The sequence below is a fragment of the Acinetobacter sp. Ac8 genome (assembly GCF_055392545.1).
Genome location: NZ_AP043689.1, coordinates 2,588,739 through 2,646,409, shown reverse-complemented (window position 1 = coordinate 2,646,409; position 57,671 = coordinate 2,588,739). Strand labels below are relative to the sequence as shown.

Sequence of the window (57,671 nt, the reverse complement as noted above, 5' to 3'; positions counted from 1 at the left end):
CGGTAATCGTGTTTCTATCGATTTATCTCGTTCAGAAACCCAAGATTATTATAACTTAAGTGTGACTGACCCATACTTTACCATTGATGGTGTAAGTCGTGGTTATAACATGTACTACCGTAAAACCAAGTTAAATAATGATTATAACGTTAACAACTATGTAACGGACAGTATCGGTGGTGGTGTTACATTTGGTTATCCAATCGATGAAAACCAAAACATTAGTGCAGGTTTAAACGTTGACCAAACTAAAGTAACTACTGGTGCTTATGTTTCAACCTATGTACGTGATTACTTAAAAGCCCATGGTGGTAAAACTATTGCTACAAGTACATATTGTGATGGTGAGTGGAAAGCACTAGATTCTACAAAACCAGATGATCTTTCATGTGTTGATTCAGCAGGAAAGGTTAAAGATTTAACACCATTTGATTCTGAGTTTGAAGGTAAGTTCTTAACATATAATTTAAATTTGGGTTGGTCATATAATACATTGAACCGTCCAATTTTCCCTACTAACGGTACCTCACATCGTGTCAATGCTGAAATTGCATTGCCAGGTAGTGATGTTGAATATCAAAAAGTTACTTACGATGCACAGACTTATTTCCCATTAGGTCGTGATTTCGTATTACGTGGCTATGGTAAGTTAGGTTATGGTAATGATTTACCATTCTATAAAAACTTCTATGCGGGTGGTTTTGGTTCAGTCCGTGGTTATGACAACAGTACATTGGGTCCAAAATACCCTGGTGTGACCTATAACGAAAGAAAAACCAAAGACTATGACCCTGAAGAAGTTGGTGGTAATGCTTTAGTACAATTCGGTACAGAATTGGCTCTACCTGTTCCATTTAAGGGGGATTGGGCGCGTCAGATCCGTCCGGTGATCTTTGCTGAGGGCGCACAAGTCTTTGATACAGACTGTAGCACAGCGACTGGTGATCTTTATCTAGATGGTTCAAAAACACCAATTAATGCAAAACAGTACTGTAAAGACAATAATGATTTTGACTTTGGTAACATGCGTTATAGTGTTGGTGTAGGCTTTACTTGGATTACCATGATTGGCCCACTTTCGTTGAGCTATGCATTCCCATTGAATGACAAACCGGGCGATGAAACTAAAAATATTCAATTCGAGATTGGTCGTACTTTCTAAGTACGATCTTTTTACGAGATTTAACTTAATATAAGGAACAATGATGAAAACAATGAAAATGGCCATTATGGGCTTAGGCTTGGGTTTTGCTGGATTGGTTCAAGCGGCAGGTTTTGGTGTAGTTGATCTAGAAAAAGTTGTAGAAAGTAGCACCTACTTAAAGCAACAGAATGCAAGTTTAGAACAATCAGTTAAACCGCAAACCACAAAGCTTGAACAAATCACCAAAGATATTGAAGCGTTGAAACAAAAAGCACAGGCTCAAGGTGCAAATGTTCAGCAAATTAATGCGCAATACCAAGCAAAAGTGAATGAATTCCAGACAATTCAGCAAGGTGTTCAGGCGAAAGTACAGAGCACAATTCAAAACACCAATGCAACTTTTGAGGCTCGTGTAAAGCAAGCTGCTGAACAATTGCGCCAAGAAGCTGGATTAGACTTTGTTTTGAATAAAAATTCAGCACTTGCTTATGACGCAAAGAGTGATTTAACTGCTAAAATAATCCAAAAGGTTAATGCAATTAAATAATCAATGAAATCAAATCGTTTTCATCTCGATGAATTAGCTCAGCTTGTACAAGGTGAGCTAATTGGTCAAGCCAATTTTGTTTTAGATGGGCTTGCAAGTTTAGAACACGCGCAATCCAATCATATTTCTTTTGTAAATAACGACAAATATTTGAATGAAGCTCAAAACTCTAAAGCTGGCGCTTTGATCGTCACGGCAGAGTTAAAAGAACAGCTTACAAATTGCCAGAATTTTATTGTTGTTGCCAATCCCTATCTTGCTTTTGCGATTTTAACCCATCAATTTGAAGTTAAAGTAACTAAACGGGGTATCGAAAGTACTGCGCAAATCTCTCCTTCAGCAATTATTGCAGATGATGCTTATATTGGTCATTATGTTGTGATTGGTGATGATTGTGTGGTGGGTGCAAATACAGTTATCCAATCACACAGCAAAATTGATGATGGTGTTGAAATTGGCAAAGACGGTTTTGTCGATTCTCATGTGACCATTACAGGCCAAACAAAAATTGCAGATCGTGTTCGGATTCATTCCAATACTGCAATTGGTGGAGAGGGCTTCGGTTTTGCACCTTATCAAGGAAAGTGGAATCGTATTGCTCAATTGGGTTCTGTACGTATCGGAAATGATGTACGTATAGGTTCAAATTGTAGTATTGATCGTGGTGCTTTGGACGATACAATCATTCATGACGGTGTCATTATTGATAACCTTGTGCAAATCGCCCATAACGTGCAAATTGGCGAGAATACTGCCATTGCAGCCAAGTGTGGTATCGCGGGTAGTACGATTATTGGCAAAAACTGTGTTCTTGCAGGTGCTGTTGGCATCGTAGGGCATATAAAAATCACAGATAATGTCACAATTACTGGAATGTCAATAGTCACAAAAAGTATTTCTGAAGCAGGTTCTTATTCTTCAGGTACTGGACAGTTTGAAACAAATCATTGGAAAAGAACGGTTGTGCGCTTAAGACAATTAGCAGATGTGCCATTGACCAAACTGGTGAAACAAATAGATCATATGCAGGCTCAAATTGAGTCCATTGAATCAACTTTAAAGTCGCGTAAATAATTATGACTGAGTCTAAATCTCTACCTTTTACGGTTCCTGAATTACCAATGCAAACCCAAACGATTCGCGAGTATTTGCCACATCGTTATCCATTTTTGCTTGTCGATCGTGTAACTGAAGTTACAGAGAATGGGATTGTAGGATACAAAAACGTTTCAATTAATGAAGAATTTATGCAGGGTCATTTCCCTGGCTATCCAATTATGCCGGGTGTTTTGATCGTTGAGGCGATGGCACAAGTTTCTGGTGTGCTTGGTTTTATCATGAATAATGAAAAGCCAAGACCAGGTTCTTTGTTCTTATTCGCTGGTGCTGAAAAAATACGATTTAAAAAACAAGTCGTACCAGGTGACCAACTCGTGCTAAAATCTGAATTACTCATGCAAAAACGTGGCATTTACAAGTATTTATGTACTGCCAGTGTTGACGGCGTGGTAGCAGCAACCGCTGAAATTATCATTTCTCATCAGAAATTAGAGCAGGCATGAGCAGTAACGACTTAATCCACCCAACCGCTATTATTGACTCTTCTGCAGTGATAGCACCAGATGTCCAAATAGGGCCATATTGTATTATTGGTCCACAAGTGACGATTGGTGCTGGTACCAAACTTCACTCACATGTTGTGATTGGAGGCTATACACGTATTGGTGAAAATAACGATATTTTCCAATTCGCAAGTGTAGGTGAAATTTGTCAAGATTTAAAATACCAAGGTGAAGAAACTTGGTTAGAAATTGGCGACAACAACAAAATCCGTGAACATTGCAGCTTACATCGTGGCACTGTTCAAGATCGAGGCCTAACCAAAATAGGAAGCAATAACCTATTGATGGTGAATACGCATATTGCACATGATTGTTTGATTGGAAATAACAATATTTTTGCAAATAATGTCGGCATCGCTGGCCATGTCCACATTGGCGATTTCGTCATTGTGGGCGGGAACTCAGGTATCCATCAATTCTGTAAGATTGATTCTTATAGTATGATTGGTGGTGCATCACTGATTCTTAAAGATGTTCCTGCTTATGTCATGGTTTCAGGCAACCCTGCGCATGCTTATGGTATGAACGTTGAAGGGATGCGTCGTAAAGGCTGGTCTAAGAATGTGATTCAGGGCTTAAGAGAGTCGTTTAAATTGATCTATAAAGAGAACTTAACCACTGAACAAGCCATTGAAAAAATTCGTCAAGAGATCCTTCCAGAAGTTGAAGAAGTCCAGTTATTGATTGATTCAGTATTAGAATCTAAGCGCGGTATCGTGCGTTAATTGTTAAAAATATCAAAAAAAAATGCCTCTATTGAGGCATTTTTTTTTTTGGTCTAAATTGTGAATAAGCGGATTAACCTTTTTTGAAAAAACCTGCTTCTTCTGATTTAGGGTAGGTGCTTAACAGTTTGCTTTTATAGACATTTGCAGTTTGTGTATTCTTGTTAACATCTTTGGCAATACTATAAAGTTGGTATAAAGCACGCGGTGCTTTAGACGAGTTTGGAAATTTAGCTGCCACGATTTCATAGTTTTTCTTGGCTTCATTATAGTTTGGTGGATCAATTGCCAATTGAAACTCAGCTAACCAAAAATAAGCATTTCCAGTATAAATACTGTTTGGGTAGTTTTTAATAAAGTTTTGCATAGGGGCGATGGCTTGTTTTGCACCGCCTTTTTTATAGGCATCTAAAGCAATGGTATAAGCTGCTTTTTCCAGTGCAACAGGATCACTGGTATTGTTGCTACTGTTGGCCGGTGTTGCTGGATTTTGAGCCGTTGTTGGTGCCGGGCTATTCGTTGTAGCTTTGCTTGCAGTGCTTGTTTGATCGGTTGCGGTTGAACTATCGACAGGTGCATTTTCAGCAGGTGCTTGTTCTGGTTGATTGCTTTCAGGTTCAAGTTTCTGATTGAGCAGTTCAAGGCGCTGATCTAAATCGGTATAGCGGTTGGTGAGTTCTTTGTTTAGTTGATCAATGGCATGATCTTGTTCTTCAATCTTGCCACGTAATTCACGAATTTGATTTTCTAATTGTTGATTCTTTTGTATTAAATCCCAATTCATATTTCCAGCAATGGGTGCTGGTGAATTCGCTACATCATTTCGAGATGATGCAGTATCACTTAATCCACGAGATTCTATAGGGATTGCATATAAAGATGCTGAACTGAGTAAAGCAATAGAAAACAGGGCATGCTTTTTTAGCATAATTTAAAATCCATCAAAGTCAAAATTTTTCAAATAGACTGATATGGGCTATTTGAAAATCAATAATTGTTATCATTAAAAACGGCTAGGGGCGGAATTGCAAGATGCTTTTACAATCTTCAGCTAATTCTAATGCAATATGAAGCTTTTTTGTATTTTAACACCTGCAATCTATGAAGTAGCGCTGAGATAAAATTCAGTAGAATATTGACTAATGCTTGATAATTTTAATGGGCTATTGAAAAGAAAAGTTAGAATTACTGTTAAAAATTAACCATATTGATGATGAAATAAGCAAACGAATGAATAACTTGAGAAAATCACAATGTTAGGCTTGAAAGAAAATTAAAAATCTCTATACTCTGTTCTTGCAATGGTAGCCCTGCTGGTGGTTTCGCAATTGTACTCTGAAAACCCCGCCAGGACCGGAAGGTAGCAACGGTATCAGAAATACGATGTGCCGAGATTTTGCTAGTAGGGCTGCCACCAGATTTTTAAATCTACCAATAATAATAACTTAATATATCCATTCGATTTATATCCTACATTTTAAAACTATCTCTGCTATTTAATTCCTGAAAATTTTTATATTCTCAATCTTTAGACCATCTGATTTAATTCAATCATCATTTTTTAGTCGTGACTAAAGATCTATCATCCTTATTGAGCTTATATTGAAAATACGCGTATAGTTTTACGGATGAATGAAATGATAGTTTGTACAGTGCTAAAAGATATTGGATCTGCTTAGAATTTATAAGAAATCAAAAGTGAGAAGGGAATTCTATCAATAGATTTTCAGCCTAAGATTCTCAACCTAGCGTCTAATGAAAAGTTGATCTTGAATTGTATCGACTGACGATCATCAATCATCACTTGGTTTTTTTGAAATTGCTTTCATAATCGCATCCATTTCAAAACCACGATATTGTAAAAAGCGAATTTGTTTGGCTTTAATTTTTGGATCTTTGCTGACCTCTGTACCATATTTTTTAACTTTCAATTGGTAGGCTTGTTCATACCAATCAATTTCTGCAATATCCTCTTGTACTAAGGCTCTATCCAGTTGTTTGGCGCGTAAAGCCAGTTTGATTCGATTCGGGCCTTTACCTCTACGGACTTGGCTACGCACAGTCATTTCTGCCACACGTTGGTCACTTTGGTAGTTATTCGCTGACAACTCATCAACCAAAGTTAAAACCTCCTCTCGGCTCTGCGCATAGGTCATCAGCTTTTCAATTAGATCAGCTTTGGAATATTCTTTTCGAGTCAACACCGCAAAAGCATAAGAACGCAAACGTGTACCGGTTAAGCCCTGTGGTTTGGGTGCAAGATCCTGTTCCGCATTAAAGGCGTGCTCATCATTTGCAATGCCAGATGCAGGTTCTGCAGGTTGAGATGTAGAATGCTGATATTCTATTGTTTCCTGTTCACCAAATTGCTGTTTGAGTTTTTGGTAATCTAACAATTTGGGAAATTTTGCTTGGCTCATAGCTATTGATAACAATCTATTTATTTCAGAGATAAACATTAGTTTAGCTTTAATTCATTTTTTTAACAGTGCAAATGCTATACGGATGAATTTTCCTCCGCCTAAATATCAAAGAATCTAAACCAGTATAAGAGGGGAAGATAAACAGATATCAGGGTTTAGATTTTTATTTAAAGCGCTTCATGTCGAAGCTTAATAACGCCTAAACTGGCTTACCGATACTATCCGTTTCTATTTGATCAATGATTCGAATTGACTTAGGACGAAGATAGCGAGGAGTTTGGCCGCTAATCCATAATTGTAATTCCTCAATATTGAGTATCTGATTGAGAATAATGTCTACAGCCAAGCATTGTCCAAGATCAGCATCATCTATAGCATAAGCGCGTGCAAATTTGATTGCGTTATGGGTATATAAAATATTTTCCAAATCAATCGGGTAAACATTTACACCACCGCAAATTAACATATCATCAGAGCGACCTTTTAAATAATAATAACCTTTAGCATCTTGTACGGCTAAATCACCGCACTGTAGCCATTGATTCGGTGTAATTGACCAAGCACATTTGCTCCATAAGATACCGATATTGCCATTTTCTAAAGGCTGACCTGTAGAATCGGCAATTTTAATTTGTACACCTTGAATAGCTTTTCCTATACTTTCAGGATTTCGTTTTAAATCAGCTGTTGTTGCCAAGAGGTTAATTCCACTTTCAGAGCTGCCATAGAGATTGAACAGTTGTATCTGAGGATAGTGCCGTAGGGCATGTTTGACTAAATTCGCACTTAAAGGCGCGCTACCTGTAATGATGTATTGCACTGAGCTCAGAGGAGCGTTCAGTTCAATTAAACGGTATAAAATAGTGGGCACTAAGTTTAAACAATCAATTTGATGGTGTTTAATCAGATGCTTGGCAGATTGTGGATCAAAACGTTTTTGCAAAATCACAGTTTTATGAAAGCTCAGCGCCATCAAACTCGCAGTTAAACCTGCCGCATGGCAGAGTGGTGTCATCACAAAAATTTGCTTAATTTTAAAAAATTTTAGTTTTCTGAGCATGAGGTCTAACAAAGGTAAACTTTGTAGTGGTTTAGATTGCCTTGTCGCAACTTTAGGAATTCCTGTTGAACCAGAAGAACAGACACTTATTTTATTAAAATAAGTCGGTTTTATACGAAATTTCTGCTGGGTACTTGGTGCAGGAATAAGCGTAAAATTTTGGATATTGAGTGGAGTAAATACATCTAAACTGCCAATAAGATGCAGTTGTCTCTGCTCAATTAAAGCTTGAAGTTTATGCTGTACGAGGCTGGGGTTAACGATAATGATATCTTTACCTAAACGGCTCAGTGCAAACAAGGCCGCCAAGCTATCTAGGTCTTGTTGCATCATTAAACCAATCTGTTGCGGAAGTTGCTTTGGATTATGGGAGTTTTGCCATTCACAAATAAGTTGATCAGTTCTGCATTTTAATTCTAAAAAGTTAATTTGATGATCATCAATAATAAATGCTGTTTTATTTTTTTGAATACGCGTCTGTGCATCTAAAATACTATATAAATGAAGACCATGTTGAATAGTGCTATAGCATAAACTTATGCACCATCTTAACCCAAAGATCCATTTCATCTTATAACTTTCGCTTGAGTAAATGTTTATAGAAATAATAAATCGGTGTGATCAACAATATTGAACCAATCTGTGCAATTCCTAGCCACCATGGTTGCCATTGTCGTTTACGATAAATTAGGCACGCAAGAATCGCTTGAGCAGCGTCTTTTGCTTGCATCGCTGGCATTTGTTGATATTGCTTGGTGGGTAAAATCATTCGTGTACGGACTAAGGGCAAGTAGACTAAGCCTGCGTGTACTTCATGAACCGCCAATTCTGGTTGAATGGCAAGAATCCACTGTTGCATTGCGGTTTTCGAAGCTTGATAGGTTGACCAAAATGGCGGGGCAAACAGTTTGGCATTGATGGTTGAAACCACAATAATTTGTCCTTGCTTGTGTTTTAAATCAGCTAACAATAAACGGGTAAGTTGGGCAGGGTTGATATAGTTAATCGCAATGGTTCGATCGATATCCTGTGGGCGATCCAAGCTATCCCAAACAGAGCGCTGAATTGATTTTCCTGCATTATGGATCAATACATCAATCTGAATATTACGTGCTGCTAGGCTTTGAAAAATATGTTCTGCAGCATCGGATTGATATAAATCTACACAGATGATTTCAATATGGCACGAATAAGATTCAAATTCACTTTTGAGTTGTACAAGTTTATCTGTACTGCGTGCAATCAGAACAAGCGTGCATTGTGTATTGGATAACAGCCTTGCACATGCTTCACCAATCCCAAAACTTGCCCCTGTAATTAAAATGGTTTTATTTTGAAAGTGTTGTTTGAGTTTATTTTTTTGAATTCGTGGAGCTCGAAAAAATAAAAATTCAGTGATTGTTCTGATTTTTTTATACATAATAATGAAAGAATCTGATTCATACGGCTTTAGCTTAGTTATAACTGAAATTTATATTAAATCAAAATGACTGTTGTTTAATTTGGTTTTTAGCATAAAAAAGCACCTCGAAAGGCGCTTGATATACTTAAAAATAAAGTTTGAATTTAAACATCTAAAAAGTCAGGCTCTTCTTCTTTCTCTTCTGCTGGTGCGGCATTAGCAGTAGTCAAAAGCTTTTCACGAATCATACGATCAAGTTCTTGAGCCAATTGAGGGTTTTCCTCTAAATGTCGAATGACATTGTTTTTACCTTGACCGATTTTGTCGCCTTGATATGAGTACCAAGCACCTGCTTTTTGTACAAGTTCTTGTCCAACTGCAAGATCAACCAATTCACCTAAGTGGTTTACACCTTTACCATACATAATTTGGAAAAGTGCTTCACGGAAAGGAGGCGCCATTTTGTTTTTCACAACTTTGACTTTGGTTTCAGAACCTACAATTTCATCGCCTTCTTTAACTTGTCCAATACGACGAATATCTAAGCGTACAGAAGCATAGAACTTCAATGCGTTACCACCAGTTGTGGTTTCAGGGCTACCAAACATCACCCCAATTTTCATACGAATCTGGTTAATGAAGATAACCATACAGTTTGAACGCTTGGCATTACCTGTGATTTTACGTAAAGCTTGGCTCATCAAACGTGCTTGTAGACCCATGTGAGAGTCACCCATTTCGCCTTCAATTTCGGCTTTAGGGGTTAACGCTGCTACCGAATCGACAACGATCATATCGACTGCACCTGAACGAACCAACATATCTGCGATTTCAAGTGCTTGCTCACCATTATCTGGCTGTGAAACTAAAAGGTTGTCTATATCTACCCCAAGTTTACGTGCATATTGTGGATCTAAAGCATGTTCCGCATCAATAAAGGCACATGTTCCACCTGCTTTTTGGCATTGCGCAATGGCTTGTAGCGTCATTGTCGTTTTACCAGAAGATTCAGGACCGTAAATTTCAACGATACGACCTTTTGGTAAGCCCCCAATACCCAATGCAATATCAAGTGTTAAAGAGCCTGTAGAGACCGCTTCAACCGCTTGAACAGTGTTATCACCTAAGCGCATCACTGTGTTTTTACCAAATTGCTTCTCAATTTGGCTCAGTGCCGCATTCAGTGCCTTGCTTTTGTTATCATCCATCTCGTAAACCTCAAACGATGTAATATCACTAATATCTTAAGTGGATGTCATTAAATTTGATCTTTCGTCCACGGCAGTAATAGTGACAGAAAATAAAAAATGGTTCTATATTAAAAAACATTAGTACGACATAAGATGTCGTACCCAACCTAAACGAATTCAGTCATCATCATAGGACCAAGATTGGTCAAATTGTTGATCATTTTCTTGTTTAAATTTGCTAATTTGTCGTCGATCTTTTTTACTTGGTCGATGATCAGGGCGCGCTAGATTATGCAATTTTCTTTGGGATGAAATCAACTCTCTACGTGCCACACTCACCTCAGTTTCTTCATAAAGTTGTTGGGCAATCGGTGCGCCGCCACGAACAACGGAGAGTGCTTTAATCACTACCGTTTTACGATCAAAACCTTGTTGTATGGTGAGCTCCATTCCAACGCGAATCTCTTTTGAGACTTTAACACGTTCATTATTATGATGAACTTTACCACCCTCGATTGCATCTTTGGCAATAGAGCGTGTTTTAAAAAAACGTGCAGCCCAAAGCCATTTGTCTACACGCATTGTTTCAAGTTGTTGTTTCTCAGGCTGTTTTGACATCGACATCCTTATGTTCTAAATCTGTTGACTGTAAATTTGCTAACGCTACGTTTTTCAGTAATGGTAAAAGCTCAGTTAAATGATTAATTGCAGGGTATTGCAATTCTAAGTGATGACGCGCAGCACGACCACTGGAAGGTTGGGTAATCGTGATTAAGTGCGCTATACCAAACTTTTCAGCACCTTTTAATACAGGAATGGTGTCATCCACAAAACATGCATTTTGTGGGTCAAATGGATGCTTTTGCTGAAGGATTTGCCAAAACTCAATAAACTCTTTGGAATAGCCAATTTCTTCACTACTGATCATTACTTCAAAATAAGGGCTGAGATCAACATTTTCAAGTTTAAGTTTTAAGCCAGCACAATCTGCATTGGTCAGTAACCAACAACGATAACCTTGTGCTTTTAATTGTTTTAATAATTCAAAACAGCCCATTCTTGGGGTGATTTTATCTTTAAAATCATATTGTAACTGTAGGACATCAACCCCAACTTTTTCAGACCAGTATTTTGAAGAATACCAGCAGAGGGTATGATTATGTTGTTGATAAAATGCATTTAGAATGTTTTGACTGTGCTCTAAACTACATTGATGGGTTTCTGCATGCCGTTCAGGGAGTTTTGTGTTCCAGATCAGATCATCAAAAGCTAAATCAAGGAGTGTACCGTCCATGTCAAAAAAGATGATCGGTTTTTGCATTCAAGGAACTCCAAAGTTTTTTAAAGTTTAACAAAGACTCTATGAACGTGTAAATTTTAATAAGATAAATGTGAGATGATGAGCAGGAAAACTCACCATTTGCGGATTTCTTTTACTTATCACTAATCGCTTAGCTATGCTCTCAAAATTTGATCCAACTACATATATTACAATTTAAAGCGCTAGATCTAAATGCTATAACACTTAGATCCAAACGATATAAATGAGACTTAAATGAACGTATTAGATACGATAAATTCTGAATTACATCAAGCAGCGATGCTATTAGATAATATTTCAGGAAAAATCCAAGAAGCACCAGAATTGGAAAATAGGGAAAATATTTTGCTTATCGGTAAAGCGCTCAGTCATATTTTTGAACTGCAAAAAAATATATATGAACATAGACCCGATTTAAAAAATATTCATGAACAAAACAACGATTAAAATTCAAAGCATCTGAAGTTTGAATTTTAAAGTTGTGAGGAATTATATAAATACAATTAATGAAAACAATATGTTATTGGTTAATTCATCCATATTAAAATGGATTTCATTGGATAAAATTTTAAATAGGTTGAATAGACTTGGACTAATCTAAATCAAATGAAAATTTAGAAGTCTATATAGTGTTCAAAAAGCATATCTAATCTCAGGATATTTATTAATTAAAAGCTATTGTTTTCATGCACTCAACATAAAAAAATGGTAGGCTTGTGGACAAAAATCAGACATCCTACAGGTCGGATCAATGTTTATTACCACTCAAGCACCACAAGATGAACAAATTTTAAAATTAGTTCCAGTTTTGGCATCTGCAAGTCAGATCTTGCTCGAGGAATACCAAAATTATTGTGCTGGAAATGCGTTTAATATTGATAAAAAGGATGATCAGTCACCTGTTACCCAAGCTGACTTAAAAGTGAATGCCTATTTAATAGAACAACTGGCGAAAATCACCCCTGAAATTCCAGTGCTATCAGAAGAGAGTGATTATTCTCAACGACATACATGGAATATCTGCTGGATGCTGGATCCTTTAGATGGAACTAAAGAATTTATTCATGAACGTGATGAATTTACGATTAATTTAAGTCTAATTCACAACCACCAAACCATATTTTCAATCATTGTTGTACCGACAGAGCAAGTGATGTATTTGGGATATTTAACAGAATTGCCTTATAAATATTGCTTTATTCATCGTACTTGGGAACGTTATTGCAAGTTTAAAGCTGTAGAGGAAGATGCAATTCAAATTGGACTAAGCCATAGCAGTAAAAATCCAAAGTATCAGCAATATATTGATTATATTGAACAAGAATCGCCTGTCATTAGACGCGAGGCGGGCAGTGCCTATAAGTTTTGTATGATGCTTGAAGGCGAAATTGATATTTATCCAAGATTTCATCCAACCTCTGAGTGGGATACCAGTGCAGGACAAGGATTATTGGAAAGTATTGGTGGCGGATTACTGAGTTTAGCTGCGGTACCATTTACCTATAATCAACGTGATACCGTGTTAAATGATGGATTTATCGCATTTCGGAATGTCGAAAATAAAGAAATTGCTTTAGAAGCATTAAGCAATGTGAGCTTTTAATCTGATATACATATGCATTTTATAGATAATTTAACACTTTGATATTGGGTCTGTTGACAATTCGTCTATGTTTGCGACTACGTGTGTTTTTTAGGCGATACTAGGCACGAAATACGAAATTTAGTCATTCTAAATAAGTAGTTCGTAACGACGTAACGGCAAAAAAACACGCTAGTCCCCCGCTGCGCCTTGCGCTGCAAACAAAGCAGTGCTTTGTTCTTGCTCAGGGTTGTGGCTAAAATTATCTCAGCCTTTGTTATGAAACTCGAAAATAGTCTCGCTATTCTCCTCGTTTCCTGCCTTGCCTGCTCAATTTTAACCTACAACGCAAGCCATTTATGAAATGTTAACAGACCCTAGATTGAGCGCTTGGCTGCATATGTTATAGTAAGCTTGTATAAAAATGAGTTTTAAGTTGATATGGCCTTAGATTTATTGCCGAACAGTATGCTAAAAGCAATAGATTTATTGCCCGATGCGAAAACACCTGTAACCTTATTCACACGTCATTCAATTCGTGAGGTTGTGAATGGGCAGGGACTGGCAGGCTATGATCTGCAATTAACTTCCCAAGGTCGTGATTTAGCCCAAGCTTGGGGCTGTTATTTGATTGAAAATACGGATCGTGTGATTCAACATTGTATTTCAAGCCCCATTCAGCGTTGTGTCGATACCGCGGCTTTGATGATTCAAGGCGCTGACGGAATTTCTTCTTATCCGAATACCCATCATATCGAAATTGTAGAAAAGGGCTTATTGGTTGAGCCGGGAAGCTTTGTGCTGGATATTAAACAGGCCGCTCCCTATTTTAGAGCACAAGGTGCTTTAGGTTTTATCAATAGTTTTGTAAATAATGCCTTACCTGGTATGAAGCATCCGATTACGGGTGTGGTGGATGTGCTTGAATTAATCTATGAAACACATCCTACGCTAAACAACGGTATTAGTTTGGCTGTGAGCCACGATACGATTCTTGCTGCGATTATTGCGGTGATTTCAAAACGTACCTATATCAATCAAAGTGATTGGCCTGAGATGATGGAAGGTCTATTTGTTTGGTTTGAAGGCGAGCGTTTTGCAGATAGTCATTTAAAATGGATTTGGCGAGGTGAACGTGGTGAATTGTCGATACGAGAGTTTCAGCAATAATTGGATCAAATACAAGAAGAAGATTAAATAGCAGTGTATTCCTTACACAATAGGCGACATCCATGTCACCACACGATAGCAATAACATGTAAAAAAAATGTAAAAAGTAAAGTCTTAAGTTAGTAATGCTATTGCTAACACCATGTTGTAAGCAGGCTTGGTGTGATTAAATAACAACCTAAAACTCAATAAATCCATAAAAGTAAAATTTAGAGCAATATGTCCTTTTTATATTTTTTAAATAAAAACTACATGACTACAAACAATATGATATATTTAAATTATTGAAATATATAATTATTTTAATTTAATCTCAGAAACCAAGGATAGAGATAAGTCGTTATAAATATGGGGAAGATATGTGATGCAATTACGGTTTAAATATTTAACAATTTGTACGCTTTCAGCAATGCTTATCGCATGTGGGGGCGGTAGTGATAGCCATTCAACAAATGATCAGCCATCGAATATACCGCAAAACCCTGGCGATGGTACAAATGAGTTACCGGGGGATGGTACACCAGAAACTCCAGACAACGGTTCAGGTGGATCAACGGAGACTCCTCCTGAAAGTGGTTCAGGCGGCTCAAACGGTGGTACAACACAACCTCCTGAGAGTGGTTCGGGCGGTTCAAATGGTGGATCAACCGAGACTCCTCCTGAAAGTGGTTCAGGCGGCTCAAATGGTGGTACAACACAACCTCCTGAGAGTGGTTCAGGTGGCTCAAATGGTGGTACAACACAACCTCCTGAAAATGGTTCAGGCGGTTCAAACGGTGGTACAGGCACAACACCACCTGTAGTAGAAAAATATCCAGAACCAGTTAAAAATAAAATCTCAAGCAGTGTATTAGGCTTTTATGATTTTAATGCACAGGGTGGAAATCGCTTATTACGCAATGATTTAAATGGTGACTTTGCTGCAATGCTACAGTTTGCCCAAAGCCATGTGGTCAATCCGAAGAATAATGAACAGGATAAAATGCCACGCTTAACAACGCAAAAAGATGCTTTGTTATTGGTTACACCTTTGGTTTCAATGGGGGATGTTGATAAATTACAAGCGGAAATTTATCAAGGTAACCAACTGATACGTACTGTAAATCTAAAAGAGCCTTCACGTCTTGCTGCTTCCGATCAATCTAATCAGGATGATCGAGCGCGGGTGATGTACTCTAAACAGGCATGGTCAGTAGCATTAAAGTGGGATGAGGTACGTTCAGGATTATCCATCCGTATTATAGATCCTGTAAACAATCGCAGTGGTTCTTTAGCTGGGGCAGATATTGATTTTGCAGCACCAGGCGAGTTGGTGGTGCAAAGTATTCGTTTAGGTTTATTGACTGATGCACCTAAATCCAATGGTCACTATATGCTGTTGGAACCTGAAAAAGCAGGAACAGATTATTTCCAAACCATCCCTGCTGCAAAAATGATTGTCAGCAAATACGATGAAATGAAGCTTAATCGGGTCATGGTTGCAAGTGGTGTCATTTACGATTCTGTCAGTGCAACCAATGGTGGTGTCTATGATGGAGATATGCGTGAAAATACTGCTAAATCAACATTTAGTGTTGGAATTAACTTAGCGAATTGGGGTGTCACCAGTTCATCGATGCAAAGCCAAGAGCAACCACAAGTGACTCAAAGTGTGGTGATTCATCATGCCAGAGGTAGATATGCCAATGGTGAGTCCAATCACGGCTTAAGTGGTGGAAATGGTATTTTGACATTGATTGATTCGGTGGGGAATGAATTTAGCCATGAAATCGGGCATCACTATGGTTTAGGGCATTATCCTGGCTCAGTCGAAACAAGTGGAAGTCCTACAAATTATTTCTGGTCTGCACACCATGCGGATAGTGGCTGGGGATATATTGCATTTCGAAATAAAATGCGTGGCAATTTAAATTGGGGCAATACCAATTTAGGGGATGGCAGTAATGGTGTACCAAACTTCCAAAATCTCTATGCCTATGGTTGGGATGCCATGAGTGGTGGATCTAGCGCTAGCTCGATTTCCAAATATACCCACTATACTGGTTATAGTATGTGGTTAAAAATTCAACCTGCTTTTGATAAATACGTGTGGGATCCAAACTCTACGACAGGTTATAAAAAATGGAATGCAGCAACACGTGAAATGGTTGATGCACAACCCAAAACGCCAAACTCAGGCAATGTTTGGTATAACAGTGCCGATGGTAACTTTTTAAAACCACGTTTGTTTAGTGTGCCTGTTTATACGATTTTAGGTGGCTATGATCCAGTTAATCAGGTGGGAATCATTTATCCTGCGGCACGAGGCAATTGGGGCAATGTCTTTAATCTACCTCAGGCCAACACGACTGGCACAGCTGCAAGTTGTTGGTTAAATGTGCAGTATGCCAACAAAGTAGAAAATATTGCACTTGCACCACAAAGGGTAAACTCAGGTAGCAATGCCAATAAGTTCCATATCAACCTTGCACAAAGTGATACGCCTCAAAATGTTGATCTTTACTGCCAAAAAGTAGGTCAGCAAGCAGTGAAATTGTCGAATATCAATATTCCAGTCACTACACAAGCAATGGCACCTTTTGTTTCTATTGGCAAAGAAGCAGAGTATTCGGCATTAAGAACACTTGAAATGCCACAACTCGAACAAGCTTTGCTGAATAATAAAGGTAAAGAGGTGGTCAGCCTAGATGCGGATTCACGCTTATTATTTGACTCTTATCGTCAATTTAAAACTGAATTGTCAGCGGACGCGCAAACAGAAATGGTTCGTTATACCCAACAGCAAATTAAACTTTATCGTTTAAATCGTTGGATAAATGCATATCGAACTGATCTTGAAAGTGGCAATGTAGAAGCAATTGAGGCATTTAATCAGTTTGTGGCAAAGTTGGAACTAAGTACTGATTTCAATTTAAACCATGTTTCCAGTATTAAAAATGGGACAAATTGTCTAAAAGTTGAAACACTGGCTAATGGCAAATTGAATGCTTATATCAGTGGTAAGAGCGGCTGCACGGGTGATGACACTGAACAGTGGATCTACGATGCAATGGGTAAAATCCACAGCAAAAAATATATGGATCAGTGTTTAGCCAATCAGGGTGGTGTGATTAACCTAAGCTCATGTAACCATGATGCAGCAAGCCAAGTGTGGGCGATGAATGCCACACTGCAACGTATCGAGCAAGGTTCAAAATGTTTTGATTTGGAATATGGTTATTTAAGCAATAACCGAGCACGTTTGATTAGTTATAATTGCGGTACTGGTGGGAATCAAAAATGGACAAATCTTACTGCCAATAACAGTTTGATTTTGGCTGCAACCCGTGCTGAAAATTTAGCTTTGATCAAGCAGCTTCTAATCAAGTAACCATTGATCAAATAAGCAAATCAAACATTAAGTTATCACAATAAAATAAGCGCCATAAGGCGCTTATTTTTGTTCATGTTGATGATTTTACTTAAATACATCAATGATTGAACTGTTGTTATGCTGGTTTAAAAAAACTGATCCGCATTCATCAAAGAGTGTTGTAAATCTTCAGTGGCTTTACGCCCTTGCAGTTGTAAGGCAACGGCATGTATTAAACCGGTCCAAGTTTCATTGGGTTCCCAAATTTGATGCATCAACTCTTGTGCGGTTGGCATATCGATATCCATATAATATTGGCGATATAAATACATCAAACAACTCACTCGCATATTTTTTGCACAATGTACCCAAACGATTTTTTCCTGTACCAAATGCGCGATCAAATCTAACACAAATAAGCATTGATCATCTGCTGGTGTATCCCAATGGATTGGAATTTGAATGTAGTTGAGCCCAAACTCAGCACAGATTTTATCTTCATGTTCAAGGTGTAAGCTGGCATCTGTAAATGCCAGATTGATGATTGTATCTACGCCGTATTCTTTAATCTGTTTCAGTTGTTCAGCACTCGGCTGACCTGAAGTCAGTAAATGTTCGTGGACAAACTGGAAGTTTGCAATTTGACAGAGTTCTTGTTCAAGTTCGTTCATAGCATTCTTACAGAAAATGTTTAATAACATCATAAACAAAAACGCCATCTATGTAGATGGCGTTTTTATATTAATTAACGATTTGGTAAAATTTCTTTTAAAGCTGCATCCATTTCCAGAAGCGCTTTTTCAGTGGTTTCCCAATCGATACAACCATCAGTCACCGATTTACCATATTCTAAATCAGCCAGATTTTCAGGAATATCTTGGCGTCCACCTTTGATATGGCTTTCAACCATAATGCCGACAATAGATTTATTGCCATCTAAGATCTGTTCAGTGATATTTTTCAACACAAGCGGTTGTAAATACGGATCTTTATTTGAGTTGGCATGACTGGTATCAATCATGATTTTATTGCTGACTTTGGCTTTTGCTAACGCATTTTCCGCTTCAGCAACAGAGCCCGCATCATAGTTCGGCTTACCATTACCACCACGTAATACAACGTGTGCATAAGGGTTACCGCTGGTACGAATCACTGAAACTTGGCCTTCGTTATTTAAACCCAAGAAACTATGACCATGTTTAACAGACTGCATGGCATTGGTTGCAACGGTTAAACCACCATCTGTACCGTTTTTAAAGCCTACAGGTGAAGAAAGACCAGAAGACATTTCACGATGCGTTTGGCTTTCCGTTGTACGTGCACCAATCGCAGACCATGAAATAAGATCTTGGTAATATTGTGGTGAGTTTGGGTCAAGCGCTTCAGTTGCACAAGGTAAGCCTTTATCGTTTAACTCAAGCAATAGTTTGCGACCTAAACGTAGACCTTTTTCAATATTAAAAGAATCATTCATATCTGGATCATTGATCAAACCTTTCCAACCAACGGTTGTACGAGGTTTTTCAAAATAAACACGCATGATGATATATAAAGTATCTTTTACTTTTTCACTTAATACTTTTAAACGATTTGCATAATCATGTGCTGCAACAGGGTCATGAATAGAACAAGGGCCAATCACAACAAATAGACGTTTATCTTTACCATCTAAAATATTACGAACAGTTTCCCGACCATGAAGTACAGTTTGGTAGGCATTTTCATTTAATGGTAATTCAGCTTTAAGTTCCGCTGGGGTTACCAGCGTTTGAATGCTTTGGACATTCACGTCATCAATATCTGATTGAGTAATTGGATTTGAATTTAATGTATTCATTGCCGTCACTGGGTATTAGAAACATACAGAAAGTATTTTTAGTGGTCAGAATATAACACGAATTGGCCGAAGTTTTGTCATAAATAAATCATTAAAACTTTACGGTCAATTCATAATTATTAGTTATCAATAAAAGTTTAATTTTAAACCTGTGGTTGTTGGACGGATGGCGTCACCATTGCAGCCTGTGGTTTTTCTACAGGTTTGGATTTAACTGGGTTTAAGATAAAGTTAATACCCAAGGCAAATAGGGTGATCCCCAAAACCTTGCGAATCATTTTTTCTGGCATTTTAGAACTGATCAAGGTCCCCATCACAATTGCAGGAATTGAGCCCACCAGTAACCATCCAAGCAGATGAAAATCTACATTGCCAGATGTCATATGCGCAAAACCAGCAACAGAGGTTAACAAAACAGCATGTACCACATCTGAACCAATGATACGAATCATCGGTAAATTGGGAAACATGAGGATCAGCGCCATGATACCGAATGCGCCAGCACCTACAGAAGAAAGGGTCACGAATACACCCAGTACAATCCCCATAATCACAACATAAGTGCGTTTGCCTTCAATGTTGAAATTATTAGCCTCATGAAAATCTTGCTTTTCTGCACGAAATTTAGCAAAGAATTTTTCAATCCTAGAACGGAACACAATAGACAAGCCTGTTATGGTCAGCATAAAGCCTAACACCATGGTTAAAATGGCTTTGTAGTGCGTTGAACTGCTGAGGTAATTGTCTAAAACCCAATGGGTGATAAATGAAGCAGGGACACTGCCCAAGGCTAACCAGAGAACAATCGGCCAAACAATATTCAGTTTTTTAGCATGAACCATTGAGCCACAAAACTTAGAAATAGCCGCATAGAGTAGGTCTGTTCCGATTGCGATGTGTGGTTCTATTCGAAATAAACTAATCAGGATGGGGGTCATAAGAGAACCACCGCCTACACCAGTAATACCTACACAGAAGCCGACTAAAACGCCAGCTAGAATAAACTCAACAGGACCAAACATGACTTATATTGCCAGATATCAAAAAACAGGCATATCTTATGACTTTTTTGTATAAGTGGTTGTCTTGATTGTTGATTTACTTATGCAAAAAAATGCTAAAGTCTTTTAATTTTAGCGTAATGCAAGTTTTTATATCTATCTAATTGATTATTATTATAAATTTTGATTCGGTCTCTTTGATAGATTGAAAAAAGATCATTTGAATTGAATCATATTGGTATTGAAAGTTGCTTCTCCCACTGGGAGAAGGCTAGGATAAGGGTACTTTTATGTCGATTTATGCTTTTAAAAAGACTTGTGAAAGAACTTAATAAATATACTAATTATTAAATAAAAATTAAGATCTTAATAGGATTTACTCAGCAACCTCAACGGTTAGACCATAAGTAAAAATCTCACTTTCTGGCTTTTTGCTATTGTCAGGATTAGCCTCTGGATAAGAAGTCGTAATCAAATAAATTCCAGGTTTTTCAAATTTAACTTCCACTTCACCTTTTGCATTGGTTTTTACATGTGGTTGTTCACGTTGTGCACTGGTTTCATAACTACTGGCGCCTTTAAACACATCAACTTCAAGGTTTGGTACAGCTTTGCCATTGAGTAAAATCTGCGCTTTTAATGATTCACCCGCAAACAATTCATTTGGATGGGTTAAAAACTTAACTTCAAATCCTTTATTAGTGATTGCTGGGACAGGACTTGGTTTACCTTTGGTGACAAAGCTTTCAGCAATAATATTGTTTTTAACTTCTAAGATTTGTGCGTTTGCAGGGACTTGGTCTGCTGAAACTGAACGTGGCGGTTGTGGTGGTGTTACTGGTTTTTTTTCAGCATCGGCTTTTGGTTGTTCTGGTTTAGGCGCTTGCATATTTGCATTTTGCTGACGTACAGGGCGGATACGTAACCATCGACCATCTATAAGGGCATATTTACTACTATTCCCTAAAGCATTATCTGTACGGATACGGTAAGTCCCTTCACTTGGAAGATCAAACTCAGCAACATTAAAGCGTTTTAATTCGGCAGCAGGGTTTATTTTTATTTGCTGACCCTTAGGATCTGTAATGAGATAGCTGGTTTTAAAGTTAATGCTGGGAACAAAAAATTTTTCAAGGGTCAGTGAACTCTGGAAGCTTACATTTTGGGATGCGCTGGTATCAAAAACTTCAGGGAGAATAAAAGGGCTGATGGTATGTGCAGAACCAACTACGGGTAATGCAGATAGCAAGGCAATTTTGAGCCATTGATTCATTTAAAGCGTCCTGTAAACTTAAGTTAAAATATTTTACATAATGTACTTGATAACAAGTATCATTATCAATATTATTTTAACAAAATTCAGAGACTATCCGTATGTCCTCATCAAGCAGACGTTCACCCTCAACTCGTGCCGTATTTCGTCTTTCGCCTCTGGTCATGGCATTAGCACTGATATCTCCACTGCATAGTAATGCAAAAACAGTGCAGGTTTCTGCTACAAGCAATAACCATGTTGAATTGGAAAGTCATCATTTCCATCGTGATCATGTTTTGGGTACATCTTTAGATGTGGTGATTACTGGAACTTCGCAACAAGAAGCTGCGCGTGCAACAGCTGCAATCGAAAAAGAAATTTCTGATTTGAATCAAGTGTTATCAACTTGGCAAAATGACAGTGAAATTTCGCAACTCAACCAACAAAAGCATCTCACAGCATCTTCGGATTTGTATCAAGTCATCGCTGCATGTGAAGCTTGGCGTGGTAAAACCTGTGGCGCATTTGATGCACGTTTGGGCAATTTGATTGCAATGTGGCAACAGGTCAATGGTGTGATTGAAATTGATCAAAGTACACGTGATCAATTGCTTTCGCAGTTGCAAGACAACAGTGTTCGCTTGGATGAAAAAACAAAAAGTGTGCAAATGGATAGCTCTGTTACTTTTGCACCAGATGGCTATGCAAAAGGCTATATTATTGATCGAGCTTTAATTGCAGCACGTCAAACGGTACCGAATTTAAAAGGTATTTTACTGGATATTGGTGGTGACATGCGCGTTTGGGGAACCTCACCCAATCAAGCGGGTTGGAATGTTGGTGTACAAGATGCCTTTAATCACTATGACAATCTAGCACCAAGCCAAGTTTTAAACTTAAAAGACCAAGCGGTCGCATTCAGTGGTCAGGGTTATCGTAGTCTGGCGGGGCAATCTCATCTTTTAGATCCACATACCGGTTTGCCAATCCAACATGTTGAGCAATGTGTAGTTGTTGGAAAATGTGCTGCGGATGCAGATGCTTTAGCAACAGCCTTAACTGTGATGAAGCCAGCAGAAGGCATGCAACTGATCGAATCTTTGCTCGGTTATGAAGCTCAACTGACACTATCAACGGGTGAAACGCATCAAAGCACAGGTTGGAATGCTTTGGTTCAACTGCCACAGCCCGCAGATTTTCATAATGTTGCAGCAAATGCTTCAGCAAAATGGCCCGCAGGTTATCAAGCGGTGATCGATTTGGTTATTCCCAAATTGGTTGTGGAAAATTATCGCGCACCTTATATCTCGATCTGGGTGACCGACAGTGATAAAAAACTAGTGCGGACACTTGCTGCTTGGGGCAAAGACCCAAAATGGATTAATTCAAACTATGTATGGTGGCGCCGTTATGGTCGTCAAATAACGAACTTGGATGCAGTTGCTAAACCGTCACGCCAACCAGGTAATTATAAGCTGGCTTGGGATGGTAAAGATGACAATGGTAAAACTGTAGATGCAGGGCAGTATCAAATACATGTTGAAGCGTCACGTGAGCATGGTGATCATTCTTATCAAACCTTTAACTTGGACGTAAAAGCAAAAGCGTCCTCTCAAAATTTACCTGCACAAAAGGAAATTGGTGTCGTCAAACTGAATTTTCAGAAAGTGAATTAATTTGCTGACTATACCTGTTCGGATAAGTGTTTTGATAAAAATTTTGATGAGAGTTTAATTGTGTATCAACGTCGAGATTTTTACCGCCATGCACGTTATGTGCATGGCTGGTTATCAGCTTTTGCCTTTATTGTATTAATCTTTTTTGCTGTTACGGGATTAATTTTAAACCACCCTGAATGGTTTACCCCTGCAACAGATGAAAATACTGAAACGATTACTTTACCTGAAAATGTCCTGACTCAAATTAAAGACCAAGAGAATCCAAGCACTCAAATCGTAGATTATCTACGACAACATCATGCAGTCATTGGTCGTTATAAGAGTGGTGAAGTCATGGACAATGAGGTCATGATTCATTTGGCAAGCCCAGCAGGTTCAACAGATATTTGGGTTACTTTAGACAATGGTCAAGCTGAAATTACACTTAAACCAGCCTCTACCGTTTCATTGATCAGTGATTTGCACCGTGGAAAAAATGCGGGTAAAGCATGGACTTGGCTGATTGATATCAGTGCAATCATCATTACGATCTTATCATTGGCAGGCTATATCCTATTTTTAAGTATTAAGACTCGCTTAAAAACACATCTTTTCTTGACGGTATTCAGCTTAGCGTTATTGATGCTTCTGGTTTGGACAGTGGTATAAAAGGTTAGAACAATGACACATGCTGTACTGACTGTACTTATATTTTTAGCAATCTTGTTTATATTTCATGGCATTTTTCTGTTGCTTTTATTGAGACCTCAATCAAAACGCAATTTAGCCCGAAATGCCGATGAATATTTGATTATATATGCAAGTCAGTCAGGGCAGACAGAAAGTTTTGCTTTGCAAACAGCCCAGCAATTGTCTGCTTCAGGTTATTTGGTTCAGTGCTTGAGTATTGAACAGGTGAATGCCGCTTTATTTAAACGTAGCTTAAAGATTCTATGGATCGTTAGTACTTATGGCGAGGGTGATGCACCAGATTCAGCACGTCAGTTTGTTAAAAACGTAATGACAAAGTCATTTGATTTAAATGACATTGAGTGTGCTGTGTTGGCTTTTGGTGATTCGCATTATGCAAATTTCTGTAATTTTGGTAGACAATTGGATTTATGGCTAACTGAAAACCATGCACAAGCTTTATTTCCCATGATTTGTGTTGATCAACTAAACCCTACAGGTCTGACGGAATGGCAAACTCAACTTAACCTAGTTTTGCCGCAATTTTCCGTTCAACCTGTTCAATTGACACAACATCCGTTTTATTCTGTGGTGTTATCTGAACGCCATTTGTTAAATCAAGGCAGTTTAGGGCATCCAATGTATCATCTTGTGTTTACCCAAGTTGAAGCATTATGTTGGAAATCTGGTGATATTCTTGAAATTCAATGTGCCAATACAGATTCACAAATCAAGGCATTTTTAGATCATTTTAATCTTCAAAACTCCAGTGTGCTTCAGGCTAATCACCCAATAGAATTATTGCGGTTTAAGAATTTACGTTCATTTGATGCCATGCAACATTCAACGGCATTTGAGCAATGGTTGGCACAGGCAGAAGACTTACCGATTCGTGAATATTCGATTGCCAGTATTACATCGCAAAATCAGATTGAGTTGGTGGTCAGACGAGAAGTTCATCAAACAGGTTTAGGGCTGGGTTCAGGCTATCTTACCCATGCGCTGGCTTTAGGTGAGCAAATTTTTTGTCGAGTTCGTTCAAATCCCGCATTTTATCTGGTTCAAAATGATCGGCCTATTATTCTGATTGGAAATGGTTCTGGGATAGCAGGCTTGATGTCACATATTCGGCAACGCGCAGAATGGTCTTTTCAGCAAAACTGGTTAATTTATGGCGAACGTCAGTACCAAGTTGACCTTGGCTTTGCAGATCAATTGAATCTATGGCAACAACAGTCTGTACTACCGCAAATTGATTATGCGTTTTCACGTGATACAGATAATCAGAAATATGTACAAGATTGTGTATTGGAGAAATCAGCACAACTTAAACAATGGATTGAGCAAGGTGCATCAATTTACATTTGTGGTAGTTTAAAAGGGATGGCACAAGGGGTTGAAACAGTATTAATCGATATTTTAGGTGAAAATCAGTTTGAGCAGTTGATTGAACAAAAACGTTACTTACGTGATGTATATTGATTGCGTGATGTTTCTCATTTCTATATAGATGATTAAAGTAGCGAATTAAGAATAGTCTTATGAAAGCAAACTTTATAACTTATGGAAATTATACTCTTCTATAAAAATGAATATGTATGATTGAAAAGCTTGCAATGCCACGCTATTCTCAAAAAATATTCACACCAGTACCAGATGTCTAATGTGAATATTTAAGCTGATAAAATTTATATCGCAATACCTTTATATTTAGCTGCCCAAGGTTGTACTTGTTCTAATTGTGCTGCCAGTTGTAATAACACATCCTCACGTCCAAAAGGTGCAATAAATTGTGAACCTAAGGGCAGATTATCTTTATTCCAATATAAAGGTACTGACATGGCAGGTAAGCCCGTGATATTGGCCAATTGGGTAAATGGAACCCATTGCAAATTATTTTTAATCATTTGCTCAACCAGCTTACCTTTTGCCAGTAAGTGGGCTTGATCGACTTTGAGCAGGGCTTTTAAAATCGGAACCTGCCAAGATGGTGTTTTTACCTCACCATTTTTAGGTGCAACTGAGGCTGTAGACGGAATCAGAAATAAGTCATAACGCTCAAAGAAATGGTTCATTTTTGCAACATAAACACCCCAGTTATTGAGGTTGTTAATATAGTCCACAGCAGAAGCTTTGGCACCAAATGCTGCAATTGCCAAAGTATCTAATTCAAAATCCTGATCTGTTGCACCAAATCGCTGTTTGACTTGATTGACTGTATAAGCGCATTGACTAAACCATGTGGTAATAAAGTCTTTGGCAAGCGCCATACCGTCAATCTGAGGGGTTGCTTCTTCAACAATATGTCCTAAAGATTCTAAAAGTTTGGCGGTTTTTTGAATGGCTTGTACTGCATCTTTTGAAACTTTGGTTCCAATTGGGGAAACAGTGGAAAAGCCAATTCGCAAACGTTTTGGGGCTTTTTCAATGATGTCTAAATAGCGTTCAGTTGGACTTTGGATATTGAAAAGCGCCGTGCGATCTGAGCCTTGAGTAGCATCTAACATTGCGGCACTGTCACGGACTGATTTGCACAATACATGTTGCATCGCAGCCCCATGCATTGCTTCACTGATTTCAGGTCCCCAAGGTGTACGTCCACGACTTGGCTTTAAACCAAATAGGCCACAATACGAGGCTGGAATCCGAATAGAACCGCCTCCATCACTCGCACCTGCAATTGGTACGATACCTGCTGCCACGCCAGAAGCAGAACCTCCAGAAGAACCACCACTATTGTGTTTTAAATTCCACGGATTTTTGCAACTGCCCCAAGCCTCAGGTTCAGTGATACCTTTAATGCCAAACTCTGGCGAATTGGTTAAACCAAAAGTAACCACGCCCGATTTTACCCAGCGATTGACGATTTCTGAGTTTTCTTTGGCAATATATTTAGCATTTTTAAATGTTTTAGAACCAAATGAAGTTGCGACACCTGCATATTCTTGGTGTAGATCTTTGAGCAAAAACGGTACACCTGAAAAGGGGCCATTTGCATAGTTTTGGGTATTTTTTAATGCCTGTTCATAAATCGGAATAACGATCGCATTAATTTTAGGATTTACCTGTTCAGCACGTTGAATTGCGATTTCTAATAATTCATGTGCTTGTACTTCTTTGTTTTGAACAAGCTGTGCTAAACCGATACCATCATATTGAATATATTCTGAAAATTTCATAGCTTTCCCTTGCTGTTTTGAGTTATTGGGCAAATATCTTTTGGTTTTGTTCGATCGTGGTTTCTAGACAAAGTTGATTTCTACCTTTTTCCTTGGCTAAATACAAAGCATCATCAGCCCGTTTAATCAGCTGTTGAAAAGGTATGCAATAGGGTAAAGTCTGATAACTTAAGCCAATACTGACGCTGATATTTAAGCTACGCTGATCATCTAAATGAATCGGGGTATTAAAAACGCTATTACAAATTCTTTGTGCAATGGCAACACTTTGTTCTAAAGATAGATCTTTTAATAATATAGCAAACTCTTCGCCACCTAAGCGACCAAATAGATCATTCGCACGAATTTGTGCTTTGACTTGATGGGTAAACTCTTGCAAAACATAATCGCCAATCACATGGCCATATTGATCATTAATTTTCTTAAAATGATCTAAATCTAAAACCAAAATCGTAACACTGTGTGCTTGTTGCTTTTCAACATCCTCAGCAATGGTACGTTCACTTTCTTCATAGAAATAACGACGATTGAGTGTGGTGGTGAGACCATCATGATTGGCTAAGTATAAGATTTGGTGATAAAGTTTTTGGCGATTTAAACTGATAATAGCAAGGGTTAAAGGCCCTAAAGCCAACATCATTAAACCGATGCGTACAGACAAAGTAGTGCCCAAATAGGCATCTGGAGATTGAGCGATATAATATGCAGTCAATGCATTATAGAGCAGCATACACACGATACAGTTAATGATAGAGACAAAGAATAAATTATAGCTTAGTGCAGCCCAGACCAGTGCTGCAATGGGGAACATGATTGCACCTGGTCCCAGAAAAAAATGAGTCAGAATGACCGATAAAATCACGCCCAACAGCGGAAGAAATTTTTCGTATTGAAAAGGCTGTTGTTTAAATTGTTGGATATGGCTTTGAATGGTTTTTTTATCTGGGATTGCCAATATAATCGGTAAAAAGGCAATGACATTGAGGATTTCACCCGTCCACCACATGCCAAAATCAATCCAGATTCTATCCATAACCATAAAGGTATTTGGTAAATAAGGGACTGTTAAACTTGCAACGATTGGTGAGGCTAAACAACCACCAAAGGCACTGATTGCAAATAAGTATAAAAATGTTAGGCCTTTATTATATTGTTTATAATCCAGTTTAAAAAAACGAATCAGTCCTAATGTGACCAAGGCGTGAGCTAGATTGGCCAGAGTCAGAAAGAAGGTGATTAAAAATGAATTGCCAGTAAGCAGATCTGCGAGCATAAAGGCGGTAAATGCGCCAATCCATCCCCCTATATTTTTTAAGCGATGAAACCTTAAAAAAAGTCCAAGTAAAACAGCATTTGCGGGCCAAAAAATGGCAAGAAAGGATAAGGGTCTACCAAATATTCCAGCCAATGCGCAGACAAAAATAATCATTGCAATAATAAAAAATGCAGAGATGTTGTCTTTAAGCGTTTGACTTAAATATGCGATAGCTCGAGGCAATTTTCTAACCTATTCTAAAGAGGGATTAATCTCTAAGCCAATATTTTATCTGGCTCTGCTAAGGTATTAATAAGTAATCATATCTATTTATATCGATAAATCAATAGTTTTAGTTACCTTAATTCGGGCTCGTCACAAAAATGTTTTTGCCTAGACTAAACAAGAAAGATTGTTCATATATGGTTAATTTTACATGTTTTATTCTAAATCTATGCTAATTTATGTCTGATGAAATATTACATACAGACTTGGTATGAAAAAAACAGCACTTATAATTTCTTTATTGCTTAGCCTTTCACCTTTTGCGAGAGCTGAAACAGTTCAACCTCAAGCAACCAATCCTGCGACTGTGGCTGCAACCAATACCACAAGCACAATTCGTATAAATACTCGCCCTGAAATTTTAGGCTTATGGGGCATGGAAATTCCAGAAAATAAGAAATGTACAGAATATTATAATTTCCGCGGTTCCAATGAAGTGGTGGTGAATAGTGCCAAAGAGTGGTCAATCGGTCTGTTTGATTATCAGCCTTCACCCGATAATACGCTGGAAAAGCCACCCGCATTAATCATGCAAATTCGCTATGAAAATAATGAAACTGATTGTTCGGGGCGTAAAGAAGATCAGTCGGGTGAAGTTACCCAATATTTTGTGAAGTGGATTAATAAGAACACTTTGAATTTTTGTATTTCTGACAAAGGCGATCAGTGCTTTGCTACTTTACGCAGAGTCTTGCCTTAAGTTGATTTAAAGCATCAATGCTTGGCTAAATAATCAAGCATTTGCTTTAAAATAAAAAACCTCTGATTTTACAGAGGTTTTTTATTGGATTTTTTACTGGATTAGAGGATGCATATTAAGCATCTTTTTCATGTCCTTGAACTTGTTTTAACAAGTGTTTTTCAAGGTAGTGAATATCCATTGCTTGTGAACAGAAGTTTTTGTCTTCAAGGATCAGATCTTTATGTAATGGAATATTGGTTTTAATTCCAGTCAAGATCATCTCATCCAAGGCTTGTTTCATACGGGCAATCGCAGTTTCACGATCTTTACCATAAGAAATCAACTTTGCGATCATTGAGTCATAATACGGAGGAATGCTATACCCTTGATAGATATGAGAATCTAAACGGATACCTGCACCGCCTGGCGCATAGAATGATTCAATTTTACCTGGTGATGGTAAGAAGGTCGACGGATCTTCTGCATTGATACGGCATTCAATCGCATGACCTTCGATTTTAATATCTTCTTGTTGAAGATTTAAACCTAGACCCGCAGCGATACGTAATTGCTGTTCAATAATATCTACACCAGTCACTTGTTCAGTCACAGGATGCTCAACTTGAACACGGGTATTCATCTCGATAAAGAAGAATTCACCATCTTCAAATAAGAACTCAAAAGTACCAGCACCACGGTATTGCATCAACTTACATGCATTGACACAGGCTTCAAGAATATGCGCGCGGGCTTCTTCTGGTAAACCTGGTGCAGGTGCTTCTTCAAGCACTTTTTGATGGCGACGTTGTAAAGAGCAGTCACGGTCATATAAATGAATCGCTTGACCATTACCATCTGCTAAAACTTGTACTTCAACATGACGTGGTTTTTGCAGGAAACGTTCCATATAAACCGTATCATCACCGAACCACATTTCAGCATCACGTTGTGCAGCTTGAACCGATTCAAGTAATGTATCGACACGTTCAACAATACGCATTCCGCGACCACCACCGCCTGAAGCAGCTTTTACAATCAGCGGGAAACCAATTTCTTTGGCTTCAGCCAATGCATTGTTGGGTGTCACTGCATGTGCTGAACCAGGAACTGTTGGTACACCTGCTTTACGCATCGCCGTAATTGCAGAAACTTTATTTCCCATTAGACGAATATGTTCAGGACGCGGTCCAATGAAAATAAAGCCTGAGTTTTCTACAATTTCTGCAAATTCAGCATTTTCAGATAAGAAACCATAACCGGGATGGATGGCATCTGCGCCGGTAATTTCTGCTGCGGTAATAATGGCAGGAATGTTTAAATAGCTTTCGCTACTTGCACCTGGACCTATACATACTGCTTCATCACAAAAACGTAAATGCATCAAATCTTTATCAGCATCTGAATAAATGCCGACAGTTTTGATTCCTAAAGTTTTGCAAGCTCGAGTGATGCGTAACGCAATCTCACCTCGGTTTGCAATTAAAACTTTTTGCAACATATCAACCCCCGAGGTATTACGCGCGGTAGCGGAATAAAGGTTGACCGAACTGGATTACATCACCATTTTTTACTAAAATTTCTTCAACTACACCACTTTGTGTTGCTTCAATCGGGTTCATAATTTTCATTGCTTCGATGATCCCAAGGGTTTCACCTGCAGAAACAGTTTGACCTACATTTACAAAGGGTGCTTCACCAGGACTTGGTGCTGAGTAGAACACACCAACCATTGGAGACGTTTCTACTGCACCACGAGAGGCAGCTTTAACTACAGGCGCTTCAGCGGTTGGGAGGGCAATAGGTGCTACACCAGCAGCAACCACAGGATTACGGCGAGTTAAAGCAATCGATTGATCGCCTTCTTTCACTTCAATTGCTTGAAGATCAGATTCGATCATCAAATCGATGAGCTTTTTAATTTTGCGAATATCCATGGGTTCGTATTCCTAAATTATGATTGGGTTGAAGATTTAAGTTTTTCGATGGCGAAATCAAGTGCAAAAGAATAGCCTTTGGCACCTAAACCACAAATGACGCCAACGGCTTTATCTGATAAATAAGAATGATGTCTAAATGCTTCACGTGCATGAACATTAGAAAGATGTACTTCAATAAATGGAATCGCAACGCCAAGTAGGGCATCACGTATAGCGACTGAGGTATGGGTCAACGCGGCAGGATTAATAATGATAAATTTTATGCCGTCTTGTTGTGCTTGGTGAATACGATCGACCACAGCACCTTCCCAGTTGCTTTGAAAAGTATCTAAACTTATATTGGCTTGACGTGCTTGGAGACTCAATTGTTGGTTAATGTCATCCAATGTGAGGTGACCATAGACCTCAGGTTCGCGCTTTCCTAGCAAGTTTAAGTTTGGTCCGTGAATGACCAAAATGGTCGAACTCATTGAGAGTGCTCCAATTCAAAAGTCGCAAAAAAATTTGCAAGATGTCTGCAAAGTTTGCATATTATGGCATATTTTTCCACAAATACTTTATATTTTCTTTGAATCGTCGCGGAAAGGCAGTGCCTTGTATGGGCTATATAATGTTAATTTTGTCTGTAAATGGCAATGTTAAAATATGACATTTTTAGCAGATGTTTTACAGAGACTTTATTTTAAACTGAGTGACCAAAACTATTCATTTGATTTGTGTAACAGCCATATGACTATCGTCAATAGATAAGATCTCACTACAACGTGTTGTATAGCTTGGAGACCGATTTTGCTGGCGCATTTTCCATGTTTCTTGGTTGGAATGATAACCCACTTGTATACAGTCTGAGCCAAAGCGTTGTTTCATACTTGAGAGCGTATCCATAAGTTGATCACGTTGCTGAATAAAGTCTACAGGATGCCATAAGTCATTGATGTGCTGGCTTTTGCTATGCAGTGCTGAGAACATCACAGCAACTTTTACATACTTTAAATTTTCTTTAAATAAAACATCAATTTGCTGTAATGCTGACTTGGTTAAAATCATCAAATCGTCTGTTGCATACATCAAGCCAATGACACTGCTTTGTGCCTTTTTATAGGGCACCTGTGCAACTTTTTCATATAAGGAAACATGCACAACAGCACACAGCTGTCGTTGCTTGCTCAGTCGTTGATGCGCACGATTGACATGGAAAATAATGGCTTGTTTGATAATCTCAACATTGTTTAGAGCAGATGCAAAACTGCGTGAGGAAAGGATGCGTTTGGAGGGAACGTCTGCATCGTCCAATGCAATGCAGGATTGACCTTTTAGCTCACGAATGGTGCGTCCAATGACCACTGAAAACTCGCGTGCAAGGTAATGTTCATTGGCAAAAGTTAAGTCATAGCAATTATAAATATTATAAGCTTGTAAGCGTTTGCTGGTTTTACGTCCAACGCACCAGACTTCTGCAACACTGGTTTCAAGCAGTAGGCCTTCAAAACTGCATAAATCTAAATCAGTCAGGTCACAAACGCTATCAAAGCCTCTACGTTTCTTGGCAAAATTGTTGGCAAGCTTGGCTTGGGTTTTACTATAGCCGATACCAATGCAACAGGGCAGACCAAGCCATTTTTGGATGGTTTTGATGAGTTTTCTACAGTAATCCTGTAGATCGAATAAGTCTTGGTAAGAGCTGAGATTGATAAAACATTCATCAATAGAGTAGGCTTCCAAATCCTCATCTTTAAAAAAAATCTTTAAAATTTTAAAAAAACGATCTGAAAAATCACCATATAAAGCATAGTTACTTGAAAAGGCGAGTACCCCAGCTTTTTTAGCTTGTTGTTCAACTTCATGCCAAGGGATTGCCATATCTATGTTTAACGCCTTGGCTTCATTGCTTCGTGAAACGACACAACCATCATTATTGCTTAAGACGACAACTGGCTTATTATTTAAACTGGGGTTAAATACGCGTTCGCAACTGACATAACAATTGTTAATGTCGATCAAAGCAAAAATTTGTTCGCTCATGGGCTGTTTTGAAAAAGTTACAAATTCAAGTGAAATATTAAAAGATGTTTAAAATAAATTCAAATCAAATCTAGTGTGGATTTGTTCATCCTTTGGGCTGGATGACTAAATCGTCGGTGTGGTGAGATGCAAAACTGACTAAGCACTGTTGAGCTTCGTAGTGGTTTAAGTAATTTAGGTAAAAAGAGCAAATAGAGAAGTGGTTCTTTTAAAAGGTATATCTTAAATTGCAACTTACAATGTCGAAAAATGAAACATCTCAATCCTTGTATAGAAAACTGAGAGGGCTAAATTAACAGTTGTCGTCGATTTGTACGGCATATCCCAATATTGAAAAGGATGGATATGAAAATGGCTAATCAACAACATAGTTCTCAACAGAATCAACAACACAATCAGCAACAAAACCAGCAGAATGACCAACAAGGTCAACCCAACCAATCTAATCAGCAGCAGAAGCAACACAGTCAGCAAGATCAACAATCAAATCAACAAAATCAGCAAAAGCAACAATCCAACCAACAGGCTCAACAAAATCAGCAAAGCCAACACAAGCCTCAGCAAAAATAGGGCTTTGAACTCATCTTAATCGTAGCTTCTAAATGACAAAACGCCTCAACTGAGGCGTTTTGTCATTCTAGCTATTTTGAATTTTAAGCTTCTTCATTTTTAAGTGTCTTGATTTTAAGCTTACGTTGTCGATTACTTAAATCGTTTATTGCTTTCATCAAGAATTTTATGAAGACCTTCATTTATATTTATACATTGATTAAATTGGGCAAAATGGTGTATTTCAGTGTTTAGTGCGCTAAAGAAATGCGCTGGGTCTGCAATAGTATGATTAAGATGCTGGGGTTCAAGATGTAGACTGATGACTTCAAATTGATTTTTTGCCCGATGTGCTTTGCAATCTATACGTCCGACAATTTGATCCCCATATAAAATAGGTAAACAAAAATAACCAAATACACGTTTAGGTGGTGTCACATAACATTCCAAACGATAATCAAATTTAAACAGGGTATTTAAACGTTCACGATGTATTACCAGATTGTCAAAAGGAGAGAGAATTTTGACTTTTAACTCAATATTGGGGATCTGTTCTAAGGCATCGGTTTGGATATAAAGATTTTGACTCTCTTTGTCACTATTGCCTAATTGAGCTAAAGTGGTGATCATACCTGCATCTAATTGTTCATTGACGATGTCACGCATTGCCTCACGAATCTTTTGCCCAACTTTTAAATGCAACAATTGCTTCCATGCAAACACCCCATGTGCACGGAGTGTGGTATTGAACAAGTAGCGGGCATATTCCTCTAGTGTAGGAACACTCAGATCAAGATGACTTGGGATACAATATTCGGTCAGTTGATAGACTTTTTCCATACCATTACGTTCAGAAATCATCAAATCGCCTTGCATAAACAATTGCTCAATAGAACGACGCGCTAAACTTGAGTTCCACCAGCCCCCCGAATTTTGCTTATTGCCTTGTTCAATGTTGCGTAATCGAATACTGCCTTCAGCTTTCGCCCGGGCTAGAATCTCATTCATAAAAGCTTGATCACCGCGATTAAAATAACGATGCTCACCATTTCTAATCGATGTCATATGAGGAAGTGCATAGCGATAATCTTGCATTGGTAAATAAGATGCTGCATGAAACCAATATTCAAAAATATGCTGCTGTTTGACTAGTTGATTTAAATGGCTTTGCTGATAGTCTGGAACACGGCTCCATAAAATATGGTGGTGGGCACGTTCTACTACAGAAATTGTATCAATCTGAACATAGCCAAGATGTTCAATCGCATGGCGTGTTCCAGATAATCCTGTACCAAAGGAAGCAGGTGAAATTAGGCCTTGATGAGAGAGTGCCAGACGTCTTAATGATTCAATCATAACAATTATTTTTTTAACCTATTTTTAGTGAGTCTTGGTTACTAGGTGGGTATCACAAATGAAGCTTGAAGATGAGTAGCACAAACAAAGGCTATGATGTTCAATGATCATTTTAATTTTTTAAGAATACAAGTAACAACACCCCAAATCATAATTTGTTCTTCACTGTGTGGATGAATATCTGGAAAATCAGGATTTTCTGCTTTAAGCCAAATATCATAAATTCCTGTAGATACTTTAACTTGCATAAAGCGTTTGACTGTAAATTCATTGTTGATTAATGCCAAAACAACATCGCCGTGTTCAGCCTCTAGGCTACGGTCAATTAAAATTTCATCTCCAATTTCAATACCTGCATTTTTCATTGATAAGGAGTTAACTTTTAACATAAAGGTTGCAATAGGGTTATGAATTAAGTGTTCATTTAAATCAATTTTTTTTTCAGTATAGTCTTGAGCGGGTGATGGAAAACCTGCTGCAACGGTTTCCAAAGGATAGGGAATACAGATGTTGCTACGAAATTCAATTGTACGTAAATCTTGCTTTGAGATAGGCTCGATAACAGAAATAAGAGAATTGATTGTCTTAAAATTTTCTCTTACAGAGCGATCATTTAACTTCGATGGCGGAGTCAAATTTGGCGGCATCACGATTCACCTTGAAAATGTAACACAATCAAGTTTAACAAAATAAACGCGTGATGCAAGATTCTTTTGGTGAATTGATTGTGATTGTCAAACTGTCGGCTTACAATTTGACAAAATCCAATCGTTCGGAAATGTACATGTTGCAAGATTTTGTAGAAGAACAGAAATTAGTGTGTGAAGAATTTGACTCTCGATATATCAAAGTCAATGAAACGGATCTCGTGGCTATCGCTAAGCAAACCTTAAGTAAAGAACCGATCGTGGGTTTACGTAAACAGCCTGATGCTGAAAATGTGTCATGGTTTATTTATGGTGGTGAGTTGGAAGAGGGTGAAGATTTTTTTGATGTAATCAGTGTAAAAGAGCTTGAAGAGGTTTTTCCTGATGCGATCCCTTATCTGGCTTTGGAACAAGGCTTTAGATTTATGATAGATGCTGATGAATACGAAGATGTATGGAAAGCAGATATTCTATAAATAAAAGGTTTGCTCAAGCATGATCTATAGATTTATTTTGACCCTCTGCAGTATTGTTCTGAGTAGTGGATTGAGCACGCAAAGTTTTGCTGAACCATCCACGCAAAAACTCACTCAAGAACAGTATGATCAACGTATTCAAACCTATACTGATCAAGTCAATGCAACTAAACATATCTTGGATGAAGCGCATAGCACGATCACTGCGATTGAGCAGCATCAAGCATTTTGTTCACGTTTAGATGCTTATCAAGCAATTGCTAGGATTTCGAAAGAAAATTTAGAACTTGATACAGCCAATATGATGTTGGTGATCGCCAATAATTTTTTAGATCGACAAAAGCAAAGTATTGAGCAGTCAGGAATGACGCTTGAGCGATTTTGTTCGATTAAGAAATAAACAAAATGTCATTTAAGCCTTATTTTAGTCAGAAAATGATATTTAATTGGCTGAAAATGATAAGTTGTTTTTAAAAAAATGATCAATAATAGACGCATTAAAGCAGTACAAGATTTGATTTTCCCTGGTCTGTATTTTGTGTGGCTTTAAGCGTCAATCGTATGATTGACGCACCCTAAACTCGCTTAATTGCGAGTTTTTTAATGCATTTTTTTATGGATTTTATTTACCTGAATATCGGAAAAAGACAGCAAGACGATTAAAAAGAAAATAACCACTCAAAAAAGAAACAGAAAAATCAACCAGCATTCGCTTTTGCGCAGAATTTTAAAAAGAATAGCAGGGTAATTCAAGATCGTGGATAAAGCCAAACAGGCTGAAGCACTTGAACAAAAGTTGAAAATTTTGCTATATACTACAATCATATAAATAAAGTGAGTCATTCATTTTATTGATGATTTTTTTATGATATGCACTAGCATTACCGCAATATTTTTATTTTGGGTAGATGTTGTTACTGTGAGATTGTTCGCATGAGCAGCATAAATTTTTATTATCATTTTGTCGTCAAGAAAATATGGATTTGTATGAATTTACTGATCAGTCAAATCGTGAGGTTGTTGCTGTATATGTATTGAAGAAATTCTTTAATTAATCAAGTGATTAATCTATCTGTTAATTTTTTATTTAAAGGATTTTTATGAAACCGATTCGCGTATCGCCATCTCTGACTTTAGCTTTGTTACAAGCGCGAGAAGCTACAATGATGCATTTTAGACCGATTTTAAATGAAATGGGTTTGACTGAGCAGCAATGGCGTGTGATTTCTGTACTTTATCAATATGATGAACTTGAAAATAACCACTTGGCTGATTTGGCATGTATTTTAAGACCCAGTTTAACGGGGATTTTAAATCGTATGCTTGATCAAAATCTGATTAAGAAACGAAAAGATCTACATGATCAACGGGTGAGTTTGATTCAGCTGAGCGATGAAGGTAAAAGATACTTTGAGACGCAAGCGGTGAAAATGGAAGAAAGCTATACAGATATTCAAACACAATATGGTGCAGAGAAAATCCAGCAGCTTATGGAATTGTTAAACGATCTCTCTAAAATAAAACCACGATAAATTTTAAATTATCAGATTTCAAGTGAAACAATGGTTTAAGAGTTAAAATAAAACTGCATGTCACTCAATTCATTTTAAATATGCAAAACACCCTAATCAAAAATGAGTGGGTTTTAATCACTCATTTTTATCACTGTTTAATCAAATAACTTTTTAATGTCTTTCGGTGCGCCTTGCTGGCTTTGAATTTCACCTTTTGCATCTTTCCATACCATTGCAGGAGTAGCATAAAAACCGTATTTATCCATCAGTTTGGTATTTTCATCTAACTTTTCAGATAACGGCTTAGGAATGCTTTTCATTTCCACCAGTTTATTCTTACCGTTGCTTAAATTGTATTGTTTAAAAATTTCTGCAGGATTGGCATTGTTTAAAATCGTTGCGGCTTGTCCTTTGCTGCTTGGGCGAATGACCCCAACCATAATATGACGTAATTGAACTTTTCCTGAATCTACAAAGGGACGTGCTTGTTGCCAGAAGGTATGGCAGTAGGGGCAGTTTGGGTCATTAAACACATAAACGACTTTTGGCGCATTGCGATCGCCGTCTTGAATCCAAGTTGATTTTTCTAGGCTTTTCCAAATTTCATCTAATACGGCACCTTTAACATGGGTGTTAATCGCTTCTTCGGTTAAATTTTTTCCTGAAGCATTAAATAGGTCACCGACGATATAGTGCTTTTGATCTTTTGAAATAAAGATAGTCGATGGATATTCATCTTTATAGCCCGTCCAACCTTCTAAACCCTCGGGTGCATCTATTTGCTTAACAAAGTTATAACCTTCTTTTTCCAATTTATTTTTAAGGAAATTTGCATCAGCAGCAAACAAAGAGCCACTTAATACCAAACCAAGCGAATAAATACCGAGTGTTTTTAAATCAATCATCAAGATGACTCCTAAGGTTAAAAGCAATAATTCTTTAATCAATGCCAATGAAATAGATTATTCCGAAACTATCCTTTGAACTTTTTGGTGAAGTGCAGCATGGGTAAGTTCCCCCATATGTGTATCGATTAATTTACCTTGTGCATTAAAAAATAAGGTGCTGGGTAAGCCAAACATTCCCATTTTTTGTGCCGTTACGCCGTCAAAGTCCAGTAAAGTCCAATGCAAATTAAGTTTGTGTTGTTGCAAATACGTTTGCACCGTTTTGGCATCTTCATTTTGATTAATAAAGACAAATTGCACATTGGCATATCGTTGTTGAGCATCATTTAACACTGGCATTTCACGTCTGCAAGGCGGACACCAACTGGCCCAAAGATTAATTACGGTGGGTTTGCCGAGGAACTGCGTCAGCTCAACATGCTCTTGTTGAAGATTGACTAAATTGACTTGAGGAAATTGTTGGTATTGCAATTGTACCTGTTGATAGAAATATTGACCTGAAATGAAAAACAGGGCAAAAGCTGCAAAGCATAGTGCAATAAAGCTTTTCTTTAGAGATCGATTTTTCCAAATCATCCATAGCCCAGCACAAGCAATTCCTACATAAAGATGAAAACCTTTATCTTGAATCTTCAATATTTCAATTGGATGCTCTAAATAAACATCTAAATTGAGTAAGACAAAGCCAAGTCGTGCAGATAACAAGCCGACCAAGAATGCAGACCAAATCGAGTCTTTAAACGCAGCCCATTGTAAATTTGAAATGCTAAAATATTGAAAGCTAAACTTTCCAATTACGACACTCATCAGTATCGCAAGCATGAGGATGGTTAATCCCCATGGCAACATAATCGGTCCTAAATGAATTGCTTGTGCAGTGATCATGGAGAGTGTGCTTAACGTCCTGTGTGTATTTTTTCAGTTTGATGAATAAGTTGTGGCGCTGAGAAGGTACCTGTAAAACGCAATTCACGGATTTCTTCTGCATTGCTATTTAAAAACAGCATGGTTGGCGGACCTAAAATTTCACGTTGTTTTAAAATGATGTCTTGTGAGGCGTTGTATTCCGTTAAGTCTAATTGGATGAGGGTGAAGTTTTTCAATGCCTCTTGTACATCGGTACGTGGGAATACCTCTTTTTCAATCGGTTGACACGCCACACACCAGTCCGCATAGACATCAATAATGATGGGTTTGCCTTGCTGTTTAGCACTGATCAAAGCCTGTTCTAATTGTTCAGCGGTGGTCACTTTATTCCAAACTAAATGTTCTGTTTGGCTATGTTGAATTTGATAAGCAGAATAACTTTGTTGAATATTCCAAAAACCAGCCATTAAACTGGCTATTGCGATAATGGCAAGAATAACTTTATTAACCGTTTTTTCACTGTCACGTAGAGCAATAAAGAGATAGATTGCCAATGCAATACACAGCAAGGCAAAAATTGCAGCATAGACAGTCGAAGGCAGCATAGGGCGAATAAAGTACAATGCAACCATCAGCATAATAAAGCCAAAACTGACTTTAATCCGATCCATCCATTTACCTGGTTTTGGTAATAATTTAGAACCAAATACACTAGCGATAAATAAAGGTAAACCGATACCTAGACCGAGAATAAATAAGTACAAACCACCTAATACAGCACTTTGAGTTTGTGAAACAAATAATAATGCGCCAGCAAGTGGGGCACTCATACAAGGGCCAACAATAAGTGCTGATAATGCACCCATAACTACAGCACCGAGCACTGTCCCAGCTTTTTGATTATTTTGCAGATGACTTAATTTATTGGTGATGAATTGCGGTAAGTTTAATTGATATAAACCAAATAAATTTAAAGCTAATACAACAAATAAAACTGCAAACAATGAAACGATCCAAGGGCTTTGGAACCAACGTTGAAAGCTATAACCAATTTCAGCAACCACAATCCCCATAATGGCGTAAACCACGGCCATACTCACTACAAAACACAAGGCAATCACAACAGCTTTATAACCTTTCGCGCGCTGAATGATGATGCCAGAGAGAATTGGAATAAGTGGCAGCGAACAGGGTAAAAACGCCAGTAAAATACCTAAACCGAAAAACACCAATAAATTTAGAAACAGAGAATCTTTAGACAATAGTTTAAAGAATGATTGATCATCATTCCATTGTAATGACGATGTATTGTTTTTAGTGCCCGTATTGCTGTTTAAATCAGCAGAATTTTCCGTATCTGTAATTGCATTGCTACTTGCAACAGAAGCATTGGGGTCGATTAGATTTACAGTGTTATCTGCTTTATTGACAGTTTTTTGTCCAAGCTGAATAGTTTGGTCATCCAATACTTTGTTTGGAACTGGTTTTTCAACAGTTGAATTGGCTTTAGTTTCAGCGTTTTCTTTGAGCTTTTTATCTTGAGCTGGGACAGTATCAGGCTGATTGAGTAATGTGCTATTTGAATTATTATTATTGAATAGGTGCTTAGACGATGTATTGCTTTGTGGTAATAAGCCATCTGCATCAGTTGCAATAGTTTTCCTTTGTAATGGATAACATAAGCCATCCGCAGAACAACCCTGATACATCACTAAATATTGTGAATTTGGTTTGACCTGAATCTGTGTAGTCACATTTTCATAATGAACTTCTGTTTTCCCAAAGGTTGGATCATCTTTGATATGACCTTTTGGGAGGCTTAAAGGTACAGCTTTATTGTTGACTGTTACTTTAAATTGATCATGATAAAGGTAATAGTGAGGTGCAACTGTCCATTTCAATTGTGCTTTATTTTCTGAAATTGATTCAGCAGAGAATTGAAAAGCTTGATCTGGGGGGAGAAACTCAGGATTTGCGTGGCTGATGGTACTTAGACTCAACAAAGTAAAACCACATACACTGAGCAAGGTTCGCAACTTCATAATTCCATATCTTTGTTTCATTTACAGCCATTATCCATAATTTCAGATAAAGAAGGCATTATTCTAAGTTTTTCTTTGTAAAAATACCGTTAAAAACATTCAACCCCATTTTGCTTAAGTTTTTGAAAAATTAGTTCATCATCCGGATAGAGTCTGTCGAATTGGGTCATTTTCTTGGTTTTTTTGCTGGTGTAATTGACATTGTAAAGCACAGCACCTTGATAAACGATTTCATAACTTCCAGTTTCTTTCTGATTGATTATTTCTTTATAGAAATCGTGAAATTCACTTGGTCTACCTTGTGCTGTATCAACAGCATCATAGTGGGTAAACTTTAACGAGATTTTTTTCATATAAGGATAATATTGAACTGTTTTAACCTTTGGAAATTCTTCCTCAGAAATAAGCAGAAGGTTCGGGTTTGTTGACAATTTGTCTACGTTGTTTTGACTTTCTTTAAAGCAAAAAAATGGGGTAGTTTGCTTTGCATAAACAGGCAAAGGGAGAAGACTCATTATAGTTATAAATAGCCTAAGCGATTTCATATATTTTCCTCAAAGTTTTCTTGTTATTATTCATAGATTTTTCCAGCCATTAAAATATCTGCAAAAATTTTCCATGGCATGTGCTCTGGTTGTGGCTGTTGGGTATTTGCATAAAAACCCTCCATATCTTCCACCCAACTGTGCATTGCTGCTAAAAAGCTTTGCAAATCTTTATTTTCCCATTGTTGAATATTTTCAAGATGATCTTGTTTGAGATTATCTAAAAATGTTAAAAAATCTTGTTTGCTTTTTATTGCATTAATTTTCATAAGCATCATTTCTAATTTACAGGATAAATTGTTGTATAAATATAGGCCATCTCGCACGTTTTTTGCATTCCAACAATTGAAATTAATTTCAACTAGACCCATATAGAAATTAATCAACAGTACAGAACAGACACTTTGTGAAATTTGATTGATGATCAAGCTCACGATAACAAGTCGAAGCTCAACAATAGGATTAGGACATCATATGAATATCGCGGCAAACCCAGTAGTTGAAGCAGATCAAACTATATATCTAAAAGATTATCAAAAACCTTCATATGTTGTAGATTCAATCAATCTCGATATCCAAGTTTATGATGACCATACCAATGTAAATAGCAAATTAGTCATGAAACGCCAAGCAGCAGGAGATATGGTATTGCTTGGACGCGATCTTGAGCTTAAATCAATTTTTATTAATGGTAAGAAACTTACTGAAAGTGAGTATAAGCTTGATTCTGAGCAATTGGTGATTGCCAATGCACCAGATGAAGCCATCGTTGAAACATCTGTGGTCATTCATCCTGAAACCAATACACAACTCGAAGGATTATATCTTGCGGGGAGTGATTTATTTGTCACTCAAAATGAGCCAGAAGGTTTCCGTAAAATTACGTTCTATCCTGACCGTCCAGATGTCTTATCTGTGTTTACCACTCGTGTAGAAGCCGATAACAAATATCCTGTACTTTTGGCAAATGGTAACTTGATTGAAGCGGGTAAAACTGGTGAAGAGCGCCATTATACCATTTGGGAAGATCCAACCAAAAAACCAGCTTATTTATTTGCCTGTGTGATTGGTGATTTAGCGGTTTTAAAAGACCGTTATACCACTTCAGAAGGTCGTGATGTGGCTTTAGAAATCTATGCAGAAGAAAAAGATATCCCAAAATGTCATATTGCGATGGAAGCGTTAAAGCATTCTATGCGTTGGGATGAAGAACATTATGGACGTGCATACGATCTAGACAATTATATGATTGTGGCAACCAGTCAGTTCAATATGGGTGCAATGGAAAATAAAGGTTTAAATATTTTCAATACATCATGTGTGCTTGCTGATGAAGAATATACCACTGATGCCGCAATCATGCGTGTACAGTCTGTAATTGCTCATGAATATTTCCATAACTGGACAGGTAACCGTATTACTTGCCGTGATTGGTTCCAATTGTGTTTAAAAGAAGGCTTAACAGTTTTCCGTGATCAGTCTTTTTCAGAAGATTTACAATCGGCTGCAGTACAACGTATTGACGATGTTGCTGTGCTTAAAGCGCATCAATTCCCAGAAGATGCAGGTCCATTATCGCATCCGCCACGTCCAGATCATTTTGTAGAAATCAACAATTTCTATACCGCGACAGTGTATGAGAAAGGTGCGGAAATTAACCGCATGATGTCAACTTTATTGGGCAAGGAAAAATTCCGTAAGGGTACCGATGAATATTTTCAACGTCATGATGGTCAAGCGGTCACTGTTGAAGATTGGGTTGCTGCCTTAACTGCGGGTTCAGGTGTCGATTTATCTGCATTTTTAATCTGGTATAACCAACCAGGAACGCCAAAGCTTGAAGCGAAAGGTGAATATGATGCGAGTACTCAAACTTATCGTTTAAGCTTTAAACAAAGTTTAAAACCCCATCCTAAATATCCAAACTTAAAAGCTGTACCTATTCCTGTGGCTTTAGCATTGTTTAATGCAGAAACAGGTGAGCAGTACACCCTGCATTCTGAGGCTTTATTTGAGAATGGGGTAAAAGATGGGGTGTATTTGTTTGATCAAACAGAAGCAAGTATTGAATTTACAGGTGTGACCGAAAAGCCTGTAGCATCTTTATTACGTAATTTCTCAGCACCGGTAAATCTTGAATTTAACTATTCAGATGAAGAACTTGCCTTCTTATTACAATATGAAACCAATGGTTTTAACCAGTGGCAAGCCACACAGACTTTGCTTGAGCGTATTTTGCTTAATGGTCATGATGCTCAAATTTATGTAGATGCAATTAAACAGACCTTACCAAATGTAATTGAAAAAGATCCGCTATTGGCGTCACGCTTATTTGATGTACCAAGTGAAGGTTATTTGGGTAGTCGCATTGATCAAGATTATAATCCTTTGATTGTAAATGAAGCACGTGAAGCCTTGTTGAATCAATTGGCTAAAGTCTTGGGTGACTTTGTTAAAGAAACATATGTATCACTTGATCCAGATTCACAAAATGAATTTTCACAAGCAATGGGTGTTCGTGCTCTGAAAAATATCATGTTGAGTTTTATGGCGCGTCAGGGGGATACCGCAGTATTTGATTTGGCTTATGCACAGTATGAAAATTCTGTGAATATGTCTGAGCGACTTGGCGCACTTAAAGTATTGGTATGGAATGATGCTCCACAAGCAAAAGCAGCCTTAGCGGACTTCTATAAGCGCTTTAAGGATGAAGCATTGTCATTAGATCAATGGTTTATGATTCAAGCAGCGCATCCAAAAGCAACGGCTGAAACGCTTCAGTATTTAACGTCACATGCTGATTATGATTTAGGTACACCTAACCGTATTCGTTCAGTGAGTGGTGGTTTAAATGCCAATCCTGTCAATGCATGGAGTTTTGGTGTTCAGCATTTTGTAGATTTGGCGAAGTATTTGGATGAGAAGAATCCAATTGTTGGCTCTCGTTTACTCCAAGTCCTTACACGCTGGTATACATTAGCTGAACCACAACGAAGTGAAGTAAAAGCCGCACTTGAAGGATTAAAATCTCAAGTGAAATCAAAAAATGTCAGTGAAACCTTAAATAGTATGTTAAGTGTTTAATTACTAATAATTTTTTGATTTAATTATATTTGTAGTGCTATTTCTCTTATTGTTATAGGAGAAATAGCATGTTTAGAAGTTATAAAGTTATTGAACATTTAGATTGATTATCTGTCTATTCTTTAAAAGTCTCATTTAGAGCCTGTTGCACCGCATCTACACGTGACTTACAGGCTTTATATGCAGACATGGATTCTTCAACAATCTTCATCAAATTATCAATATCAGGTTCTTCTTGAGATTCTAATAATTCTGCATTTTTCTTTAAAACGTCATAACCTTCTTTAAACGTTAAATCTTGTTTAGCCATTGCATAATACCTGTGTCACATTTGCGTTGATCGTACCATCCAATAACTCTACTTGGATGTGATCAGTTGAAATTTGTTGAATAGAACGAATGGCTTTACCATCACTACGAACAATAGCATAACCTTTGGCCATGACATGACGTGGATTTTGCAAAAGCGTTTCACGCATGAGTGATTCAACTTGATTGGATGCCAATTTAATCAGTTGCTGTGCCAAATACTGAACAGTACCTTTCATCAAATCTAAGCTTTTATTTGCTTCATTGATCTGCCCTTGAGAAAGCGTTTTAATGACTTTGATGTACTGATCATTCTGGCTTTGATAAGCTGTGATTTGATGCTGAGATAACAGTTTAATCTTATGTAGAGAATCTAGCACGTCTTGGGTGCGCTCTACGATTAGATTTCGAATACCTCCAATCACTTTACTCGGTGTATCAAAAGAACGGTTCGCCACTTCATCTAAAATGGTTCTATCTTTTTCATGGCCTATACCTACCCAGATTGGAACAGAGCGTTTGCAGAGTAGCGCAGCGAGATTGTAGTCATTGAGATAGGCCAGATCATTGACTGCACCTCCACCACGAATAATCACAATAAGATCTGGTGGTGTACTGAGGTCTTTCGCCCATTGTCGTAATGCATTTGCTAAAGCTTCAGAAATACTTGTAGCCGCAGTGTTCCCCTGAAACGTTGCCGTATGATAGACAAAATGACAAACGCCAGCTTGATCGAGAGCGTCTGCATCTTTCTTAAAGTCACCCAAGCCAGCAGCATTTTCAGGAGCAATGACGAGCACATTTTGAATATCAAATGGGGCAGGGAGTAATTTATTTTTATTGAGTAAACCTTCGCTGGTCAGTCTTTCTAAAATTTGTTGATAACGCCGTGCGATATCACCTAGGGTATAACTTGAATCTATTGCTTCAATATTGACTGAAAAACCATATTGGGGACTAAATACAGCTTTCACTTTAATCAGTACATTGAGATCGCGAGAGAGTTCAACACCACTTTCACGTTCAAATTTTAATACCATTTTGGCAGCAGAGAATTTCCAGATTGTTGCCTTACAACTGGCAATGACTTTATCTGAATCTTCCTCCTTTTCTGCAAGTTCTAAATAGTAATGGCCGCCCTTGATACTTAGATTTCTAATCTCAGCTTTTACCCATATTGGTTCATCAAAAGTTACACGTATAACTTCTTGAACTGTTGCAAGGTATTCACTTAAGGAAAGTTGTAAGTCAGACATACAAAGGTAATTACGGTAAATTTATCTAAAATAGTATATAACATGGTGGCTCAAGGCGGTGAAGATATATTGATCTTATACATCGGATATGGCATATTTTTATGATGTAGACGGGCGTTATCGACATCTACTTAAACCAAATTATTTTTTAGCCTTTAAAGTAAAAACACAAGTGAAATCATTAATATTTATTAGCTTTTTTTTCTTAGTATCTTGTACCAGTTATGATTTAGAAAGTAATCATGCGCATTGTATGGGATATGGAGCAGATGTCAGTAACATTACATCAACAATGAGTGATTATGATCGCTTTAGATATCAGAGTCAGAATGGGATGAGTATGCTTAACAGCAATACACTCTCACCGAAGATGCAAACCGATTGTTATAAAGTTGACCCGAAACAAACCAAATAACTGAAAGGCTCATCAATGGATGGGCTTTAATTTTATGTAAGCTAAATTTCTTTTATAGAGCATTCAAAAAATTATAAATTATGAAAAAAATCTTTTTTTTATTTCTTTTATGGATATCACAGCTTTGTTATGCAGATCCAATAATGCCAATTTTTGATAAAAAATTAAATATAGAGAGATTCAAAGAATATTTTGATCGTGATCATACGCGGTATCCTGGAAATGATAAATTAATCGCAGAACGAGAAACAGATTTAGATCAACCTAAATATAAAGTGATTGTTACTAGAATAATATTTGGTAGAGAATATGAGCTTCAAAATTATATCAAAATGATTGGTTATCACGACTGCGAAGCTAGAAAAATTTTCTTGTATGCAGGATATTATGATTACAATGCAGATCTTACTAAAACTTATAGAACTGTGACTAAATTTCCACAGGGTAGTCAGTTGATTGAAGATGCTTGTTTAGATGAATAAACTTTAAAATTTCATTTAAAGAGAAATTCTCATACATCATAATCAACTGATATATTATTTTAATAACCCACTTCCCCAAAAAGTGGTTATTTTCTAAAAGTATTTTTTGAAAAAAGTTTATCTAGCGTGAAAGAATCTGGCTTGTTTGTAAAAATAAAAAGTAAAATGAAAATATAAAGCAAATCATGGGTATAGAAAAACCAGCTTATCCAAGTGATCAAATTAAGACCCGGCGGGATTGTATAAATGCCAACTGTTACAAGTGCTACAAAGCAAATAAAGATCAATATAAGGCTGGTTAACTGAGTAAATAACCCTATGGTTAGCAATAGCCCGAGTACAAATTCAAATAAAGAAACAATGATAGCCGTCACTTCTGGAAAAGGTATACCTGCCGAAACAATCGTTTCCAACATGATTTGTTGATTTTTCTCTACAAATAATTTGTTATAACCCGTTGTTAGGAAAAATAAACCGATCGAAATTCTGGCTAATATTAAGGCGAAGTGACTAAATTTTGGCGAATTAAATGGATTTTTAAAGAGAAAACCAAACATGTGTCTATGATTCTGAAAATTAAAAAATATCTTAATAATCTGAGTAGATTTTTTAAATGTAAGCATTGTTGGTGAGTGTATATAATTTGTCATCTATACTGATTTAAAACTTTGCTAAGGCTGTGGGAAATGTTACGTAAGTTTCACAAAATACACATCAAGAAGTCCATACTTTGATATGGTGTATTTTTAAGCAAAACTGAGCGAAGTATGAAAATATTTTCAATTTTAAGTTTAGCTATGTTGATCGGCTTAACAGCGTGTCAAAAAAGAGATACAGATACACAAAAGCAAGATCAAACAACAACGCCACATTCAGTCGATAAGGACAGTTAATCCAACGCCCACTGATACAGTGGGCTCATTGATATAGCATAAGATTCCTAGATTTTTTTTTAAACAATGCTGTATAATTTTTAGACTTGAGAAAGCTATAGAGCAATTATGAATCTAAAATACTTTATAAAAAATTTATTAGCCTTATTTATTGGGTTATGTGCGTTGGCTGGAATAGTAAAAGTTATCTTTCTATACAGCAGTAATTTATATGAGCAAGCGCTAACTGTTCTTGTGGTAATGATCATGATTCTTGGATTGATGATCGTTGGTTATCTTAATGCTGTTACTGCAATAGGCAGTAAAATCAAACAACCCTTTTATTTACATTTAATTTTAGTGGCTTTTCTTTTTGTAACCGATTTAGCTTTTGGTAGTTCAAGCATTACTGAAGTTATTTTGAGAAATTTGGGATATTTTGCTGTATTACAATTAGGGGTTTACCTTTATATGAAACGAAGTGCTCCGAAATTATTGCTGAATTAATATTTTAATAAAATAATGAATAAATTAGCCTCTTAATGGGGGTTTTACGCTATAGAAAAGTGGGGGAATTATTAATTTTAAAGCAAGTTTTATTTGGATTTTTATATCTAATTCAAGTGATTTTTGGGCTTTCTCTATAAGAAATCATTCTGTAGGCATAAGCTAAGATAGCCGAGTAATTTTCTTTAATGATATACAACCGTATCGTCCTAATCTGCAATGACTGTACTTATCTAGGCTTAATACATCCTATTCATTGATCAAAGAATAAAACTAAATATTTAAATTAAAACAAAATTCAAGCTTAAAATGTATAAGGTTCTAAGAGATTGTTATAATTTGTGTAGGCAACAAGTAGTTATTCGCAATAAGTGGTTGGATTGCTCTAAAGCGCTATGTTAGAACTTAACTTCCATATTAATTCGAGATTAAACATGAAAAAATTATTATTAATTTCATCTTTTTTAGCTGTTGTTTTTGTTGCTGGGTGTAGTGCAAAAGACAAAGATAAAGCGACATCTCCTGATAATGAGGTAAGTAGTAGTGCCGTTGCTGTTGATACAAATGAGTCAGCTGAAAAAACGGTAAAATATGAAACCGCTGATAAGAAACAATTTATACTTAAGACCAGTGATAATTTTGTTACAGCGACATTAACGGATAGCGATGGAAATAACTATTCATTGAAAGAAGTACCTGCTGGAAGCGGTATGCGTTTAGAAGGTGACAATGGTGTTTCAATTCATTCTAAAGGCGATGAAGGAACCATTGAACTTGCTAAAGATAAATCTTTTACAGTGAAAGAAGTTAAATAGAATTGTGACGTAAATAGCCCCACCATTTGGTGGGGTTTTTTATTCGTAGTTCATCAATCAAAAAATGATCGTATTGAGTGAATCATTATTGGTATTGAAAGTTCTTGCTCCCTTTGAGCGAAAGCGAGGATGAGGGGGTATTTATGTTGGCATATCATTCTAAAAAGGACTTATGAAAGAAGCCGAATAGGTTGAGAGAAAACTGTACACATTAAAATTAAACACTTTAAAACCCACTCAAAAATAAGATATTTACGGGCATTTCATTATTTATGCACTTGAATAGACCGACTAATTGTAAACAATTGGCGCAATAACTATTGAAATGAACAGATTAAAGTAATTTTACCGTGGCATGAAATTTGCTGAAAACACCTTTGCAATATTTTTATTTTTCAATTATTAAAGGTATTTTTATGTTTAAGCACACGGTTCTTTCACTGTTTATTTTCAGTGCTATCAGTACTTCAGTCGTTCATGCTGAAAGTTTTAATGTTCTTAAGCAATTATCCAATAAGCCGGTTCAATTAAAAGAAGGTGAATACAAAGGCAATTATTATGTACCTTCGACTTTAAACACGATTACTTGGGGTTACTTACCGAATAAAGATGCCAAGCCTGTGATTTCTGTTCCGTCGGGGAGTGTGGTGACTTTTGATACAGTTTCACATGAAGGCTTACTTGAAGATCAAGGGCGGGATGCGGAAAAATTCTTTAAATCAAAAGGAGTGAAAGACGAATACATTTTAGATGAAGCAAAAAATATTACAAAATCTTCTCTAAAACATGATTTTCATAAAGATGGACCTCATATTGTGACTGGCCCAATTGAGATTCAAGGTGCACAAGCTGGTGATATTTTAAAAGTAGAAGTCATTAAAGTAGAGCCTCGTGTGCCCTATGGCGTCATTTCAAATCGTCATGGTAAAGGTGCTTTAGTGGGCGAATTTCCTAAAAGACCTCAACAAGAAAATGCTTCGGCTGAACATCCTGAGCGCTATGGAAACGTTTCAGTGTTTACCCCAATAGAAAAAAATGCCAAGGGTGAATATGAGGGGGTACTAAAAACACAATCAGGTAAGTCGATTCGTTTCCCACTAAGTCCGTTTATGGGCATTATGGGGGTCGCACCGAATACATCACAGCCAGTTCATTCAGTACCACCAGCGATGTATGGCGGTAATATTGATATAAATGAGTTAGGTACTGGATCAACTGCATATTACCCAGTACAAGTGCCGGGTGCATTGTTCTATACAGGTGATAGTCATTTTGCCCAAGGTGATGGCGAAGTTGCATTAACTGCATTAGAAGCTTCAGCAAGAGCAACATTCAAATTAACTTTATTGAAAACAGGCAAAGATAAGATCCCGGGTAAAGAAATCGTACAGCCATTAGCAGAGAATGCTGAATTTTGGATTACACCAGGATTAGATGAAGATTTAGACGAAGCAATGAAAAAATCTACACGTGAAGCGATTCGTTTTTTAAATCAAGAATATGGTATTGATGAAGCGATTGCTTATGCTTATCTAAGCGCTGCTACCGATTTTGAAGTATCGCAAGTGGTCGATAAGACCAAGGGGATCCATGCCAAAATACGTAAAGCTGACTTTAAAGAGTTTGTTGAAGACGCTAAGTAAAACTAAAGCTGCTTAGGGTCTGTTGACATTTCATAAATGGCTTGCGTTGTAGGTTAAAATTGAGCAGGCAAGGCATGAAACGAAGAGAATAGCGAGACTATTTTCGAGTTTCATAACGAAGGCTGAGATAATTTTAACCACAACCCTTCGGGACTAGCGTGTTTTTTGCCGCTACGTCGTTACGAACTACTTATTTAGAATGACTAAATTTCTTATTTCGCGCCTAGTATCGCCTAAAAAACACACGTAGTCGCAAACGTAGACGAATTGTCAACAGACCCTAATTAAATATCCTTGGAAGTGAGGTCGTGTATTCAGCTTTCAAGGATTTATCATTATCTTTGAAATGATATAAAGCTATAATCTTTTCGTATTTATTCGTGTTGATTGTTTTCCTGCAATTTATTCATTTATATTTTCAAACGATATTTAGTCGTTTGTTATCGTGGCTTTCGATATGTGACATCAATGCTAAAGCGCTTCAAACATGAAAAATCATGTTTATTTAAGCCTTAGTTATAGCAATTTAGCGGAATGAGCTTTAGACACGAATCATACTTTTACTGTTTATATCCTCCATCCAGTCATTTAAATCCAAATCATTGGTAAATGAATGTTCACCATCAATCTTAAAGACTAACAAAGAGTCATGAATGCTAATAATACTCGCTAAATGCTGGCGAATGATGTTGGCTTCATAGTTGGTATTGATCAGCCAAGTGGAAGGGTTCACCCGAATCGAAGCATCGTAGTCACAGATAAGCTTATGGACTTCATCAAAATGATGTGCATGTGATGAGTTTAGAATAATCAAATAATTCATATTAACAACCTCCATAAAAGAGATTTCGATAAAATAACTTTTATTATGAAATGTGATAAGTATCACGATTTATTCAATCTAACACCAAAGCAATTTGATCAATTAAAAAAATGTTAGACAATCTAAAGCTGAATTTTGATGATGTGTTAGTTCTTTATTATTGTATTGTTCAAGAAAATTCTTAGTGGATATTCCTTTTGTTACACAATAAATAATCAAAAATTTTAAATACTGGCTAAATTGAAGTATGATTAAGTTTAAAATATTTAAACAATAAGCTCATCAAAAGATGGGCTTTTTTGTCTTACTCTCTCTGTGTTATAAAGTTTGAGGCTTAAAATGCTGGTTAAAATAGAAGATGGTTTTTACCTAAATTCACTGCATATTATCGCGATACATGTTTCTAAAAATATGATTACGCAAAATTTTTCTATAAGTATAGAATATACACCGCACAATCAAAATGCCAATGGCCTATATCATAAAAAGTGCCAGACGAAAGCTGAAGCAGATTTATTTTTGCAAACTCTACATCAACAAATCGCGCAAATATAAATTAAAATTTTTTTAGTTATTTTTGCATTGAAATTAAAAGAAAAGGAATTCATTTTTTAAGCTATATTAGGCTCACAATTGAATGTATCGATAATGTGAAAATCACAATGATTGAACATTTTTGAGGTCAAAATGCATAAACTAAAAATTCTTATTTGTACACTTTCACTATTCACACTGTCTGCCTGCCAAAATGTGCAAAAAAATAACAAAATCATTGCCAAGGCATTTGATACTTCAACACATTTTCAACGCTATCTGATGGATAAACATGCGCCAGAGAATGTCATTGTTACCCATAATATAACTTACCAAGAACAACCAAAACTCAGTTTAGATCTCTATCAGCCAATAGATATTCAGCAATTTGAAAAACGCCCAACAGTGATCTGGATTCATGGTGGTGGTTGGATTTCAGGTGCTAAAGATAATGCAAGAGGATATTTTAAACTGCTTGCAGCACAAGGTTATAATGTTGTTTCTGTGCAATACCAATTTGCACCGCAAGCAATTTATCCAACACAGTTGTATCAAATCAATAATGCATTGCGATTTATCCAGCAAAATGCAAAACAATACCATATAGATGCTGATCAATTATTTTTAGCAGGGGATTCGGCTGGGGCCAATTTAGCCAGTCATTATGCTGCGCTTCTCACTAACCCAAATTTTGCCAAAGAATCTGGATTTACAGCCTCGATTCAAGCTTCACAACTTAAGGGTTTAATTCTGCATTGCGGAATTTATGATATGAATGCCTTTATCAATACAGCACCAGATGAAATCAAATTGATTGAATGGGGGGTAAATAACCTTGTTCAAGCTTATACAGGTAATCAAAAAGACAATCCTGAATATTTAAAACGTTTATCACCTATACAACATCTTACCAAGGATTATCCGCCTGTATTTATCAGTGGAGGGAATAAAGATTTTCTCACAGATACGCAGTCCATTCCTTTTGTAAAAGCGTTGCAAGAAAAGCAAATCCCTGTTCAAGCTGTTTTCTACCCTGAATCAAAAGAATGGTTGGTCCATGAATATCAATTTTTCTTGGGCAAAAAGGCAAGTCAGCAAACATTTGATCAAACTATTTTGTTTTTGAAGAAAAATGTTGATTCAAAATAAACTCAAAAAATAATGATTTAAACTGAATTGTCATAAAAGCATGTTATAAAAAATAAAATTGTAGCGAGAAATGAAAGATGGAAATCAGTGTAAAGCAAATCAACAAGCGTATAGATGAATTTCAAGAATCAAGTAAGAAAGCATCAACTTTAGAAATTGGCTATAAAACCTATGCCAAATTAATGAATGAAGATAAATTTGCAGATGCCCTCAAGAAAGATCCCAATAACACAATGGTTCGTTACTACAAAGATATAAAAATTAAATTGGTCACAGAAAAACACCATTTTGAGGTGAAATAAGCTTTTTAATAAATAGAATAACAATTTTTAAAATTTACAACTCAAGGAATGAGTGTAAATTTTTTTATCATTTTGCATGAGAAAAAGTAATATATCTTTTAAACACTTAGTTGATCCTATATTGATCACTTTTTGCCTTATACACTTAAAATTTAATATACATAAAGCATTGGTATGCGCGCTTATTGTTAAACACAACTTGTAACACTTCTATCTAAATCCTTCATTTTATTTGAAGAGTGTATCTAAATATTTCATTTTTTTGATTTTTTTATCATGTGTTTAAAACATTAAAAACATAATTTATTAAGATAATCTAATGAGTGTGGGGGATTTTTAATCAGTAGGGTGCTGTTCTGATTATTGTGATACAGGTATCAAAATAGACAGAATAATTGAATAAAAACAATTGGATGATAATATTTATCATTTGGAATGACTCATTTGAATATCTAATCATGCTGTAAAAGTAGACGTTTAGACTCAATTTTTAAGTGTTTTTTAATTTAAGCAGACTTAATGATCTTACAAATTGTGACAAGATATATTAAAATAAATGCTGGTTTATTTTGTGACGAAAAATAATGGAAATTTTGAACTTTATAAAGAGTTTCAACACGGTAAACACGTATTTAATTTTGGCGATAATTGCCTTGTTGTTTATAATTTCATTTTTCTACTTTATTCACCCAACCTGATTAAGTAGAAAATTGAAGAAAAAAAGGTGAGTATCATATTGATAACTCGCCTTTTTTTATAAAATATTTTTTATCAAAGTGCAATTGCTTATTATTCATCAAATTTAGTGGCTGAGATTACAAATAGTTAAAGATTGTATTGTATATTGAATTTATATAACATACCAACCAAATGGTATCTTTTGATGAATTTATGAATTCTATTCTTTTTGCCTATAGTTTGTTGGCGGTCGCTATCATCGCTGAAGTAACAGGTTCAACATTCTTAGTGAAATCGCAAGGCTTCACAAAGTTAGTCCCGAGTTTACTGGTGGTATTTTTTTATGTGATTTCTTTCTATTTATTGTCTCAAGTGATTAAAACAATTCCATTGGGTATTGCTTATGCAATTTGGGCTGGTGTCGGTATTATCCTCACTGCTTTGGTAGGTTACTTCATTTTCAAACAAAGCTTAGACTTTGCTGCAATTGCAGGCATTGGATTAATTATTTCAGGTGTATTGGTGATTAATTTATTTTCAACATCAGCAGGACATTGATAAAAGCATGAAGCAGGTAAGATTTGAGTATGGATAAAATTGTAGAAAATGCTTATCAACGTAAAAAAGATCCTGAAGGTGTTAAAAAATTAATTTTAGCCAACACGATGAGTTTAGTTGCTGAACACGGTGTAAATGGCGTGTCGATTCAAAGTATTGCAACGCTTTCAGGTGTAACTAAAGGTGGTGTATTTCATCATTTTGCCAATAAACAAGTTTTGATTGAGGCCATGTTGGAAGAGTTGATCCAACAACTGGACCAGCAAGTCAGCCTAGCAATTGAAAAAGATCCAGTTACTTATGGCTGTTTTACTCGCGCATATATTGATGTCACCTTAAGCGCTTCATTTGGAGTCAACACAGTATGGAGTGCTTTAAGCATGACATTGATGACAGATAAATCTTATAGTGAGAAATGGGATCAATGGCTGACACGGCGATTATCTCAACATGCTGAAACGGATGATTCTGCCACATTAAAAATATTACGTTATGCAGCGGATGGGGCATGGTTTGTTGAAAGCCTCTCCCCAAAAATGCAAGATGATTATGAGGAAATTAAACAGGAATTGTTGTTAAGAACTTATCCTGAATAGTGATTCATTTGCTCTGCTTTGTAAGCAAAACCAATAGCTACAGACCAAAATAAAAAAACCAAGCCAAATGATATTGGCTTGGAATGGAAAACTTTCTTTAAACTTGGTTAAATCATTGCTTTATGATTTATTCACTGCCTAAAGTCATTAAACTTGCATTTCCGCCTGCAGCCGCAGTATTGATACTGATCGCACGCTCAATAAGTAATGGTGCAAGCGGGATAATTGTATTGGCATCCGCTAAATGAGTTATGCCAACAATTGCACCTTCACGTTGCGCAATCACTGTCTGTAATTCTTTTAGACCAGCACCTTGATGTAAAACTGCCTCAAACTCTCCAACAGTCACATCATTGATCATCGAAAATTTTTGTTGCAACGCTTTTGGCATACTTTGAATCATTTTTAAAGCAATCGCATCGTCACTTAAAATACAGACTTGTGCATTGAGAGACAAAATTGCATTAAACTGATTCAGTAAAGCCTGTTCTTGCGCTGCGATTGCCAATATCCGATGACGTGATACAACATGGTATTGATTCAATTCACCTGTTGGACCCGGAAGTTCATATAAAGCAATCGGTGATTGATACTGATGCATAGCCCATTGCGAATAGTGCTGTTTTACCCAAGTGTGAAATTCTGTTTGAATTTCAGATGGCTTTAAATTGAGCTGTTCAGAGATATTTTTTACAGTACCAAAAGGGCGATTGGGTAGGGCTGTATGCTGCATTAATTTATATAAATAAATTGGACCACCAGCTTTAGGCCCTGTTCCTGATAAACCTTCACCACCAAAAGGTTGTACGCCGACAACAGCACCTACAATATTACGGTTAATATATAAGTTGCCCACTTCCGCATGTTCAATGGTGGTTTGAATAGTTTCATCGATACGCGTATGTAAACCCATGGTTAGACCATATCCTTTTGCATTGATATGTTCTAACAATTGCTTTAATTCACCATATTTATAGGTAATAACATGCAATACAGGTCCAAAAACTTCACGTTTTAAATCATTCAGATTTGGAAGTTCAATCACTGTCGGGACAATAAATGTGCCTGCATTTAGATCAGATGTTGGTGTTTCATAAGCAAGTTGATGTATTGCATAGCCCTTGCTCCGCATCATTTCGATATGCTTTTCAATATTTTGTTGCGCTTCACCATCAATCACTGGACCTATATCTGTTTTCAGCAAAATAGGTTGCCCAATATTGAGCTGCTGCATGGCACCTTTAAGCATCTTAATTAAGGTTGCGGCATTGTCTTCTTGAATGCACAATACTCGGAGGGCAGAGCAACGTTGACCAGCGCTATCAAATGCTGAGTTTACTGCATCAATTACCACTTGTTCTGTCAGCGCAGAAGAATCGACGATCATCGCATTTTGACCACCTGT

General features: G+C 37.0%; 58 protein-coding genes and 1 other RNA gene (2 of these 59 cut by a window edge). 30 read left to right on the top strand and 29 right to left on the bottom strand.

Annotation, left to right across the window (positions count from 1 at the left end; all coding sequences use genetic code 11):
- The 5 genes in view from bamA to lpxA are tightly spaced (at most 43 nt apart) and all read left to right on the top strand, a layout consistent with a single transcriptional unit that may run on beyond the window.
- Window positions 1-1,162, top strand: partial view of an outer membrane protein assembly factor BamA gene (gene bamA / locus ACZ5QH_RS12540; RefSeq protein WP_303576841.1) — the 3' portion only. It extends 1,367 nt beyond the left edge of the window; only the last 1,162 of its 2,529 coding nucleotides appear in the window; its start codon lies beyond the left edge, outside the window; its stop codon occupies window positions 1,160-1,162.
- Window positions 1,163-1,205: 43 nt separating this feature from the next.
- Entirely contained in the window at window positions 1,206-1,691 is a 486-nt protein-coding gene (locus ACZ5QH_RS12535) for an OmpH/Skp family outer membrane protein (RefSeq protein ID WP_004822135.1), read from the top strand.
- Window positions 1,692-1,694: 3 nt separating this feature from the next.
- The gene (gene lpxD, locus ACZ5QH_RS12530; RefSeq protein ID WP_004822133.1) at window positions 1,695-2,765 is read left to right on the top strand and encodes a UDP-3-O-(3-hydroxymyristoyl)glucosamine N-acyltransferase; all 1,071 of its coding nucleotides are present in this window, start codon (window positions 1,695-1,697) and stop codon (window positions 2,763-2,765) included.
- Window positions 2,766-2,767: 2 nt separating this feature from the next.
- Window positions 2,768-3,253, top strand: a complete 486-nt coding sequence (gene fabZ / locus ACZ5QH_RS12525; protein ID WP_004719745.1) for a 3-hydroxyacyl-ACP dehydratase FabZ — start codon at window positions 2,768-2,770, stop codon at window positions 3,251-3,253.
- The gene (gene lpxA / locus ACZ5QH_RS12520) at window positions 3,250-4,038 is read left to right on the top strand and encodes an acyl-ACP--UDP-N-acetylglucosamine O-acyltransferase (protein ID WP_004822130.1); all 789 of its coding nucleotides are present in this window, start codon (window positions 3,250-3,252) and stop codon (window positions 4,036-4,038) included. The genes fabZ and lpxA overlap by 4 nt, the downstream gene beginning before the upstream one ends.
- A 73-nt stretch (window positions 4,039-4,111) precedes the next feature.
- Here the strand turns inward: lpxA and ACZ5QH_RS12515 are convergent, their stop codons facing one another.
- The gene (locus ACZ5QH_RS12515; protein WP_227504240.1) at window positions 4,112-4,969 is read right to left on the bottom strand and encodes a YbgF trimerization domain-containing protein; all 858 of its coding nucleotides are present in this window, start codon (window positions 4,967-4,969) and stop codon (window positions 4,112-4,114) included.
- 380 nt (window positions 4,970-5,349) lie between these two features.
- On the opposite strand from ACZ5QH_RS12515, the gene ffs reads away from it, so the two are divergent.
- Window positions 5,350-5,446: signal recognition particle sRNA small type (gene ffs / locus ACZ5QH_RS12510), an RNA gene on the top strand.
- 385 nt (window positions 5,447-5,831) lie between these two features.
- Here ffs and ACZ5QH_RS12505 read toward each other — a convergent pair.
- The 6 genes from ACZ5QH_RS12505 to ACZ5QH_RS12480 form a co-directional block, all read right to left on the bottom strand.
- Window positions 5,832-6,458, bottom strand: coding sequence for a regulatory protein RecX (locus ACZ5QH_RS12505; protein WP_239045483.1), 627 nt, complete (start codon window positions 6,456-6,458; stop codon window positions 5,832-5,834).
- 202 nt (window positions 6,459-6,660) lie between these two features.
- On the bottom strand, window positions 6,661-8,091 hold the full coding sequence (locus ACZ5QH_RS12500; protein WP_151802369.1) for a class I adenylate-forming enzyme family protein: 1,431 nt from the start codon (window positions 8,089-8,091) through the stop codon (window positions 6,661-6,663).
- A 1-nt stretch (window position 8,092) separates the two neighbouring features.
- Window positions 8,093-8,941, bottom strand: coding sequence for an SDR family NAD(P)-dependent oxidoreductase (locus ACZ5QH_RS12495; protein ID WP_171497867.1), 849 nt, complete (start codon window positions 8,939-8,941; stop codon window positions 8,093-8,095).
- A 146-nt stretch (window positions 8,942-9,087) separates the two neighbouring features.
- Window positions 9,088-10,131, bottom strand: a complete 1,044-nt coding sequence (gene recA, locus ACZ5QH_RS12490; RefSeq protein WP_004719755.1) for a recombinase RecA — start codon at window positions 10,129-10,131, stop codon at window positions 9,088-9,090.
- A gap of 159 nt (window positions 10,132-10,290) precedes the next feature.
- Window positions 10,291-10,731 (bottom strand): RNA-binding S4 domain-containing protein, encoded by a 441-nt coding sequence (locus tag ACZ5QH_RS12485; RefSeq protein WP_004719756.1) that lies wholly within the window; start codon window positions 10,729-10,731, stop codon window positions 10,291-10,293.
- Entirely contained in the window at window positions 10,715-11,434 is a 720-nt protein-coding gene (locus ACZ5QH_RS12480) for an HAD-IA family hydrolase (RefSeq protein ID WP_303576842.1), read from the bottom strand. The genes ACZ5QH_RS12485 and ACZ5QH_RS12480 overlap by 17 nt, the downstream gene beginning before the upstream one ends.
- 234 nt (window positions 11,435-11,668) lie before the next feature.
- Between ACZ5QH_RS12480 and ACZ5QH_RS12475 the strand changes: the two genes are divergently transcribed.
- From ACZ5QH_RS12475 to ACZ5QH_RS12460, 4 genes are all read left to right on the top strand, one after another.
- A complete protein-coding gene (locus tag ACZ5QH_RS12475; RefSeq protein ID WP_004821998.1) occupies window positions 11,669-11,881 on the top strand; it encodes a hypothetical protein in 213 nt (70 codons plus the stop codon).
- 304 nt (window positions 11,882-12,185) lie between these two features.
- Window positions 12,186-13,037, top strand: coding sequence for a 3'(2'),5'-bisphosphate nucleotidase CysQ family protein (locus ACZ5QH_RS12470; RefSeq protein WP_303576843.1), 852 nt, complete (start codon window positions 12,186-12,188; stop codon window positions 13,035-13,037).
- A gap of 420 nt (window positions 13,038-13,457) precedes the next feature.
- A complete protein-coding gene (locus ACZ5QH_RS12465; RefSeq protein ID WP_303576844.1) occupies window positions 13,458-14,186 on the top strand; it encodes a histidine phosphatase family protein in 729 nt (242 codons plus the stop codon).
- A 364-nt stretch (window positions 14,187-14,550) separates the two neighbouring features.
- Complete coding sequence (locus ACZ5QH_RS12460) at window positions 14,551-17,556, top strand: M66 family metalloprotease (protein ID WP_303576845.1); 3,006 nt, start codon at window positions 14,551-14,553, stop codon at window positions 17,554-17,556.
- A gap of 128 nt (window positions 17,557-17,684) precedes the next feature.
- Here the strand turns inward: ACZ5QH_RS12460 and ACZ5QH_RS12455 are convergent, their stop codons facing one another.
- The 4 genes from ACZ5QH_RS12455 to ACZ5QH_RS12440 form a co-directional block, all read right to left on the bottom strand.
- Window positions 17,685-18,209 (bottom strand): protein tyrosine phosphatase family protein, encoded by a 525-nt coding sequence (locus ACZ5QH_RS12455; protein ID WP_303576846.1) that lies wholly within the window; start codon window positions 18,207-18,209, stop codon window positions 17,685-17,687.
- Between the two features lie 74 nt (window positions 18,210-18,283).
- Window positions 18,284-19,375, bottom strand: a complete 1,092-nt coding sequence (locus ACZ5QH_RS12450) for a 3-deoxy-7-phosphoheptulonate synthase (protein WP_004719768.1) — start codon at window positions 19,373-19,375, stop codon at window positions 18,284-18,286.
- Window positions 19,376-19,518: 143 nt separating this feature from the next.
- The gene (locus tag ACZ5QH_RS12445; RefSeq protein WP_303576847.1) at window positions 19,519-20,397 is read right to left on the bottom strand and encodes a sulfite exporter TauE/SafE family protein; all 879 of its coding nucleotides are present in this window, start codon (window positions 20,395-20,397) and stop codon (window positions 19,519-19,521) included.
- A 355-nt stretch (window positions 20,398-20,752) separates the two neighbouring features.
- The gene (locus tag ACZ5QH_RS12440) at window positions 20,753-21,649 is read right to left on the bottom strand and encodes a DUF4198 domain-containing protein (protein WP_239045492.1); all 897 of its coding nucleotides are present in this window, start codon (window positions 21,647-21,649) and stop codon (window positions 20,753-20,755) included.
- Window positions 21,650-21,750: 101 nt separating this feature from the next.
- Here ACZ5QH_RS12440 and ACZ5QH_RS12435 point away from each other — a divergent pair, with 101 nt between their 5' ends.
- Genes ACZ5QH_RS12435 through ACZ5QH_RS12425 form a run of 3 tightly spaced genes read left to right on the top strand, consistent with a single transcriptional unit; the run spans window position 21,751 to window position 25,461 of the window.
- Entirely contained in the window at window positions 21,751-23,307 is a 1,557-nt protein-coding gene (locus tag ACZ5QH_RS12435; protein WP_303576848.1) for a DUF2271 domain-containing protein, read from the top strand.
- Window positions 23,308-23,367: 60 nt separating this feature from the next.
- Window positions 23,368-23,958: a PepSY-associated TM helix domain-containing protein gene (locus tag ACZ5QH_RS12430; protein ID WP_151802376.1), complete on the top strand. Its 591-nt coding sequence runs from the start codon at window positions 23,368-23,370 to the stop codon at window positions 23,956-23,958.
- Between the two features lie 12 nt (window positions 23,959-23,970).
- Window positions 23,971-25,461: a sulfite reductase subunit alpha gene (locus ACZ5QH_RS12425; RefSeq protein ID WP_303576849.1), complete on the top strand. Its 1,491-nt coding sequence runs from the start codon at window positions 23,971-23,973 to the stop codon at window positions 25,459-25,461.
- A gap of 206 nt (window positions 25,462-25,667) precedes the next feature.
- Here ACZ5QH_RS12425 and ACZ5QH_RS12420 read toward each other — a convergent pair whose 3' ends face one another.
- Entirely contained in the window at window positions 25,668-27,158 is a 1,491-nt protein-coding gene (locus ACZ5QH_RS12420; protein WP_303576850.1) for an amidase, read from the bottom strand.
- Window positions 27,159-27,180: 22 nt separating this feature from the next.
- On the bottom strand, window positions 27,181-28,656 hold the full coding sequence (locus tag ACZ5QH_RS12415; protein ID WP_034615571.1) for a GGDEF domain-containing protein: 1,476 nt from the start codon (window positions 28,654-28,656) through the stop codon (window positions 27,181-27,183).
- Window positions 28,657-28,909: 253 nt separating this feature from the next.
- Here ACZ5QH_RS12415 and ACZ5QH_RS12410 point away from each other — a divergent pair, with 253 nt between their 5' ends.
- Window positions 28,910-29,398 (top strand): hypothetical protein, encoded by a 489-nt coding sequence (locus ACZ5QH_RS12410; RefSeq protein ID WP_303576851.1) that lies wholly within the window; start codon window positions 28,910-28,912, stop codon window positions 29,396-29,398.
- Between the two features lie 115 nt (window positions 29,399-29,513).
- On the opposite strand, the gene accC is transcribed toward ACZ5QH_RS12410, so the two are convergent.
- The 4 genes from accC to ACZ5QH_RS12390 form a co-directional block, all read right to left on the bottom strand.
- Window positions 29,514-30,878, bottom strand: a complete 1,365-nt coding sequence (gene accC, locus ACZ5QH_RS12405) for an acetyl-CoA carboxylase biotin carboxylase subunit (RefSeq protein ID WP_004719789.1) — start codon at window positions 30,876-30,878, stop codon at window positions 29,514-29,516.
- 16 nt (window positions 30,879-30,894) lie between these two features.
- Window positions 30,895-31,314 carry an acetyl-CoA carboxylase biotin carboxyl carrier protein gene (locus ACZ5QH_RS12400; protein ID WP_004719790.1) on the bottom strand — a complete coding sequence of 140 codons (420 nt, stop codon included), beginning with the start codon at window positions 31,312-31,314 and terminating at the stop codon, window positions 30,895-30,897.
- 17 nt (window positions 31,315-31,331) lie between these two features.
- The gene (gene aroQ, locus ACZ5QH_RS12395; RefSeq protein WP_004719793.1) at window positions 31,332-31,787 is read right to left on the bottom strand and encodes a type II 3-dehydroquinate dehydratase; all 456 of its coding nucleotides are present in this window, start codon (window positions 31,785-31,787) and stop codon (window positions 31,332-31,334) included.
- A 235-nt stretch (window positions 31,788-32,022) separates the two neighbouring features.
- Entirely contained in the window at window positions 32,023-33,339 is a 1,317-nt protein-coding gene (locus ACZ5QH_RS12390; RefSeq protein ID WP_303576852.1) for a Y-family DNA polymerase, read from the bottom strand.
- Between the two features lie 351 nt (window positions 33,340-33,690).
- Here ACZ5QH_RS12390 and ACZ5QH_RS12385 point away from each other — a divergent pair, with 351 nt between their 5' ends.
- Window positions 33,691-33,909, top strand: a complete 219-nt coding sequence (locus tag ACZ5QH_RS12385; RefSeq protein WP_303576853.1) for a hypothetical protein — start codon at window positions 33,691-33,693, stop codon at window positions 33,907-33,909.
- A gap of 132 nt (window positions 33,910-34,041) precedes the next feature.
- Here ACZ5QH_RS12385 and ACZ5QH_RS12380 read toward each other — a convergent pair whose 3' ends face one another.
- Entirely contained in the window at window positions 34,042-35,244 is a 1,203-nt protein-coding gene (locus tag ACZ5QH_RS12380) for a winged helix-turn-helix domain-containing protein (protein WP_303576854.1), read from the bottom strand.
- 107 nt (window positions 35,245-35,351) lie between these two features.
- Entirely contained in the window at window positions 35,352-35,891 is a 540-nt protein-coding gene (locus tag ACZ5QH_RS12375) for a LexA family protein (protein WP_303576855.1), read from the bottom strand.
- Between the two features lie 137 nt (window positions 35,892-36,028).
- Here ACZ5QH_RS12375 and ACZ5QH_RS12370 point away from each other — a divergent pair, with 137 nt between their 5' ends.
- From ACZ5QH_RS12370 to hpaR, 3 genes are all read left to right on the top strand, one after another.
- Window positions 36,029-36,367: an immunity protein Imm33 domain-containing protein gene (locus tag ACZ5QH_RS12370; protein ID WP_034615602.1), complete on the top strand. Its 339-nt coding sequence runs from the start codon at window positions 36,029-36,031 to the stop codon at window positions 36,365-36,367.
- A gap of 19 nt (window positions 36,368-36,386) precedes the next feature.
- Window positions 36,387-36,767: a hypothetical protein gene (locus ACZ5QH_RS12365; protein ID WP_303576856.1), complete on the top strand. Its 381-nt coding sequence runs from the start codon at window positions 36,387-36,389 to the stop codon at window positions 36,765-36,767.
- Window positions 36,768-37,467: 700 nt separating this feature from the next.
- Complete coding sequence (gene hpaR, locus ACZ5QH_RS12360; protein ID WP_004821962.1) at window positions 37,468-37,899, top strand: homoprotocatechuate degradation operon regulator HpaR; 432 nt, start codon at window positions 37,468-37,470, stop codon at window positions 37,897-37,899.
- 137 nt (window positions 37,900-38,036) lie between these two features.
- Here the strand turns inward: hpaR and dsbG are convergent, their stop codons facing one another.
- From dsbG to ACZ5QH_RS12335, 5 genes are all read right to left on the bottom strand, one after another.
- Window positions 38,037-38,786 (bottom strand): thiol:disulfide interchange protein DsbG, encoded by a 750-nt coding sequence (gene dsbG, locus ACZ5QH_RS12355; protein WP_303576857.1) that lies wholly within the window; start codon window positions 38,784-38,786, stop codon window positions 38,037-38,039.
- 57 nt (window positions 38,787-38,843) lie between these two features.
- Window positions 38,844-39,674, bottom strand: a complete 831-nt coding sequence (locus ACZ5QH_RS12350) for a TlpA disulfide reductase family protein (RefSeq protein ID WP_303576858.1) — start codon at window positions 39,672-39,674, stop codon at window positions 38,844-38,846.
- An 11-nt stretch (window positions 39,675-39,685) separates the two neighbouring features.
- The gene (dsbD, locus tag ACZ5QH_RS12345; RefSeq protein ID WP_303576859.1) at window positions 39,686-41,719 is read right to left on the bottom strand and encodes a protein-disulfide reductase DsbD; all 2,034 of its coding nucleotides are present in this window, start codon (window positions 41,717-41,719) and stop codon (window positions 39,686-39,688) included.
- Window positions 41,720-41,787: 68 nt separating this feature from the next.
- Complete coding sequence (locus ACZ5QH_RS12340; RefSeq protein WP_303576860.1) at window positions 41,788-42,243, bottom strand: hypothetical protein; 456 nt, start codon at window positions 42,241-42,243, stop codon at window positions 41,788-41,790.
- Window positions 42,244-42,269: 26 nt separating this feature from the next.
- Window positions 42,270-42,512: a DUF7660 family protein gene (locus ACZ5QH_RS12335; RefSeq protein WP_303576861.1), complete on the bottom strand. Its 243-nt coding sequence runs from the start codon at window positions 42,510-42,512 to the stop codon at window positions 42,270-42,272.
- A 205-nt stretch (window positions 42,513-42,717) separates the two neighbouring features.
- Here ACZ5QH_RS12335 and pepN point away from each other — a divergent pair, with 205 nt between their 5' ends.
- On the top strand, window positions 42,718-45,327 hold the full coding sequence (pepN, locus tag ACZ5QH_RS12330; protein WP_303576862.1) for an aminopeptidase N: 2,610 nt from the start codon (window positions 42,718-42,720) through the stop codon (window positions 45,325-45,327).
- A 115-nt stretch (window positions 45,328-45,442) separates the two neighbouring features.
- On the opposite strand, the gene xseB is transcribed toward pepN, so the two are convergent.
- The gene (gene xseB / locus ACZ5QH_RS12325) at window positions 45,443-45,637 is read right to left on the bottom strand and encodes an exodeoxyribonuclease VII small subunit (protein ID WP_034615548.1); all 195 of its coding nucleotides are present in this window, start codon (window positions 45,635-45,637) and stop codon (window positions 45,443-45,445) included.
- Window positions 45,630-46,892, bottom strand: a complete 1,263-nt coding sequence (gene xseA / locus ACZ5QH_RS12320) for an exodeoxyribonuclease VII large subunit (RefSeq protein WP_303576863.1) — start codon at window positions 46,890-46,892, stop codon at window positions 45,630-45,632. Before xseA ends, xseB begins: the two co-directional genes overlap by 8 nt.
- Before the next feature lie 88 nt (window positions 46,893-46,980).
- On the opposite strand from xseA, the gene ACZ5QH_RS12315 reads away from it, so the two are divergent.
- Window positions 46,981-47,307, top strand: a complete 327-nt coding sequence (locus ACZ5QH_RS12315) for a hypothetical protein (protein ID WP_303576864.1) — start codon at window positions 46,981-46,983, stop codon at window positions 47,305-47,307.
- A gap of 143 nt (window positions 47,308-47,450) precedes the next feature.
- Window positions 47,451-47,789 carry a hypothetical protein gene (locus tag ACZ5QH_RS12310; RefSeq protein WP_314335744.1) on the top strand — a complete coding sequence of 113 codons (339 nt, stop codon included), beginning with the start codon at window positions 47,451-47,453 and terminating at the stop codon, window positions 47,787-47,789.
- A gap of 86 nt (window positions 47,790-47,875) precedes the next feature.
- On the opposite strand, the gene ACZ5QH_RS12305 is transcribed toward ACZ5QH_RS12310, so the two are convergent.
- Window positions 47,876-48,346, bottom strand: coding sequence for a DoxX family protein (locus ACZ5QH_RS12305; RefSeq protein ID WP_303576866.1), 471 nt, complete (start codon window positions 48,344-48,346; stop codon window positions 47,876-47,878).
- 210 nt (window positions 48,347-48,556) lie between these two features.
- Here ACZ5QH_RS12305 and ACZ5QH_RS12300 point away from each other — a divergent pair, with 210 nt between their 5' ends.
- The 4 genes from ACZ5QH_RS12300 to ACZ5QH_RS12285 all read left to right on the top strand — a co-directional run bounded on the left by ACZ5QH_RS12300 (window position 48,557) and on the right by ACZ5QH_RS12285 (window position 51,626).
- Window positions 48,557-48,682 carry a hypothetical protein gene (locus ACZ5QH_RS12300; RefSeq protein WP_004821939.1) on the top strand — a complete coding sequence of 42 codons (126 nt, stop codon included), beginning with the start codon at window positions 48,557-48,559 and terminating at the stop codon, window positions 48,680-48,682.
- A gap of 108 nt (window positions 48,683-48,790) precedes the next feature.
- Complete coding sequence (locus ACZ5QH_RS12295) at window positions 48,791-49,168, top strand: hypothetical protein (RefSeq protein ID WP_303576867.1); 378 nt, start codon at window positions 48,791-48,793, stop codon at window positions 49,166-49,168.
- A 434-nt stretch (window positions 49,169-49,602) separates the two neighbouring features.
- On the top strand, window positions 49,603-49,983 hold the full coding sequence (locus ACZ5QH_RS12290; protein ID WP_303576868.1) for an MliC family protein: 381 nt from the start codon (window positions 49,603-49,605) through the stop codon (window positions 49,981-49,983).
- Between the two features lie 416 nt (window positions 49,984-50,399).
- Entirely contained in the window at window positions 50,400-51,626 is a 1,227-nt protein-coding gene (locus ACZ5QH_RS12285; protein ID WP_303576869.1) for an acetamidase/formamidase family protein, read from the top strand.
- A gap of 541 nt (window positions 51,627-52,167) precedes the next feature.
- On the opposite strand, the gene ACZ5QH_RS12280 is transcribed toward ACZ5QH_RS12285, so the two are convergent.
- On the bottom strand, window positions 52,168-52,449 hold the full coding sequence (locus ACZ5QH_RS12280) for a hypothetical protein (protein ID WP_303576870.1): 282 nt from the start codon (window positions 52,447-52,449) through the stop codon (window positions 52,168-52,170).
- A 339-nt stretch (window positions 52,450-52,788) separates the two neighbouring features.
- Here ACZ5QH_RS12280 and ACZ5QH_RS12275 point away from each other — a divergent pair, with 339 nt between their 5' ends.
- The 5 genes from ACZ5QH_RS12275 (at window position 52,789) to ACZ5QH_RS12255 (ending at window position 56,266) form a co-directional block, all read left to right on the top strand.
- Window positions 52,789-53,004 carry a hypothetical protein gene (locus tag ACZ5QH_RS12275; RefSeq protein ID WP_004821927.1) on the top strand — a complete coding sequence of 72 codons (216 nt, stop codon included), beginning with the start codon at window positions 52,789-52,791 and terminating at the stop codon, window positions 53,002-53,004.
- A 132-nt stretch (window positions 53,005-53,136) separates the two neighbouring features.
- A complete protein-coding gene (locus tag ACZ5QH_RS12270) occupies window positions 53,137-54,132 on the top strand; it encodes an alpha/beta hydrolase (RefSeq protein WP_303576871.1) in 996 nt (331 codons plus the stop codon).
- A 77-nt stretch (window positions 54,133-54,209) separates the two neighbouring features.
- Window positions 54,210-54,434 carry a hypothetical protein gene (locus tag ACZ5QH_RS12265; RefSeq protein ID WP_004719860.1) on the top strand — a complete coding sequence of 75 codons (225 nt, stop codon included), beginning with the start codon at window positions 54,210-54,212 and terminating at the stop codon, window positions 54,432-54,434.
- Window positions 54,435-55,325: 891 nt separating this feature from the next.
- Complete coding sequence (locus ACZ5QH_RS12260; protein WP_004821920.1) at window positions 55,326-55,670, top strand: DMT family transporter; 345 nt, start codon at window positions 55,326-55,328, stop codon at window positions 55,668-55,670.
- A gap of 29 nt (window positions 55,671-55,699) precedes the next feature.
- Window positions 55,700-56,266 carry a TetR/AcrR family transcriptional regulator gene (locus tag ACZ5QH_RS12255; RefSeq protein WP_303576872.1) on the top strand — a complete coding sequence of 189 codons (567 nt, stop codon included), beginning with the start codon at window positions 55,700-55,702 and terminating at the stop codon, window positions 56,264-56,266.
- A 127-nt stretch (window positions 56,267-56,393) separates the two neighbouring features.
- Here the strand turns inward: ACZ5QH_RS12255 and putA are convergent, their stop codons facing one another.
- A protein-coding gene (gene putA / locus ACZ5QH_RS12250) for a trifunctional transcriptional regulator/proline dehydrogenase/L-glutamate gamma-semialdehyde dehydrogenase (protein ID WP_303576873.1) crosses the window boundary here: on the bottom strand, window positions 56,394-57,671 show its 3' end. It continues 2,478 nt past the right edge of the window; only the last 1,278 of its 3,756 coding nucleotides appear in the window; its start codon lies off the right edge, out of view; the stop codon is at window positions 56,394-56,396.

Excerpts from the sequence above, each read along its gene's own strand:
- ACZ5QH_RS12375 (WP_303576855.1), bottom strand. The coding sequence starts at position 35,891 with ATGCCGCCAAATTTGACTCCGCCATCGAAGTTAAATGATCGCTCTGTA.
- ACZ5QH_RS12275 (WP_004821927.1), top strand. The coding sequence starts at position 52,789 with ATGCTGGTTAAAATAGAAGATGGTTTTTACCTAAATTCACTGCATATT.
- ACZ5QH_RS12295 (WP_303576867.1), top strand. The coding sequence starts at position 48,791 with ATGAATCTAAAATACTTTATAAAAAATTTATTAGCCTTATTTATTGGG.
- ACZ5QH_RS12305 (WP_303576866.1), bottom strand. The coding sequence starts at position 48,346 with ATGTTTGGTTTTCTCTTTAAAAATCCATTTAATTCGCCAAAATTTAGT.
- ACZ5QH_RS12500 (WP_151802369.1), bottom strand. The coding sequence starts at position 8,091 with ATGAAATGGATCTTTGGGTTAAGATGGTGCATAAGTTTATGCTATAGC.
- accC (WP_004719789.1), bottom strand. The coding sequence starts at position 30,878 with ATGTTGCAAAAAGTTTTAATTGCAAACCGAGGTGAGATTGCGTTACGC.
- ACZ5QH_RS12450 (WP_004719768.1), bottom strand. The coding sequence starts at position 19,375 with ATGAATACATTAAATTCAAATCCAATTACTCAATCAGATATTGATGAC.
- ACZ5QH_RS12400 (WP_004719790.1), bottom strand. The coding sequence starts at position 31,314 with ATGGATATTCGCAAAATTAAAAAGCTCATCGATTTGATGATCGAATCT.
- pepN (WP_303576862.1), top strand. The coding sequence starts at position 42,718 with ATGAATATCGCGGCAAACCCAGTAGTTGAAGCAGATCAAACTATATAT.
- ACZ5QH_RS12465 (WP_303576844.1), top strand. The coding sequence starts at position 13,458 with ATGGCCTTAGATTTATTGCCGAACAGTATGCTAAAAGCAATAGATTTA.
- ACZ5QH_RS12445 (WP_303576847.1), bottom strand. The coding sequence starts at position 20,397 with ATGTTTGGTCCTGTTGAGTTTATTCTAGCTGGCGTTTTAGTCGGCTTC.
- ACZ5QH_RS12470 (WP_303576843.1), top strand. The coding sequence starts at position 12,186 with ATGTTTATTACCACTCAAGCACCACAAGATGAACAAATTTTAAAATTA.
- recA (WP_004719755.1), bottom strand. The coding sequence starts at position 10,131 with ATGGATGATAACAAAAGCAAGGCACTGAATGCGGCACTGAGCCAAATT.
- ACZ5QH_RS12460 (WP_303576845.1), top strand. The coding sequence starts at position 14,551 with ATGCAATTACGGTTTAAATATTTAACAATTTGTACGCTTTCAGCAATG.
- ACZ5QH_RS12475 (WP_004821998.1), top strand. The coding sequence starts at position 11,669 with ATGAACGTATTAGATACGATAAATTCTGAATTACATCAAGCAGCGATG.
- xseB (WP_034615548.1), bottom strand. The coding sequence starts at position 45,637 with ATGGCTAAACAAGATTTAACGTTTAAAGAAGGTTATGACGTTTTAAAG.
- fabZ (WP_004719745.1), top strand. The coding sequence starts at position 2,768 with ATGACTGAGTCTAAATCTCTACCTTTTACGGTTCCTGAATTACCAATG.
- ACZ5QH_RS12425 (WP_303576849.1), top strand. The coding sequence starts at position 23,971 with ATGACACATGCTGTACTGACTGTACTTATATTTTTAGCAATCTTGTTT.
- ACZ5QH_RS12280 (WP_303576870.1), bottom strand. The coding sequence starts at position 52,449 with ATGAATTATTTGATTATTCTAAACTCATCACATGCACATCATTTTGAT.
- ACZ5QH_RS12335 (WP_303576861.1), bottom strand. The coding sequence starts at position 42,512 with ATGAAAATTAATGCAATAAAAAGCAAACAAGATTTTTTAACATTTTTA.
- hpaR (WP_004821962.1), top strand. The coding sequence starts at position 37,468 with ATGAAACCGATTCGCGTATCGCCATCTCTGACTTTAGCTTTGTTACAA.
- ACZ5QH_RS12455 (WP_303576846.1), bottom strand. The coding sequence starts at position 18,209 with ATGAACGAACTTGAACAAGAACTCTGTCAAATTGCAAACTTCCAGTTT.
- ACZ5QH_RS12410 (WP_303576851.1), top strand. The coding sequence starts at position 28,910 with ATGAAAAAAACAGCACTTATAATTTCTTTATTGCTTAGCCTTTCACCT.
- ACZ5QH_RS12285 (WP_303576869.1), top strand. The coding sequence starts at position 50,400 with ATGTTTAAGCACACGGTTCTTTCACTGTTTATTTTCAGTGCTATCAGT.
- ACZ5QH_RS12385 (WP_303576853.1), top strand. The coding sequence starts at position 33,691 with ATGGCTAATCAACAACATAGTTCTCAACAGAATCAACAACACAATCAG.
- ACZ5QH_RS12255 (WP_303576872.1), top strand. The coding sequence starts at position 55,700 with ATGGATAAAATTGTAGAAAATGCTTATCAACGTAAAAAAGATCCTGAA.
- ACZ5QH_RS12315 (WP_303576864.1), top strand. The coding sequence starts at position 46,981 with ATGGCATATTTTTATGATGTAGACGGGCGTTATCGACATCTACTTAAA.
- ACZ5QH_RS12370 (WP_034615602.1), top strand. The coding sequence starts at position 36,029 with ATGTTGCAAGATTTTGTAGAAGAACAGAAATTAGTGTGTGAAGAATTT.
- ACZ5QH_RS12340 (WP_303576860.1), bottom strand. The coding sequence starts at position 42,243 with ATGAAATCGCTTAGGCTATTTATAACTATAATGAGTCTTCTCCCTTTG.
- ACZ5QH_RS12440 (WP_239045492.1), bottom strand. The coding sequence starts at position 21,649 with ATGAATCAATGGCTCAAAATTGCCTTGCTATCTGCATTACCCGTAGTT.
- aroQ (WP_004719793.1), bottom strand. The coding sequence starts at position 31,787 with ATGAGTTCGACCATTTTGGTCATTCACGGACCAAACTTAAACTTGCTA.
- ACZ5QH_RS12365 (WP_303576856.1), top strand. The coding sequence starts at position 36,387 with ATGATCTATAGATTTATTTTGACCCTCTGCAGTATTGTTCTGAGTAGT.
- ACZ5QH_RS12495 (WP_171497867.1), bottom strand. The coding sequence starts at position 8,941 with ATGTATAAAAAAATCAGAACAATCACTGAATTTTTATTTTTTCGAGCT.
- lpxD (WP_004822133.1), top strand. The coding sequence starts at position 1,695 with ATGAAATCAAATCGTTTTCATCTCGATGAATTAGCTCAGCTTGTACAA.
- ACZ5QH_RS12350 (WP_303576858.1), bottom strand. The coding sequence starts at position 39,674 with ATGATCACTGCACAAGCAATTCATTTAGGACCGATTATGTTGCCATGG.
- ACZ5QH_RS12480 (WP_303576842.1), bottom strand. The coding sequence starts at position 11,434 with ATGCAAAAACCGATCATCTTTTTTGACATGGACGGTACACTCCTTGAT.
- ACZ5QH_RS12505 (WP_239045483.1), bottom strand. The coding sequence starts at position 6,458 with ATGAGCCAAGCAAAATTTCCCAAATTGTTAGATTACCAAAAACTCAAA.
- ACZ5QH_RS12300 (WP_004821939.1), top strand. The coding sequence starts at position 48,557 with ATGAAAATATTTTCAATTTTAAGTTTAGCTATGTTGATCGGCTTAACA.
- xseA (WP_303576863.1), bottom strand. The coding sequence starts at position 46,892 with ATGTCTGACTTACAACTTTCCTTAAGTGAATACCTTGCAACAGTTCAA.
- ACZ5QH_RS12265 (WP_004719860.1), top strand. The coding sequence starts at position 54,210 with ATGGAAATCAGTGTAAAGCAAATCAACAAGCGTATAGATGAATTTCAA.
- ACZ5QH_RS12270 (WP_303576871.1), top strand. The coding sequence starts at position 53,137 with ATGCATAAACTAAAAATTCTTATTTGTACACTTTCACTATTCACACTG.
- dsbD (WP_303576859.1), bottom strand. The coding sequence starts at position 41,719 with ATGAAACAAAGATATGGAATTATGAAGTTGCGAACCTTGCTCAGTGTA.
- ACZ5QH_RS12420 (WP_303576850.1), bottom strand. The coding sequence starts at position 27,158 with ATGAAATTTTCAGAATATATTCAATATGATGGTATCGGTTTAGCACAG.
- lpxA (WP_004822130.1), top strand. The coding sequence starts at position 3,250 with ATGAGCAGTAACGACTTAATCCACCCAACCGCTATTATTGACTCTTCT.
- ACZ5QH_RS12290 (WP_303576868.1), top strand. The coding sequence starts at position 49,603 with ATGAAAAAATTATTATTAATTTCATCTTTTTTAGCTGTTGTTTTTGTT.
- ACZ5QH_RS12380 (WP_303576854.1), bottom strand. The coding sequence starts at position 35,244 with ATGATTGAATCATTAAGACGTCTGGCACTCTCTCATCAAGGCCTAATT.
- ACZ5QH_RS12435 (WP_303576848.1), top strand. The coding sequence starts at position 21,751 with ATGTCCTCATCAAGCAGACGTTCACCCTCAACTCGTGCCGTATTTCGT.
- ACZ5QH_RS12535 (WP_004822135.1), top strand. The coding sequence starts at position 1,206 with ATGAAAACAATGAAAATGGCCATTATGGGCTTAGGCTTGGGTTTTGCT.
- ACZ5QH_RS12260 (WP_004821920.1), top strand. The coding sequence starts at position 55,326 with ATGAATTCTATTCTTTTTGCCTATAGTTTGTTGGCGGTCGCTATCATC.
- dsbG (WP_303576857.1), bottom strand. The coding sequence starts at position 38,786 with ATGATTGATTTAAAAACACTCGGTATTTATTCGCTTGGTTTGGTATTA.
- ACZ5QH_RS12485 (WP_004719756.1), bottom strand. The coding sequence starts at position 10,731 with ATGTCAAAACAGCCTGAGAAACAACAACTTGAAACAATGCGTGTAGAC.
- ACZ5QH_RS12310 (WP_314335744.1), top strand. The coding sequence starts at position 47,451 with ATGCCAATTTTTGATAAAAAATTAAATATAGAGAGATTCAAAGAATAT.
- ACZ5QH_RS12390 (WP_303576852.1), bottom strand. The coding sequence starts at position 33,339 with ATGAGCGAACAAATTTTTGCTTTGATCGACATTAACAATTGTTATGTC.